At 71.4% G+C, this 57,671-nt stretch carries 41 protein-coding genes and 4 pseudogenes (2 of these 45 cut by a window edge); 15 read left to right on the plus strand and 30 right to left on the minus strand.

From position 1 onward, the window contains the following. The 10 genes from WMF17_RS16760 to WMF17_RS16805 all read right to left on the minus strand — a co-directional run. Window positions 1-204: the 5' portion of a hypothetical protein gene (locus WMF17_RS16760; RefSeq protein WP_437650453.1), read on the minus strand. It extends 702 nt beyond the left edge of the window; 204 of the gene's 906 nt are visible here — the first part of the coding sequence; it begins with the start codon at window positions 202-204; the stop codon falls past the left edge of the window. 1 nt (window position 205) lies between these two features. Further along, a complete protein-coding gene (locus WMF17_RS16765) occupies window positions 206-4,222 on the minus strand; it encodes a DUF6531 domain-containing protein (protein ID WP_437650454.1) in 4,017 nt (1,338 codons plus the stop codon). Window positions 4,223-4,242: 20 nt separating this feature from the next. After that, the gene (locus WMF17_RS16770; protein WP_437650455.1) at window positions 4,243-4,701 is read right to left on the minus strand and encodes a hypothetical protein; all 459 of its coding nucleotides are present in this window, start codon (window positions 4,699-4,701) and stop codon (window positions 4,243-4,245) included. After that, window positions 4,698-6,881, minus strand: a complete 2,184-nt coding sequence (locus WMF17_RS16775) for a type VI secretion system Vgr family protein (protein ID WP_437650456.1) — start codon at window positions 6,879-6,881, stop codon at window positions 4,698-4,700. Before WMF17_RS16775 ends, WMF17_RS16770 begins: the two co-directional genes overlap by 4 nt. Then, on the minus strand, window positions 6,878-9,079 hold the full coding sequence (locus WMF17_RS16780) for a type VI secretion system Vgr family protein (protein ID WP_437650457.1): 2,202 nt from the start codon (window positions 9,077-9,079) through the stop codon (window positions 6,878-6,880). The genes WMF17_RS16775 and WMF17_RS16780 overlap by 4 nt, the downstream gene beginning before the upstream one ends. Beyond that, window positions 9,076-9,642: a hypothetical protein gene (locus WMF17_RS16785; protein WP_437650458.1), complete on the minus strand. Its 567-nt coding sequence runs from the start codon at window positions 9,640-9,642 to the stop codon at window positions 9,076-9,078. Before WMF17_RS16785 ends, WMF17_RS16780 begins: the two co-directional genes overlap by 4 nt. Further along, entirely contained in the window at window positions 9,629-10,624 is a 996-nt protein-coding gene (locus WMF17_RS16790) for a DUF2169 family type VI secretion system accessory protein (protein ID WP_437650459.1), read from the minus strand. Before WMF17_RS16790 ends, WMF17_RS16785 begins: the two co-directional genes overlap by 14 nt. 130 nt (window positions 10,625-10,754) lie before the next feature. After that, window positions 10,755-16,790, minus strand: coding sequence for an AAA family ATPase (locus tag WMF17_RS16795; RefSeq protein WP_437650460.1), 6,036 nt, complete (start codon window positions 16,788-16,790; stop codon window positions 10,755-10,757). 104 nt (window positions 16,791-16,894) lie between these two features. After that, entirely contained in the window at window positions 16,895-17,869 is a 975-nt protein-coding gene (locus WMF17_RS16800) for a response regulator (protein ID WP_437603089.1), read from the minus strand. A gap of 273 nt (window positions 17,870-18,142) precedes the next feature. Then, a complete protein-coding gene (locus WMF17_RS16805; protein WP_437603090.1) occupies window positions 18,143-18,985 on the minus strand; it encodes an SDR family NAD(P)-dependent oxidoreductase in 843 nt (280 codons plus the stop codon). A 265-nt stretch (window positions 18,986-19,250) separates the two neighbouring features. Here WMF17_RS16805 and WMF17_RS16810 point away from each other — a divergent pair, with 265 nt between their 5' ends. Together WMF17_RS16810 and WMF17_RS16815 are read left to right on the plus strand one after the other, a co-directional pair. Next, window positions 19,251-19,376, plus strand: coding sequence for a hypothetical protein (locus WMF17_RS16810; RefSeq protein WP_437603091.1), 126 nt, complete (start codon window positions 19,251-19,253; stop codon window positions 19,374-19,376). Window positions 19,377-19,435: 59 nt separating this feature from the next. Next, window positions 19,436-20,473 (plus strand): SDR family oxidoreductase, encoded by a 1,038-nt coding sequence (locus WMF17_RS16815; RefSeq protein WP_437650461.1) that lies wholly within the window; start codon window positions 19,436-19,438, stop codon window positions 20,471-20,473. A gap of 92 nt (window positions 20,474-20,565) precedes the next feature. Here WMF17_RS16815 and WMF17_RS16820 read toward each other — a convergent pair whose 3' ends face one another. Continuing rightward, complete coding sequence (locus WMF17_RS16820) at window positions 20,566-20,964, minus strand: phage holin family protein (RefSeq protein WP_437603093.1); 399 nt, start codon at window positions 20,962-20,964, stop codon at window positions 20,566-20,568. Between the two features lie 187 nt (window positions 20,965-21,151). Here WMF17_RS16820 and WMF17_RS16825 point away from each other — a divergent pair. The 5 genes and pseudogenes from WMF17_RS16825 to WMF17_RS16845 all read left to right on the plus strand — a co-directional run. Continuing rightward, window positions 21,152-21,337: pseudogene (locus WMF17_RS16825) on the plus strand (thiamine pyrophosphate-binding protein); the annotation flags it as partial. 36 nt (window positions 21,338-21,373) lie between these two features. Continuing rightward, window positions 21,374-24,304, plus strand: a complete 2,931-nt coding sequence (locus WMF17_RS16830) for a molybdopterin oxidoreductase family protein (protein WP_437603094.1) — start codon at window positions 21,374-21,376, stop codon at window positions 24,302-24,304. Between the two features lie 47 nt (window positions 24,305-24,351). Continuing rightward, window positions 24,352-24,903 (plus strand): HPP family protein, encoded by a 552-nt coding sequence (locus tag WMF17_RS16835; RefSeq protein ID WP_437603095.1) that lies wholly within the window; start codon window positions 24,352-24,354, stop codon window positions 24,901-24,903. Between the two features lie 162 nt (window positions 24,904-25,065). Further along, the gene (locus WMF17_RS16840; protein WP_437603096.1) at window positions 25,066-25,473 is read left to right on the plus strand and encodes a hypothetical protein; all 408 of its coding nucleotides are present in this window, start codon (window positions 25,066-25,068) and stop codon (window positions 25,471-25,473) included. Between the two features lie 285 nt (window positions 25,474-25,758). Next, a pseudogene (locus WMF17_RS16845) lies at window positions 25,759-26,479 on the plus strand (transposase); the annotation flags it as partial. 562 nt (window positions 26,480-27,041) lie between these two features. Here the strand turns inward: WMF17_RS16845 and hypE are convergent. The 11 genes from hypE to WMF17_RS16900 are packed head-to-tail and all read right to left on the minus strand — an operon-like array spanning window position 27,042 to window position 37,332. Beyond that, window positions 27,042-28,070 (minus strand): hydrogenase expression/formation protein HypE, encoded by a 1,029-nt coding sequence (hypE, locus tag WMF17_RS16850; RefSeq protein WP_437651353.1) that lies wholly within the window; start codon window positions 28,068-28,070, stop codon window positions 27,042-27,044. Beyond that, on the minus strand, window positions 28,067-29,194 hold the full coding sequence (gene hypD, locus WMF17_RS16855; protein WP_437650462.1) for a hydrogenase formation protein HypD: 1,128 nt from the start codon (window positions 29,192-29,194) through the stop codon (window positions 28,067-28,069). The genes hypE and hypD overlap by 4 nt, the downstream gene beginning before the upstream one ends. Beyond that, a complete protein-coding gene (locus WMF17_RS16860) occupies window positions 29,191-29,436 on the minus strand; it encodes a HypC/HybG/HupF family hydrogenase formation chaperone (protein ID WP_437603099.1) in 246 nt (81 codons plus the stop codon). Before WMF17_RS16860 ends, hypD begins: the two co-directional genes overlap by 4 nt. A gap of 2 nt (window positions 29,437-29,438) precedes the next feature. Beyond that, window positions 29,439-31,754, minus strand: coding sequence for a carbamoyltransferase HypF (gene hypF, locus WMF17_RS16865; RefSeq protein WP_437650463.1), 2,316 nt, complete (start codon window positions 31,752-31,754; stop codon window positions 29,439-29,441). A 2-nt stretch (window positions 31,755-31,756) separates the two neighbouring features. Further along, window positions 31,757-32,098 carry a hydrogenase maturation nickel metallochaperone HypA gene (locus WMF17_RS16870; protein WP_437603101.1) on the minus strand — a complete coding sequence of 114 codons (342 nt, stop codon included), beginning with the start codon at window positions 32,096-32,098 and terminating at the stop codon, window positions 31,757-31,759. Between the two features lie 4 nt (window positions 32,099-32,102). After that, on the minus strand, window positions 32,103-32,609 hold the full coding sequence (locus WMF17_RS16875; RefSeq protein WP_437603102.1) for a hydrogenase maturation protease: 507 nt from the start codon (window positions 32,607-32,609) through the stop codon (window positions 32,103-32,105). Further along, window positions 32,606-34,015, minus strand: a complete 1,410-nt coding sequence (locus WMF17_RS16880) for a Ni/Fe hydrogenase subunit alpha (RefSeq protein ID WP_437650464.1) — start codon at window positions 34,013-34,015, stop codon at window positions 32,606-32,608. Before WMF17_RS16880 ends, WMF17_RS16875 begins: the two co-directional genes overlap by 4 nt. Further along, window positions 34,005-34,781 (minus strand): oxidoreductase, encoded by a 777-nt coding sequence (locus WMF17_RS16885; RefSeq protein WP_437603104.1) that lies wholly within the window; start codon window positions 34,779-34,781, stop codon window positions 34,005-34,007. Before WMF17_RS16885 ends, WMF17_RS16880 begins: the two co-directional genes overlap by 11 nt. Window positions 34,782-34,786: 5 nt before the next feature. Then, window positions 34,787-35,665: an FAD/NAD(P)-binding protein gene (locus WMF17_RS16890; RefSeq protein WP_437603105.1), complete on the minus strand. Its 879-nt coding sequence runs from the start codon at window positions 35,663-35,665 to the stop codon at window positions 34,787-34,789. Continuing rightward, window positions 35,662-36,129, minus strand: a complete 468-nt coding sequence (locus tag WMF17_RS16895; protein ID WP_437603106.1) for a cyclic nucleotide-binding domain-containing protein — start codon at window positions 36,127-36,129, stop codon at window positions 35,662-35,664. Before WMF17_RS16895 ends, WMF17_RS16890 begins: the two co-directional genes overlap by 4 nt. Window positions 36,130-36,135: 6 nt before the next feature. Further along, window positions 36,136-37,332 (minus strand): 4Fe-4S dicluster domain-containing protein, encoded by a 1,197-nt coding sequence (locus WMF17_RS16900; protein ID WP_437603107.1) that lies wholly within the window; start codon window positions 37,330-37,332, stop codon window positions 36,136-36,138. A 166-nt stretch (window positions 37,333-37,498) separates the two neighbouring features. Between WMF17_RS16900 and ppsA the strand changes: the two genes are divergently transcribed. Both ppsA and WMF17_RS16910 read left to right on the plus strand, forming a co-directional pair. Further along, a complete protein-coding gene (gene ppsA / locus WMF17_RS16905) occupies window positions 37,499-39,832 on the plus strand; it encodes a phosphoenolpyruvate synthase (protein WP_437650465.1) in 2,334 nt (777 codons plus the stop codon). Between the two features lie 295 nt (window positions 39,833-40,127). Next, window positions 40,128-42,038 (plus strand): GNAT family N-acetyltransferase, encoded by a 1,911-nt coding sequence (locus tag WMF17_RS16910; protein ID WP_437603109.1) that lies wholly within the window; start codon window positions 40,128-40,130, stop codon window positions 42,036-42,038. On the opposite strand, the gene WMF17_RS16915 is transcribed toward WMF17_RS16910, so the two are convergent. Beyond that, entirely contained in the window at window positions 41,962-44,253 is a 2,292-nt protein-coding gene (locus WMF17_RS16915) for a cation-translocating P-type ATPase (protein ID WP_437603110.1), read from the minus strand. The genes WMF17_RS16910 and WMF17_RS16915 overlap by 77 nt on opposite strands. Before the next feature lie 269 nt (window positions 44,254-44,522). Here WMF17_RS16915 and WMF17_RS16920 point away from each other — a divergent pair, with 269 nt between their 5' ends. The 4 genes from WMF17_RS16920 to WMF17_RS16935 all read left to right on the plus strand — a co-directional run bounded on the left by WMF17_RS16920 (window position 44,523) and on the right by WMF17_RS16935 (window position 50,442). Next, a complete protein-coding gene (locus WMF17_RS16920) occupies window positions 44,523-47,474 on the plus strand; it encodes a PAS domain S-box protein (protein ID WP_437650466.1) in 2,952 nt (983 codons plus the stop codon). A 589-nt stretch (window positions 47,475-48,063) separates the two neighbouring features. Then, entirely contained in the window at window positions 48,064-48,573 is a 510-nt protein-coding gene (locus tag WMF17_RS16925) for a hypothetical protein (RefSeq protein WP_437603112.1), read from the plus strand. A 290-nt stretch (window positions 48,574-48,863) separates the two neighbouring features. After that, on the plus strand, window positions 48,864-49,721 hold the full coding sequence (locus tag WMF17_RS16930) for a 2-oxo acid dehydrogenase subunit E2 (RefSeq protein ID WP_437650467.1): 858 nt from the start codon (window positions 48,864-48,866) through the stop codon (window positions 49,719-49,721). A 130-nt stretch (window positions 49,722-49,851) separates the two neighbouring features. After that, the gene (locus WMF17_RS16935; protein ID WP_437650468.1) at window positions 49,852-50,442 is read left to right on the plus strand and encodes a DUF981 family protein; all 591 of its coding nucleotides are present in this window, start codon (window positions 49,852-49,854) and stop codon (window positions 50,440-50,442) included. 25 nt (window positions 50,443-50,467) lie between these two features. Here the strand turns inward: WMF17_RS16935 and WMF17_RS16940 are convergent. Continuing rightward, a pseudogene (locus tag WMF17_RS16940) lies at window positions 50,468-51,055 on the minus strand (MFS transporter); the annotation flags it as partial. A 123-nt stretch (window positions 51,056-51,178) separates the two neighbouring features. Here WMF17_RS16940 and WMF17_RS16945 point away from each other — a divergent pair. Continuing rightward, a pseudogene (locus tag WMF17_RS16945) lies at window positions 51,179-52,028 on the plus strand (transposase); the annotation flags it as partial. Between the two features lie 352 nt (window positions 52,029-52,380). On the opposite strand, the gene WMF17_RS16950 reads toward WMF17_RS16945, so the two are convergent. Both WMF17_RS16950 and WMF17_RS16955 read right to left on the minus strand, forming a co-directional pair. After that, window positions 52,381-52,689, minus strand: coding sequence for a vitamin K epoxide reductase family protein (locus WMF17_RS16950; RefSeq protein ID WP_437603115.1), 309 nt, complete (start codon window positions 52,687-52,689; stop codon window positions 52,381-52,383). Between the two features lie 126 nt (window positions 52,690-52,815). After that, entirely contained in the window at window positions 52,816-53,733 is a 918-nt protein-coding gene (locus tag WMF17_RS16955; protein WP_437650469.1) for a cation diffusion facilitator family transporter, read from the minus strand. 53 nt (window positions 53,734-53,786) lie between these two features. Between WMF17_RS16955 and WMF17_RS16960 the strand changes: the two genes are divergently transcribed. Next, the gene (locus WMF17_RS16960) at window positions 53,787-53,963 is read left to right on the plus strand and encodes a DUF2399 domain-containing protein (protein ID WP_437650470.1); all 177 of its coding nucleotides are present in this window, start codon (window positions 53,787-53,789) and stop codon (window positions 53,961-53,963) included. A gap of 25 nt (window positions 53,964-53,988) precedes the next feature. On the opposite strand, the gene WMF17_RS16965 is transcribed toward WMF17_RS16960, so the two are convergent. The 4 genes from WMF17_RS16965 to WMF17_RS16980 all read right to left on the minus strand — a co-directional run. Next, window positions 53,989-55,602: a GMC family oxidoreductase gene (locus tag WMF17_RS16965; protein WP_437650471.1), complete on the minus strand. Its 1,614-nt coding sequence runs from the start codon at window positions 55,600-55,602 to the stop codon at window positions 53,989-53,991. A gap of 40 nt (window positions 55,603-55,642) precedes the next feature. Next, window positions 55,643-56,173: a sugar dehydrogenase complex small subunit gene (locus tag WMF17_RS16970; RefSeq protein WP_437650472.1), complete on the minus strand. Its 531-nt coding sequence runs from the start codon at window positions 56,171-56,173 to the stop codon at window positions 55,643-55,645. Between the two features lie 288 nt (window positions 56,174-56,461). Continuing rightward, the gene (locus WMF17_RS16975) at window positions 56,462-57,184 is read right to left on the minus strand and encodes a hypothetical protein (RefSeq protein WP_437650473.1); all 723 of its coding nucleotides are present in this window, start codon (window positions 57,182-57,184) and stop codon (window positions 56,462-56,464) included. Window positions 57,185-57,191: 7 nt separating this feature from the next. Further along, on the minus strand, window positions 57,192-57,671 hold the 3' portion of the coding sequence (locus WMF17_RS16980; RefSeq protein ID WP_437650474.1) for a hypothetical protein. The gene runs 603 nt beyond the window's last position; the window shows 480 of its 1,083 coding nt (coding positions 604-1,083); the start codon falls outside the window, past its right edge; its stop codon occupies window positions 57,192-57,194.

Consider the following 57,671-nt stretch of genomic DNA (forward strand, 5'->3'; position numbering starts at 1 on the left):
ACCGAGCACCCGGCTCCCCTTCAGCACCACCTCGCACTCGCGAGGCCCATACGTGAGGAACTGAACCTCGTAGGGAGGGTCGGACAGCTCGCCGCCCGTGTAGAAGAAGTCCGGGAAGCCAAGCTCCTGGTAGAGCTCGATCTCCGGCGCGCGGCGCGCGGCGAGCTCGTTCATGAATTCGACGGTGGGTTGCGGCAGAAGCATGTCAGTGGCCCTTGTGGGCGATGAGCCTCGCCAGAGCGGCCCTGACCTGCTCCATCCTCGCGGCCAGGGCCCTGTCGCTCGGGGTCCCTGTCGAAGCGCGCTGGATGCCCTCGGTGAGGTTCCGGAGCAGCTGCCATCGCCAGCTCGCGTCGGTCCTCAGCCGCTGGTTCGCGGCGTTGATCTGATCCTGCACCGGTCCGGGCCTCCTCTCCGTGCCGGTCACCCGCTCGAAGGTGACGTTGCCCCTGCCGTCGGTCCGGACGCCCAGCTCGACGCCCGGATTGCCGGTGTAGAAGTGCGTGCCTTTCCCGTCGTTCCAGTCGCTTGTGCCGGCGGAGTGCGGCTGCCAGGGGTCATACGCCAGACCCAGAGGATCCCACGTTTGGGTTGGCGCCCCGCCGAACGCCATCAGATTCAACCCGCCATGGACGTTGATGGGATCCGGCGAGAGCCACCTCCCGCAGGCCGGCTCGAAGTACCGGAACCTCGTCGAGCAGAGGCCCGTCTCGTCGTCCGCGACCTGGCCGAGGAGCCGGAACGGGCTCTCCACGGGCAAGGTGTGCGGGTCCCGTTCGACCGACACGACATCGCCCCACGCGCCGTGCTGCGCCCGCCAGGCGATGCGCCCGCGCTCGTCCACGAGCTCGGTCGGCGTGCCGACCTGGTTGACGACGACGCCGAAGACCGTGCCCTGCTCGACCTGGAGCAGCGGCGTGAAGCTGCCCGGATCGTGGACGTGCACCCGGGCTCGCTCGCCCTGAGCCGAGACGTGCCGCTCCTCGCAGACGACGTCGCCGTCCCACAGATAATCGACCGACGCTTCCACCGGGGCGCCTCCGCTCGCGCCGCCCGCCAGGGCCGCGTCGAGGGCCGCGCCGTCCCATGCAGAGAGCACGGTCTTCCGGACCCGCCGGCCAAAGGCGTCGTACGTGAAGCGCACCCGCCTGCCGTCGGGGAGGACGACCTCCCTGAGCCGATCCTTTGTGTCCCAGCCGTAGAGCGTCACCTTCTCGCCGCCGCCTCCGGCCCCGCCTTTCTCGATGCGCTGGATACGCCGGCCGCGGCCGTCGTGAAGATAGCGGGCGTTGCCCGCCGCTCTCAGCACGTTCCCCGGGCCGAGCGACCAGCGTTGCGCGAGATCCGGTGATCCAGCGCCGCGCACCGCGCCGACGAGCGAGCCCGTCGGGTCGTACGCGAACACCTCCCGGCGCTTGCCGCTCGCCGCCTCCAGCAGCTGATCCGCGCGATCGTAGCGGTACGTCGTGGTGGTGCCGCCCGGGCCGTCGGGCCCATCGCTCACCGACGTCAGGCGACCTGCCGTGTCGTGGCCATACCGCCGCCTCACGGCCAGCCTCGCGGCGCCCGCCGCCCCCGCGGAGATCACCTGCTGCTGCACGAGCCGCCCAAGGACGTCGTGGTCCTGTTCCAGTCGCCAGGCGCCGAAGTCGCGGAGCCGCTCCCGGCCGGCCCCGTCGCGCTGGATGGATACCGCTCGTCCCTCGTGCGTGATCCCCACGAGCAGATCGTCGTCGTCATGGCGGTACTCCGTCCGCTCGCCTCCCGGCGCGACGCGCGCCGTGCGCCGGCCGCAGGCGTCGTACTCGTAGCGGACGGTGCGCCCGTCCTGGCGCTCGGCGATGACCTGTCCCAGCCTGTCCCGCTCGAACTCCGTCACCACCTTCGCCGTCGCGTCGGTGCAGACCGCGCGCACGATCCGCCCGAGCGCGTCCCGCTCGAACGTGATCTGGACGTCGGGCCCGCGATCCTCCACGACATTCCCGAGCTTATCGTACGCGAACTCCCGCCATTCGCCGTCGGGATGGTCGATCCGCGTGACCCGCCCCCCGCGATCGCGGCGGTACGTGATCAGCCGGCCATCGAAGGTCCGCTCCGATACAACGCGATCGGCGCGGTCGTACTCCAGGCGATAGCGCTCGAGCAGCGCATTGATGATCTCGACCGGGCGCTCGTCGGCGTCGTGCAGGAGGGCGACCACCTGCCCATCCGGCGGGACGATCTTCGCCAGGTGCCCTGTTCCGCTGTACTCGAAGCGGGTGGTCCTGCCCGCCGCGTCGGTCGTGCTTGTGACGTTTCCCACCGGATCATACGTCATCGCCAGGCGCGTCCCGTCGGCCCGCACCCTGGCCAGCATCTGGCCGAGCCGATCGTGCTCGGTGTGCGTGACATGGCCCGACGCCTCGACCCGCGCCACGGGCCTGCCGAGCGCGTCGTGGCGGAACCAGGTCGTCTCGCCGCGCCCCGAGGTCTCGGACGCGACGTTCCCGTGCTCGTCGTACGTGAACGTCGCGAGCGCGCCGTTCGGGCCGAAGGCGCCGGCGACGCGCCCGTCCGTGTCGCGCGCCAGGCTGAAGGACGCGCCGGTCGGGAGGGTGACGCTCACCAGCGCGCCGCGGGCGTCGTACTGGTAGCGCGTCTCGAGGCCCGCCGCGTCGACCCGCCGCACCGGCGCGTCGCCCTCGATCTCCCACGCGGTGACGTTGCCCGCGGGGTCGGTCTCCTTCACAAGGTTCCCGCGCGCATCGTACGCATACTCCATCGCTTCGCCGGCGGCGTTGCCCCGGCGGATCAGGAGTCCATCCTCGTCGCGCCCGCGCTCCGACGCCCAGCCGCCGTCGAACGTCTCCTCGCGCAGCACGATGCCGTCCTTCACGTGATATCGCCGCGCGCGGCTCGTGCCGTGGGTCCGCACCTCGCCCGTGTCGTCGTCGGTCGTCAGGCGGACGTCGTGCAGGCCCCCGTCGCCCCAGGTCCGCACGCACCGGCCGGTCTCCTCGTCGTACTCGTACTGGAACGAGATGCCGTTGCGCGCGGTCGTCTTCACCATCCGGTGCAGGCCGTCGTATTCCCATCGCTTGATGTGCGAGAGCGCATTTGTATGCGAGGCGAGCGTGCCCTCGACATGATAATCGTAATCGAACCAGGTCTGCAGCGCGGGCGCCTCCTCGCTCCCCGGGGCGCGCGCCCAGACCTCGACCCGGACCACCCGGCCTCTCTCGTCGCTCATCACGCGGACCTCGCGACCGCAGCTGTCCGAGATGCGCACGAGCACGCTCCCGCGGTACTCGAGCTCGATCCTGTGGCCGTACGGGTCGGTGATCGAGGCGAGCGCGAACCGGCCGTCCGGCAGCGCGCTGAACTCGCGGACGAGCCGGTCGTCCAGGCTCCGGATCAGGTAACGCTTGCCGGCCGCGCGGAGCTCGAGCCGCCGGCCGCGGTGGAAGCTGACCTCGTCCGGCGCGGGGACCGCGAAGTCGACGGGCAGCCCCTCGTCGTCGTGGAGCCGGATCACCTGCTCGCCCGGCTGCACCCACTGCTCGAAGGAGTGTATCCAGCCGCCCTTGCCGAGCGCCGTCGTCCTCCGCTTGTGATAGCCGGACGAGTAGGTCCGCCGCCATGCGAGCTCGATCGGGCCCGGCAAGGTCAGGTCGGTGCCGTCGTCGACGACGAAGCCGGTGCCGACGTCGATCGGATCGCCGACGTTCGTCTGGTTCGCGCGCTCCGGGTGGAACGCTCGATAGTACTCCTCGTTGACCGCGTGCGCCTTCGCGGCCGATTTCGACGCTCGCGCGAAATCGACCTTGTTCAGCAGGGGCACGACCATCTGCGCGATCTGCTGCTGGGCGGTCAGGACGTTCATGTTCACGAGATCGCCCGTGCCGCACACGTTCTTGCCGGCCGCCTTCACGACCATCGAGCCGGTCCGCATGACGGCGATCTTCGTGTCGGCGTGCGTCACGAGGTCGCCGCCGGCGGTCTTCGACGGCGCGTTCGCGGGCGGGTCGACGTCCATCTGGCTGCCCTCGACAAGCGCCTGCGTGTCCCAGATCCAGTAGCTGGAGTTGTGCTCGGTCCCGCTCTTGTTGGCGCTGCGCGCCGTGTACAGGAAGGGCGTCGGGACGGGGGGCGCCGGCGGGCTGACCGGGCTGATCGCGCCGGGGGCGACCGCGCCGTGTCCGCTCTTCTTTGTGGCGATCTCCTTCTTGCCGACGCTGCTCATTGTCGCTCCGGTGGGCTCCTCTAGGGGATCTCGACGTGCGCGCTCGCCAGCCGCACCTCGCGCGGGGCGTCCACGGTCACGGCGTCGGCCGACAGCTTCACGCGGCCGTCGGCCGACAGCTCCAGCCGCGATTTGCCCGCCCGGAGCACAAGCCGCCGCGGCGCCTCCACGACGACCTCCTCCGTCCTGCGCTCCCTCGTCTGGAGCGCGCCGAAGATCACCGCGTCGCCGCCCGCCATGCCCACGAGGACGATGCTCTGCTCGGCGAGGCACCTGTCGGCGAGCTCGAGATCCACGTCGGGCAGGACGCCCACCTCGATGGGCTCGCTGCCGAAGAGCGAGGCCTCGTACCGCCCTTCGGCGAGCTTCCTCAGCAGCTTCGCGAAATGGGCGCCGCCTCCCAGCGGCGGCGCTGCCTCCGTGCGGCGGCCGAGATTCACCACCTTGCCGGCCCGCTTCATCGTCCTCGCAGAGCTCATTTGACCTCTTCCTTCGTCGTCACGACGCTCGTCGAGTCGCCCTTGAGCTTTCCCTTCACCGTGATCGACGCCGGCGTGATCGTGACCGTGACGCCGCCCGCCTTGAGCACGATCCTCGTCTTCGCCTTGAAAGACACATCGGCGCCCTTGGCCCGGATGGCCCCGCCCGCCTTGAGCTTGATGACAGGTGCCCCCACCGTGAAATCGGCGCCGGCGTGCGCCCGGTACAGCCCCGCGTACTTCTCCGAGAGCACCGACGCGTTGATCGACACATTCTTCGCGCTCACGCTGAGCGGGCCGCCGGCGGTCAGCGTGCTGGCGCCGAGCACGCCCATCGACGCCGTGAGGCCGCCTATCTCGGTCCACGTGCCGCCCACGGCGATGGTCGAGGCGCCGGTCACATGCCGGTTCGTGCTCTGGATCGCGACGACGTTCTCCGCGGCCCCGACGATGCGGCTCAGCGTCGCCGCCTTCATCTCGTAGTCGCCCCCCACCGTCAGCTTCCGCGTGGCGCCCACGCTGACGCTCTCGCTCGCGGCGAAGATCCCGAGCACGCCCGTGGTCGTCACGTCGCGATTGCCGCCCACCGAGTACGTCTGCCCGGACGTGACCGTCGTCACCTGCTGCAACGTCACCGTGCTCGTGTGGTTGCCCCCGACGATGTTCTCCTCGTCCGCCGTCACGCGGACGACCTTGTCGTTCTCGGTCCTCTCGGTCGCGTCCTTCGACGCGGCGAAGTGCATTCCCTCGTTGCCCGCGGCGTCGTCGAACCGGATCTGGTTCTGCTTGCCGCTCCCCCCGGTGCTCTGCGTCCCCCAGTTGGACCGCACCTTCTGGCCCGGCAGGCTCTCGGCCGGGGGCGCCTGCCCGTTGTCGAGGCGCCCTAGCTCCAGCGGGGTATCCCCCGTCGGCGCAGGATCGTTCATGAACCCGACAAGCACCTCCCAGCCGGCCCGCGGCAGGAAGAACCCGCCGCTCAGCGGCGGCTGCACCGGCCGGATCCACGCGCTCGCCGTGTCGTCCTCCGGCGAGAGGCGATCCCAGCGGAAGCGCGCCTTGACCCGCCCCTGCGCGTCGGTGTGCATCTCGGCGCCCGGCGGCCCCATGATCGTCATCGTCTGCAGCCCGCCCAGCCCCTTCGCCGGCTGCCGCCTCGGCCGCGCGGGCCGCGCCGCGGGGACCGCCATGATCTCGGCCTCGTAGCGCAGATCGCCCGGGCCGTTCGCGGCGAAATCGCTGCCCCGGTGCCGCACCTCCAGGATCCGGAAGCGCCCGTTCTCGTCGTCCCGCGGCGCGTCCTCGAGCTCCACGATGAACCCCACCGCGACGTGCCGGCAGGTCGTGCGCGCCCGGAGGACCACGCCCTCGGTCTGCTCCTCCTCCAGGAGGAGCCGCGCCCGCGCCGCGCCCGCCTCGGGCGACCGATGGCGCCCCGGATACGCGAACCGCTGAAAGCGCTGCTCGCCCACCGACGCCGCCTGATCGACGGTGGGTCGGTCGGGATCGTAATCGGAGACCGCCACCCCGTCGTGCGTCACCCGATGGATCAACCGCACCTCGGTGACCACCTCGCCGGTCGCCATCCCGCCGTCCTGCACAACCCGGAGGCGCGCGCCGCCCGGGAGATCGTGGCAGGCCGACGTGTCCTGACCGAGCACCACGACGTCCTCGGACTCCTGGTGCTCGACCCAGAGCGATATCCCCTCTTCGGCGAGGATCCGCCGCACGAACGCGAGCACCGACTCGAACGCCTGGACGCACTGGATCCGCGGCTCCGGCCGGGTCGGCACGCGGATATCGAGGGTGAGGCCCGCCTCGAGCAGCAGCTCCTCGGCGATGGTCACCGCGTCCTTCTCCAGGAAGATGCGGTGATCCGACCCGTCCTCGAGCGGCATGAGGCGCGGGACGATCGTCAAGAGCGCGCCGACCCCCGAGCCCTCGATGGCATCGACGACCCCGTGGAACCGCCGCGCCACGTCGCGCAGCGCGTCCTTCGGCGTGATCTCGAGCGTCGCCTTCTTGCCGAGCAGCTCGTCGGGGACGAGCGCCTCGTCCCGCCCGGGAGCGACGCGCGCGAGGACACGCACGCTGCCGCCGACGTGGGTCCGCTCGAAGGCGTCGAACGACTGGACCGCGAGCGGCGGGGCGCCCTCGACGGTCAGCTCGAACGCGGCCCTCACGGCCCCACCTTGACCATGTCGTTCTTCTTGACCGACGGCGCGTCGAGCTTGACCGTGGACGACGACTTCAGCGCTCCCGCGAGCTTCATCGTGCTCCCCCCGTTCGCCGTGAGCGTCGCCGCCTTGACCGAGATCGTGCCCGCCTCGAACACGACCTTGCCCCCGCCCTCGATCGACAGGACTCCGCCCGCCTGGAGGGTCGCGCGGGCGCCCGCGTTGAAGGCCACCTTGGCGTTCGCGCTCTCGTTCGCGGCCCCGGCGGTGATGCTCTTTCGACCCGTGGTCCCGTCGGCGTAGGCGAGGGCGGCCGTGAAGCTGCGGACGCCGCTCACGAGCTCGGTCCGCGCGCCCGCCACCGACTGGTTGCTCCCGAGCCCCGCGGTCGTGGAGAGCGCCGCGCCGATGACCTGCGTGAAGGCCCCCTGGACCTTCGCGTTGTACTCGTTGCAGCGCAGGCTGTAGAGGGCGCCTATCTGCTCGACGTACGCGCCGTCCACGGCCGTCTTGTAGGTGCCTGTCACGCCGATGGTCTCGTTTCCGCCGATGCTCTCCGAGCGCGCCCCCTTGACGACGAGGTTCCCGTCCGCGCCCACGATGATCGATTGATTGCCCCCGATCGTCGTCGTCTGCCCGCCGTCGACGAGGAGCTGCTGCCCTTTCTGGACGGTATCCAGCCGGTTCGCCCCGACCTCGATCGAATGCGAGCCGCCGACCGATACCGTCTGATCCTTCGTCGCATGAACGAAGGTCTGCTCGCTCCCGCCGTCGTCGCCCATCCGGATCTCGTTCGTCGTCCCGCCGCCCGGCGAGGTCGCCGATTGCAGCGTGCTCGTCGCGCACCGGTCGGGCAGCGCGTAGGGCGGGGCGGCCCCGCCGTTGTAGATGCGCCCGAGGACGAACGGCCGATCGGGGTCGCCGTTCTCGTACACAACGGGGACCTCCCATCCGACGCGGGGCAACATCTGCGGCGCCGTCAGGTTCATCTGCAGCGTCCGCACCCAGCGCGAGCTCTTGTCGTCGCCGACGCCCGAGCGATCCCAGAAGAAGCGCACCTTGATCCGGCCGAGGTCGTCGACGTGGATCTCGTCCCCCGCGGGGCCGGTGACGATCGCGCTCTCGATCCCCGCCACGACGGGGCGCGAGCGCGGGATCTCGGGCCGATACGGGGCCTCCGGGGCGAAGGGGACGAGGGTGGCGCGGCTCTTGTACGGCGCGCCGCGGGGCTGCTCCCGCGAGGCCTGAACGAGCTCGTGCTCCACGGCGGTGATCAGGAACCGGCCCGAGAAGCACGCGTCCGCGGCGCCGGTGATCTGCACGACCCGCCCGGCGCGGAGGCGCGCGGTGCCGCTCTCGCCCACGAGCGTCGAGCGATGGCGGCGGAGCTGCTCGAGGCGGACCTGGGCCCGCGCGGCCGCCGCCTTCGGGTTCACGAGGCCCGACGGGTACTCGAAGACCTCCAGCGCGCCTTCGCCCGCGTCGCCGTCCACGGGGACATCGGGGTTCTGCACGTTGATGTCGCGCAGGCTCGCCCGGGTCGAGACGATCGACCAGCTCCGCCGCAGCGCGTGGAAGGCCAGCGCCATCGTGGTCCTGCCGCTCGCGTCCTCGAACGGCACGACGGGGCTCGGCCCCTCGATCCCCTCATGGGAGCTCGGGTGATCCCCGAAGACGAGGAGCGGCGTGTCGTCGTCGCGATCGAACCAGCCGTTGATCCCCTCGTCGGCGAGCAGGCGCGCGATGAACGCCCACTCGCTCTCTCCGTATTGCACCGTGGTGTCGCGCTTCGCGTACTGCCCGGCGAGGCGCCACCTCACCTGGGAGGCGGGGAAGCCCGCGCGGAGCAGGAGCTCGGCCACGATCTCCTGGGTGGTCTTGTCCTGGAAGATGGCGTGGCCCACGCGCAGGGCGAGCCGCGCGGCGGGCGGCCCGAGCGTGATGCGATAGCGGTCCTTGCCGCGGGAATGGCCCTCGTGGGACGCCTCGAGCGCGACGAGGTGGAATGTCGTCGTGAAGCCGCTCGCGTCGGCCAGCCCGAGGACCGCGTCCCTGTCGACGAGCGCCGCCGTGTCGAGGTGCGGGTCGGGGAGCAGCGCCTCGACAACGAACGCGCCGAGCTCGTTCATGGCCTCCCGCCCGCTGACCCGGACGATCTCGGCGCCGTCGAGCCCTTCCAGCTGGAGCTCTGCCTGGTTGATCACGGGCGCTCCTCTGCCGGCGCCGGCGGAAACACGAAGGGGGACACGGCGAGCGCGGGCAGGGGCGCGAGCGGGCCGGACATCGCCGCCTCGGCCAGGGCGAGGACCTCGGGATCGGCCAGGCGCGCTCGCCAGAGGCGCGCGAGGCGCAGCTCGTCGCCCGGGGTGAGCCCGGCGCGGCGGGCGAGCTCGCCCGGGTCGACGGCCTCGAGCGCGTGGCGCTGGAACGTCATCCAGGCGCCGATGTCGCGGTCGAGCGGATCGACGGGCCGCGCCCAGAGCGAGAGCGCCCGGCCGAGCGCGTCCTCGTACAGCGCGTCGAAGCGGTCGTCGTCGCCCGCGAGCGCGTCGGACACGCGCTCGCTCCAGAGCTCCTCGGCGCGGGCGAACGCCCGTTGCGGGACGCCGAGCCACGCCAGCACGGCGGGCACGGGGAGCCCGTCGAGCCGCGCCGCCTCCACGACGAGGTAATGCCCGAGCGAGACTCCCTCGATGGGCGCGCGGAGCGCCTCGGGGAGCCGGCCGTCGGCGGGCAGGGCGCGCAGGAGGGCGTCACGCGTCGACATCGAGCCGCGCCTCCCGGAGCAGCGTGTCCCCCCGGCCGAGGGGGACGACGCGCCGGTACGTGAGCTCGACGCGCGCCGCGTCGGGCTCGAGGACGGCCGTGTCGAGCACGAGCCTCAGGGACACAGGCGGCCCCCTCGTCCGGCGGAGGTGCGCGACGAGCGGGAGATCGGGGATGGTGACGTCGAACAATCCCTCGGGACACAGCCCGTGCGTGGCGATGACGTCGCCGGCCGCGAGCGGCCGATCCAGCTGCAAACCGGGGTGGGCGACGTGATGGAACCGCCTGTCGAAATCGAGCGGCGGCAGCGGCATCCGCTCGCGCTGCCAGGCCGCGTCCATCGTGCCGGACAGCGCCCGTCGCGGCAGCCACCACATCGGGATGGCGCCGAATCCGGCGGGCGCCGTCGGGTCGGTGTCCGTGATCGGGGATGCGGGATCCTCGATGCACGGGGCCGGAGCCCCGTCGAGCTCCGAGGCCGACTTATGGACGCCGCGCCCCACGGGGTTGTGCCAGTCCACGACGGTGCCGTCCTTCGATTTGCCGCCATAGGCGCGCTCGTAGGTGATCGCGGCGCGCTCGAACCGCGCCGCCGGGGAGATCTTGATGCCGAGGCCGCTCTCGTAGAAGACCCGCTCGCCGTGCACGGTGAGCGACATCGACCGCCCCGGCGCGCGCACGGCGACGTCGAGGCTCGTGACGGCCTTCGTGGAGACCGCGCTGCCGACGATCACGACGTCGGCCCCCGGCTTCTCGCACGAGACGTCGCCGGGATAGCGAATGCTCGACTCGCGCCCTTCCCGGACAGCGGCCTCGTCGGTGGGGACGTCGCTCAATCGAACGGGAGCCTGCTCGTCCAGGAGAGCGAGCCCGGGGCCGCGCTTGCCATAGGTGGCCTTGACCAGGAGAACGACGACGTCGACGCCCCGCTCATCGTGCAGGGGAACGGCCAGAGCGGCGCAGGGCGTGGCGTTTGCGAACATTCGGCGGCGCCTGGCAAGCTATCCGAACGCGCAGGGGGGTACCAAGAAACGCGCCCTGAACCGAGCGTTGACTCAGAATCATTGAGTTTTTCGAACGATGAAGGTCCGCCGAGGAGGGCGGCGCCTCGTTTCAGATCGGCGGCTCTCGACGGCTGTCGACGAGCAGCGCGCGAAGCGCCTTGAACTGAAAGCTCTTCGCCAGCGCGGAGAGCCGCCCCAGCCACGGTCTCAGCTGCTCGTCCTTTTCTTGCAACCGCTTCGCTTCCTCGATCAACTCGAGGACCCTCCCTCGGCTCGACAGATCCAGGAGCCGCGCCAGATCGTCGGGCTGCGGACGGGGCAGCGCGGCGAGCTCGGCCTCGGTGAGGACGGCCGGCGAGGGGAGCGGTCCTTGCCGCTCCTCGCGGATCCAGGAGAGCCCCAGCGAGCGCTCCAGCCGATCGAGCAGCGCCCCCGCCTCGACCGGCTTGGGAAGAAGATCGTCGCACCCGGCCTCACGGCTTCGCTCGAGCTCGCCCCCGGCGACGCTCGCCGACGAGGCGAGGACGACGGTCCGCGCGAGCGCGGGGAGCTGTCGCAGGCGCCGGGTGGCCTCGTAGCCGTCCATTCCCGGCATCGCCAGATCCATCACGACAAGCGCCGGCGTGTGCTCGGCCGCGAGCCTCAGCGCCGCCTCGCCGCCCTCCGCCTCCAGGACCAGAAAGCCGCGCGGAGCCAGCAGATCGCGCAGCACGGCGCGGTTGTCGGCGTGGTCGTCCACCACGAGCACGCGACGTCGCTCGCCTTCATAGCCGGTGATCTGCTCCCACCCGAGCGCCGCGCCCGCGGCGCTCGCGGGAGGTCGCGCCTCCGTGAGGCGCAGCGTCACGGTGAAGACGCTGCCCTCGCCGAGCCGGCTTTGCACCTCGATGCGGCCGCCCATCCGCTCGACGATCTGTCGGGTGATGGTCAGGCCGAGCCCCGTCCCGTCGGCGCGGGCCACCTCGCTGCCGACCTGCTCGAACGGCTCGAAGATGCGCAGCAGGTGCTCGGGCGCGATGCCCGGACCGCTGTCCTCGATCCGAAAGCGCACGGTGCGCTCGGGCCCGCTCTCCTCCAGCACATCGACCTGGAGGCTGACGCGGCCGCGCTCGGTGAACTTGATGGCGTTGCTCAGCAGGTTGAGCAGCACCTGGAGGAGGCGCTTGTCGTCGGTGTGGACGTGGGAGAGCGGCGGCCCGGACACCCGTGAGGAGAACGCGAGCCCCTTGGACTCGGCCCGCACGCGGCAGAGATCGGTCACGGTGCCGATGAGCGCGGGGAGCTGGACCTCCCTCGGGGTCAGATCCATCCTGCCGGCCTCGATCTTGGCCAGGTCGAGGACATCGTTGATCAGCGTCAAGAGGTGCTCGCCCGAGCGGCGGATGGTCTGGACTCCGTTCCTCTCCGCCGGCGAGAGCGACGTCGAATGCTCGAGGATCTGGGCATAGCCGAGGATGCCATTGAGCGGGGTACGCAGCTCATGGCTCATGTGGGCCAGGAAGGTGCTCTTGGCCTGGTTGGCGGCGTCCGCCGCTTCCTTGGCGGCCCGCAGCTCTCGGGTGCGCGCTTCGACCTCTTGCTCGAGGTGCGCGTTGGCCGCCTGGAGCGCCTCGGTCTTGCTCCGCACCTCGGCATAGAGGGTGGCGTTCTCGACGGCGGTGGCGGCCTGGGAGGCCAGCAGCGCGCAGAGCTCGATCCGCGCCTGGGGGAACGCGTCGACCGCGTGCGCATGCTCTAGGTACATCACGCCCGAGAGACGCCCCTGGTGGACGAGCGGGACGGCGAGCAACGAGGGCGGCCTCCGGGATCGCAGATAAGGATCGGTGTCGAAGCGAGGGTCGGTGACGGCCTGGCCGAGCACCACCGGCACCTTGCTGCGCTCGACGTACTGCACAACGGAGCTGGGGAGCCGGGCGGAGGCGCCGATGGGCTCGTTCAAGTCGAGCGCGAGGCGCTCGGGATCGAGGGCGAGCTCGGCCTCGACGCGCAGGGCGCCGCCCTGGACCAGGGCGAGCACGGCGCGCTCGGCGCCGGCGTTCTCGGCGAGCAGGCGGAGGATGCGGCCGATGAGGGCGCCGAGGACGAGCTCGCTCGACAGGGCCTGGGTGACGCGGACGGTGGTGGCGACGTCGAGCGCCGCGTTGCCGGTCGTGTCGGTCGTGTTGATGGAGGCCGTCGTGGGGGCGCGCTCGGCGGCGAGAGCCGCCGCGGGGCCCGGGAGCAAGGTCGGATGCTGCTCGTGGAGGTGGGCGACCAGGGCGAGCGCGCCCCAGCGGGTATAGGCGTCGCAGGCCTGGCGCAGGTAGTGGGCCGCGAGGCGCTCGCGGTTCGCCGAGAGATGGAAGTCGGCGCAGAGCTGGGCGGCGAGGGCCTCGACGTGCAGGAAGCCGTGCGCGTGGGCCTGCTCGATGGCGTCGTCGTAGGCCGAGAGCGCGTCGTCGGTGCGGCCGTCGAGGCGGGCGCGCTCGGCCTCGAGCAGCCGCAGCTTGTGGCCGAAGTTCTCCGCGCACCCCTCGGTGAAGGTACGAAAGCGCTCGATGGCGTGGTCCAGCGTGGCGAGGAGCCCTGCGCGCTCCTCGTGCGGGCGCGTATCCGCTTGCGGGCGTGTAGACACGCAGCACTTCGCGGCGGCGAGCCCCCGCCAGAGCGGGATGTCCGTCACGGAGGGAGTCCCGTAGACGGCAGGACGGAACCGCTCGGCTTCCTCGGCGTGCTCGAGGGCCCGCGTGTGCTCGCCGAACGAAAGGAACAGATGCACCTCCAGGATGCGCGCCAGCTCGGCCACGAGCCCATTGCCCCTCGCGAGGAAAGAGCGCGAGCTCTCGGTGAGCCAGTCCTGCTCGGGGGTGGGCCTGGGACGCGTCGCGGCGCGGAGAAAGGCGGCGTAGTCTGCGACAAGCGCGAAGAATTGCCGTCCGTGGGCGTCGCCGGCCCGCGCCATCAGGTCTCGCTGCGCCTCCTCCCGCTTCGCCACCTGGTCGAGCGGGCGTCCTCCCCACAGATCCACGTAATAAAGCTCGCCGAGCAGGCCGTAGCTGGTGCCCACGAAGGAGCCGGAGACGGTCGCCGCGCGCAGCGCGGCTTGATAGCAGGACCGGCTCTGCTCCACGGGAGATTCATGGGGCACATACAGCCCTCGAATGAAGGAGCACTCCGGGAAGAAGGGCGAGGCGAGGCGTATCGCCGCCTGCTCTCCCTCCCGCGTCCAGCGCACGCTTCCGCGGTAATCTCCGAGGAAGGCCGATGGCGCGTGGGCGAGTATCCCGATGAAGAACGGCGCCGCGGACGTCAGCGCCCCCCGCTTCATCGCCTGGTGCGTGTTGCGCACCGCCGCGAGGGCGAAGGTGGCGGGGCGCGTGCCGATCACGGCGCACAGCCCCATGGCGGCCTCGAGGGCATCGCAGAGCGAATGCTCGGGGGAGGGATCGGCGGGCATCCGGGTGAAGCCCTCGGGGTGCTCGTCGAGCCATGCATTGCACTCCCCGAGCAGCTGCTTGATCTGAGCGATGCACGCCTCGTTGCTCTCGGGGTAGTGGATGCCCTGCTCGGCGAGCGCCAGGAGCCCGAGGCTCTCTCCTTCTCGGAGCTGCCCGGCGGCGCGAAACGCGCGCACGCGCAGCTCCTGCGCCGCGAGCCTCGGCGGCGCGGGCAGCGGCCGCGAAAGGAGCGCCAGTGCTCCCCGGTGCACCTCGTCGAACGCGCGCAGCATGTAGTCCGCCTCGATGCGTTCGAGCGCCATCTCCACCGACAGCTGCGGCTCGTCCTCCCACGCGCGCTCTCCCAGGAGCCGCTGCGCTTGCTCCGCGAGCGTCGCTTGCAGCTTGTAGGAGCCGTTCGCCTTCGCTGCCCTCGCTCCTCGCAGGTTCAGCTTCGCCAGATCCTTGCGCTCCCCCTCGTTCTCGAGCGCCGCGGCCCCCAGGTTCAGGTGCCTCACCATCTCCAGCTGCTTCTGGTTCGAGCCCCCCTGGCGCTCGAACACCGCCCGGAGCCTCCGGCCGATCGCGAGGTGGGTCCTCGCTCGCTGCTCCGGCGGGATCCGTTCGTAGAACGCCTGCTGCACGCGGTCGTGCAGAAACCTGTAGCGCGCCTCGAGATCGCGGCTCAGGTGCGCCAGCGACTGCGCCAGCGCCTGCGCCTCTCGGTAATGCCCATCGCTGGGGAGCACCAGCCCCGCGAGCACCGCGGGCCACAGGACGGCCCCGACCTCGGCCGGCTCCTTGCCCGAGAGCACCGTCAGCTCCTCGAACGAGAAGCTGTGGCCCGCGCACGCCGCCTGTCCCAGGACGTCCTGCGTGCTCGCTGGCAGCTCCACCACCTTGCGGAGCACGAGATCCACGACGTTGTCGGTGACCGCCGCGCGCTCCACCGCGTCCTGATCCCATTGCCACGCGCCGTCTTCCAGATCGCGCCGCACGCGCTTCTGACGGTGGAGCTCCAGCAAGAGCTGGCCCAGGAAGAAGGGGTTGCCGTGCGTCTTGCGATGCAGCGCACCCGAAAGCGGTCTGACCCGCTCGGGCTCGGCGGACAGCGCGAGCGTGAGCCACTGCGCTACCGACGCCTCGGAGAGCGGCCCCACGGTCAGCCGCGGCGTCGTCACGCCGCTCGCCGATACCGCCTCCACGAGCGTCCACAGCGGGTGGCCCGGCTCCACTTCGTTGTCCCGATAGGCTGCGATCACGAGCAGGTGCTTGCGCCCCACGTCCGTCAAGAGCACCTTGAGCAGCTCCAGCGACGCGGGGTCCACCCACTGCAGGTCGTCGAGGAACAGCACCAGCGGCGGCGAGGCGTCGGTCACGGACCGCACGAAATCGATCCAGCTCAGCTTGAGCCGGTTGTACGCCATCTCCGTCGGCACCTCCGGCACGGGCGCGAGCGTGCCCATCAGCCATTCCAGCTCCGGTACCAGGTCGGCGATCACCCGCGCGTTCGGGCCCAGCGCTCGATCGATGCGCGCGCGCCACGACTCGAACACGGGCTTGGGACTGGCGGTCAGGTTGTTCAAGAGGCCCGAGAAGGCCTGGGCGAGCGCGGCATAAGGGACGGAGCGCCCGAGCTGATCGTGCTTCCCCGAGAGGAGCAGCCCCCGGCCCGCCCTGGCGATCTCGCGGTAGACCGAGCGCACAAGGGCCGTCTTTCCCACCCCCGACGGGCCCGCGAGCAGCAGCACCTCGACCGCCCCGCCCGCGGCGCGCTCGAAGGCCGCGGCGATCTCCCGGCTCTCCTCGTCGCGGCTCACCAGGGTCTGCGGAAGCGAGAGCCTGGGCGAGAAGTCCTTGCGTCCCAGGGCAAATGGCGCGATGTGGCCGCGCTCGGTCCACGCCGAGAGCGCCCGCTCGAGGTCCGAGGCGAGGCCACTGGCCGTCTGGTAGCGCTGCTCGGGGTGCTTCTCGAGGCAGCGCTCGACGAGCCGCGCCACGGCGCCGGGGACGCCCTCGACGAGGCGCGGCTCGTCGAGCGCGGGCGGCGTCTTGGCGAGGTGCGCATGCACCAGCGCGAGCGGGTCCTTCTCGAGAAACGGCCGCCGTCCCGACAACGCCTCGAACAGCAGCACGCCCAGCGAGTACAGATCCGTGCGGGCGTCCAGCCCACGGGCGGTGCGCCCGGTCTGCTCGGGAGAGATGTAGGCGAGGGTCCCTTCCAGCGCGTCGGGCAGGCTCGCCTCGGTCGCCTCCTGGGCCAGCTCCGAGGCGATGCCGAAGTCGACGAGCACGACCTCGGTCCAGGTCTCATCGACAAGGATGTTCTGCGGCTTGACGTCCTTGTGCATGACGCCGGCTGCATGCACGCCCTGGAGCACGCGGCACACGCCCAGGGCGAGGCGCAGGGCAGCCTCGATGTGCAGCCGGCCGCGCTCGGCCAGCACCCGGTCGAGCGAGCGCAGGCCGGCGTCGTGCAGGACCAGCGCCACACTGCCGCCCTGCTGTTCGAGCGCCAGAGGGCGCGCCACGCCGGGTACATCGGCGAGCTTGGTCAGGAGCTGGTGCTCGTGCAGGAGCCGGCCGACGGTGCGCGAGCTCGGCGTCATCGCGACGGGCTGCTTGACGACCACGCGCTCGCCCGAAGGTCTCTTGACGGCGCGCTGGACGCGGGTCTCGAGGCCCTCATAGAGCGTCTCGCCCCATAGATAATCCACGAGCTGCATCATGGTCTCTGTTCTCCTCGGGCGAATCTGTGGCCCTGCACGGCTCTTGGCATCGCTGATCGAGGGCAGGACGCCTCCTCTGCGTCGCGTCGGAGGTTCGAGGGGCGTCAGGGAGCGCCGAACGCCCTCCCGCGCGCCCGGAGCGCGTGCGCCACGCCAGCCTGCACGGTGGCCTTGGTCACCAGCTCACCGAGGCCGAGGGCGAGCCGCACGAGCGCCTGCGCCACCTCGGGGCGGATGCCCGTGATGATCGCCCGCGTGCCGAGCAAGCCGAGGCCCCTCGCCGCCTGCACGAGCATGCTCGCCACGGTCTCGTCGGCCACGTTCACGCCGGTGATGTCGAAGATGAGGAAGTCGGCGCCGCGCTCGCTCGCCCCGCGCAGCGCGGTGTCGACCGCCTGCCTGGCGCGCTCGACGTCCATCGTGCCGACGAGGGGCATCACAAGGATCCCGTCGGTGATCGGGATGAGCGGCGCCGAGAGCTCGCGCAGCCTGTCCCGCTGGGCGGCGATGATCTGCTCGTGCAGCGCCGCCCTCGCGGCCTCGGCCTGCTCGCGCTGCGAGAGCTCCTGCGCGAGCTGCGCGTTCGCCTCGTACAGCTCCGCCGTGCGGCGCTCGAGGGCCCGCTCGGCGGCGTCGCGCTCCCGGATCTCCTCCGAGAGCCGCAGGTTCTGCTCCTTCAGGGCCCGCGTCGCGCTCCGGAGCGAGAGCTGGGTCCGCACGCGCGCCAGGAGCTCGCCTCTCTCGAAGGGCTTTATCACGTAGTCCACGGCGCCCACGCTGAAGCCCTGGATCCTGTAATGCTCATCGGCGAGCGCCGTCATGAACACGACGGGGATATCCCTCGTCGCCGGGTTGGCCTTCAGACGCTTGCAGGTCTCGAAGCCGTCGAGGCCGGGCATGAGCGCGTCGAGCAGGATCAGATCCGGCTCCTCGCGGCCGACCACCGCGAGCACCTCCTCGCCGTCACCCGCCATGGCGAGATTCAGCCCCTCACCCGCAAGCGCGCCGCAGAGCACCTCGATGTTGAGCGGATTGTCGTCAGCGATGAGCACGAGCGCAGGGGATCGGGGCGGCTGCATGACCTCTCTGGAACGGCCAGTAGGGCGTGAGCCGTCCCGACCTGTCAAGGCCTTGCGGCGCGCGAGTCCAGATCGAGAGGGATCGCGGCGATTCCCCTTACATATCAAGGGTTTGTTGTGAGATGCGTGCCACCTTTGTGGGGGAGAGAAGCAACCTTCACGACCTGCGGGAGCGCGTCGAATGGCGTCCCGGTTGCCCCTGATTCAGCGAAGAGGCAGGCCTGAGTCGGCCTCCGCCTGCTCACGACCTCTGCTCCGGAGGAGCCTTGTGCGTCAGGGCTTCGCCGCGCCCGCCATGAACGCCGCGAACGCGTCCGCGTGGTCGGGGTGCCAGCGCGACAGCGCAGGTCGGTTCTGGATGAGGTCGTCGGCCGCCCACTGGATTCGGCGCTCGTCCATCTCGCGCGTGACCGCGTTGTCCGGACAGAGGATGTAAAAATCGCCGCGGCCCATGCCGGCGAGCATCCTGTCCACCACCTGATCGGCGGTCCACGCTTCAGCGGGCTTCTCCGGGCCTCGCGCGGTCATGCCGGTGAACGTGTATCCCGGGATGAGCAGGTGGGCGGTGACCTTGCTGCCGGCGACGTTGCGCAGCTCGTGAGCGAGCTGCTCGGTCAGCACCTTCACGCCGGCCTTGGAGACGTTGTAGGCCGCGTCGCCCGGCGGGGTGGTGATGCCCTGCTTCGAGCCCGTGTTGACGATGGCGCAAGGGGTGTCCTGCGCCAGCATCGCCTCCGTGAACGCGTGCACGCCGTGGAGCACGCCCCAGAGATTGACCTCGATCAGCCGGCGCCAGCGCTCGTAGTCCTTCCACGGTCCGGCGCCGTTGCCGACTCCGGCGTTGTTCATCAGGACCGCCACCTCGCCGAACGCGTCGTAGGCGACCTGCTTCAGGCGCTGCACGTCCTCGAGCCTGGCGACGTCGGTCGGGGCCGCGCGCACGTCGGCCTCGCCGCCGGCCGCGAGGGCGGCGACGCGCGCGGCGGCCTCGTGCAGCGCCGGCCCATCGAGGTCGGCGAGACAGACCTTCAGGCCCATGCGCGCGAAGCGCTCGGCGGCGGCGAGCCCGATGCCGCCGGCGGCGCCGGTCACCACGGCCACGCGGCCAGGTGTCAATGCGGGATGGTGGTTCACTGGGGATCTCCGTCAGGCGTTGGTCGGGGTCGCGCCGGCCATGGCGCGACGGTCGCGGCGAGTATAAAGGGCGCCGGCGCGTCGAGCCACGATCGTCCGGGGACGCAGATCTATCGAAGGGGCCGCCTTCACTCCACAGCCTGCGGGGCCTTCTCGGCGAAGCGCCCTCGATACTCGGCGGGCGTCACGCCGAGCCGCCGAGAGGACGCCCGCCACAGCGTTCCCCGCGCCGTACCCGAAAGAGGGAATGACGCGGTTCGAGGTGCTCGAGCGTCGAGGCAACCTGCACGTGGTGCGGCAGCCGAGCCCCTGGTCGCTCACGGCGGACCCAGCCGAGCGGATCAAGGACGTGCTGTCGAGCTTGAGGAAGTGACACGCCCAGGTGGCATTCACGTTGCTTGATGCCGCGGGCGAGGCGGGGGCGCGACGGGCATGGGCGATTCCAGGCGGGCGGAGGTCGTGGTGATCACGGGGGCGTCAGCGGGCGTGGGGCGCGCGACGGTGCGGCGGTTTGCGCGCGAAGGCGCGCGCATCGGGCTGGTCGCGCGCGGGCGCGACGGGCTCGAGGAGGCGCGGCGCGAGGCGGAGGACGCCGGGGCGAGCGCGCTCGTCCTGCCGACCGACGTCGCCGATTCCGCGCAGGTCGAGGCCGCGGCCGCGGCGGTCGAGCAGCGCTTCGGCCCGATCGACGCCTGGATCAACGTCGCGATGACGTCGGTCTTCTCGCCCGTGAAGGAGATGCGGCCCGAAGAGTACGAGCGCGTCCTCAAGGTCAACTTCCTCGGGTATGTGCACGGAACGCTCGCGGCGCTCGCGCGGATGCTCCCACGCGACCGCGGGATCATCGTGCAGGCGAGCTCCGCGCTCGCCTACCGGAGCATCCCGCTGCAGTCGGCCTACTGCGCGTCCAAGCACGCCATCGTGGGCTTCACCGAGTCGCTGCGCAGCGAGCTGATCCACGACGGAAGCCGCGTGCGCGTGAGCATGGTGCACCTGCCGGCGATGAACACGCCGCAGTTCCTCTGGTCGAAGTCGCGCCTCCCGTACAATCCACAGCCGGTCCCGCCGATCTTCCAGCCCGAGGTGGCGGCCGACGCGCTCTACTGGGCCGCGCACCACGACCGCCGCGACATCAAGGTCGGCTTCCCGACCGTCAAGGCGATCTGGGGGAACCGCGTGATCCCGGGGCTGCTCGATCACTGGCTCGCGAAGGTCGGGTACACGCGGCAGATGACCGATGAGCCCGTGGACCCGGATCGCCTCGACAACCTGTGGGCGCCCGTGCCGGGGGACTTCGGCGCGCACGGCCCGTTCGACCGGCGCGCCAAGGCCTCGAGCCTGGAGCTCTGGTTCGACATCCATCGCTGGTCGCTCGGCGCCGTGGCGCTGTGCGCGGCGGCCCTCGCCGGGGCCGCCGCGCACAGCGCAGCGGCCCGGCGCAGCACCCCCTGGCGGCGCCTCCTCGCGTGAGGGGACCGCCGCCTCGGGCCGCGCCGCCGCCGCGCTCCGGCGTTGACCCCCGCGCTGAGCGACGACTCCAGCGCTGAGCCGAGGCGACCGCTTCACCCCACCACGCGCTGGGCGACGTCCTCGATGTCCGACGCGATCCGCGCGGCGATCGGCAGCGGGCCGCGAGGCAGCGCGGACCGCCCGACGAGCCAGGCGGCGGCCGCGAGCGCGAGCAGCCCGAGCCCCACGGCCGTCGAGCGCGCCGGATGATTGCGGCGCTGCCCCACAGCCAGGGACACCATCAGCGCGTCGATACCGGCGAGCCCCGCGACGCCCGCGACCCCGAACGCGACCGCCGAGCGCGAGAGGGCCGCCGCCGACCGGCGAAGATCGCGCTTGGCCAGCGCGAGCTCCGCAGCGAGGAGCTTCTTCGCCTCGTGGAGCGCATCGGCGGCGAGGTCCTGCGAGCTGCGATCGATTTGTGACGGATCCGTGGATGCCTGGTGTTGCATTCGAGCTTCCCCTGCCGGCGCGAGCGCGCGCCCGGCGCGCCCCGGAATGCATCGCCTGAGCCCGCGCGCGCAGCGGCCGCTCGCACGCGCAACCGCGGCACGCAGCGCGCGGCGCGGCGAGGCGGCACGGATGTCGCACGCCGGCGCCGGGTCGGGCTCACGTTCGAGCTCGCGGGGGGGGAGACTCATGGCCCAGACCGTCGGCGAGTTCCTGCTGAGGCGCCTCGTCGCGTGGGGCGTCCGGCGCGTCTACGCCTGTCCGGGCGATGGCATCAACGGCATCGTGGGCGCGTTTCACCGCGTTCCGGACCTCCGGTTCATCCAGGTGCGGCACGAGGAGATGGGCGCGTTCATGGCGTGCACCGTCGCCAAGGACGCCCACCCAGGGTGACACGGAAGGAGTCGGAGCATGCACCAGACACGGAATAGCGTGACGAGCCCGTGGGGCGAGCGGACGCCGTACTTCGGCGAGCACCAGTGGCCGACGCGGGTCGACGAGCAGACGGACGAGGAGCCGGAGCGATGGGTCCAGTCCTGCTGCGTGCTGTGCACGAACGGATGCGGGCTCGATATCGGCGTCAAGGGGAACAGGATCGTCGGCGTCCGCGGCCGGGCAGAGGACATCGTGAACCGCGGTCGGCTGGGCCCGAAGGGATTGAACGGCTGGGTCGCCAACAACAGCCCCGATCGGCTGACCCGGCCGCTGATCCGCACCGGCAAGAAACCGGGCAACACGTTCCGCGAGGCCACGTGGGACGAGGCGATGGGGCTCCTGACCCGCCGGTGCAAGGACGTGATCGGCCGGTACACGCCCGGCGCGGTCGCCATCTACAACAGCGGACAGCTGTTCCTCGAGGACTACTACACGCTCAGCGTCATCACCCACGCCGGGCTCCGCACGAACCACATCGATGGGAACACGCGGCTGTGCACCGCCACGGCTGGCAGCTCGCTCCGCGAGACGTTCGGCCGCGACGGGCAGCCGTCGAGCTACCGGGACTTCGACGTCGCCGATTGCATCCTGCACGTCGGCCACAACATCGCGGCGACGCAGGCGGTGTCGTGGATGCACATCCTCGACCGCCGCCGGGGTCCGAACCCGCCCAGGCTCGTCGTCATCGACCCGCGGACGACCGACACCGCCCGGGAGGCCGACGTCCACTTGGCCCTGCGCCTCGGCACGAACGTGGCGCTGCTGAACGGGCTCATGCACCTGATCATCCAGAACGGGCACGTGGACCAGGCGTTCGTCGACGCGCACACGGTCGGGTTCGCGGCGCTGCGGGAGAAGGTCGCGGCGTACCCGCCCCGGCGCGTGGCCGAGATCACCGGCGTCCCCGTGGATCAGCTGAACGCCGCGGCGCACCTGCTCGGGACGAGCGAGCGGCTCTTGGCCACCGCGCTCCAGGGTATCTACCAGGCGCACGAGGCCACGGCCGCGGCGTGCCAGGTCAACAACCTCGTCCTGATCCGCGGCATGATCGGCAAACCCGGCTGCGGCGTGATCCAGTCGAACGGCCAGCCGACCGCCCAGAACACCCGCGAGACCGGCGCAGACGGCGAGTTCACCGGGTTCCGCAACATGGAGAACCCGGCGCACGTGGCCGACCTCGCGCGCGTGTGGAACGTCGAGCCGGACGAGATCCCCACCTTCGCGCCCCACACCCATTGCACCCAGCTGTTCCGGCTGGCCGAGCAGGGGTCGATCCGGATGCTCTGGATCATCGCCACGAACCCGGCGGTCTCGATGCCCAACCTGCCCCGCATCCGCAAGACGCTGGCGAAGGAGGATCTCTTCGTCGTCGTTCAGGACGCCTTTCCGACCGAGACCACGCGGTTCGCGGACCTGGTGCTGCCGAGCGCGATGTGGGGGGAGAAGACCGGCACGTTCACGAACACCGATCGGACGGTGCACATCTCGTACAAGGCCGTCGACCCGCCGGGCGCGGCGCGGCCGGACATGGATATCTTCATCGATTTCGCCCGGCGCATGGGCTTCACGGACAGGGACGGTCAACCGCTCATCAAGTGGGACACGCCCGAGGGCGCGTTCGACGCGTGGCGCGCGTGCAGCAAGGGTCAGAACTGCGACTACACCGGCCTGACGTATGCCAAGCTCACTGGCGGCTCCGGCATCCAGTGGCCGGTGAACGACGAGCACCCGGACGGGACCGAGCGGCAGTACACGGATCTGCGCTTCCCGACCGGCGCCGACGAGTGCGGGAGCTATGGGCACGACATCGAGACCGGCGCGGCGATTACGCGCGAGCAGTATGCGGCCAACGACCCGGCGGGCCGCGCGATCCTCAAGGCTGCTGACTGGTTTGCTCCGCCGGAGTCGCCCGACGACGAGTACCCGTTCTGGTTGACGACCGGACGGCTCATCTACCATTTCCACACGAGGACGAAGACCGGCCGGTCCCCGGCGCTGCAGGCGGCGGCCCCGGACGTGTTCGTGCAGATGAGCGCCGAGGACGCCGCGCGCATGGACGTGAGCGAGGGCGACATGGTCGACGTCATCACCCGCCGTGGCCGGGTGCGCGGGGCGGCGAGGCTCGGGGATATCCTCCCGGGGCACCTGTTCATCCCGTTTCACTACGGGTACTGGGACGAGGAGGGGACCGACGGGGCCGAGCCGGACGGGCGGCCGCGGGCCGCGAACGAGCTGACGATGACGACCTGGGACCCGGTGAGCAAGCAGCCGGCCGTGAAGCTCGCTGCGGCCAAACTGCAGAAGGTGAGCGCCGCCCGCACCGCGGTCGCGAAGGTCACCGGCGTGGCGGAGCGGGTCGTCGAGCGGGCCGGCGCCGCGGCCTCGGCGATCGCGTCGGCGATCACGCGTCCTTCCGGCGATGCGCCCGAGCGACAGCGCCTGGCCGACTACCTCGGCCTGCTCCGGCTGGCCCACGAGCGGTTCATCGCGGCGTGCGACGCCGCGTCCGAGCACGCGCTGAACGAGGGCGAGCTGTCGATGGGGCTCTCGCGGCTCCAGGAGCTCTCGCGGCAGTCGCTTTCATGGCTGGAGCCGGCGGCGCGGCCGTACAATCCGGCCCCGCCGGCCGGCGACGCGAACGAGCTCGGCTCCTTGCCGGAGAAGATCCGCCTGAACCGGGCCAGGGAAGGCCACCTCGGGCAGCTCCGGGGGTTGCACGAGCTGTACGTGCTCGCGGCCGACCTGCACATCACGCTCGTCGCCGTGAAGAAGACGGCCATGATGCTGCTCGATCGCGCGCTCATGGCGAGCTGCGACCGGATCGAGGAGAACACCCGTCGCCAGCAGGCGTGGCTCCTGACGCAGGTGAGCGCGCATGCGCCGCAGATCCTGGGCGTCCCGCTCTGACGACAGGAGGGATGATCGCGGACCGAGGCGCGGGCGAGCGCTGACCGATGATGAACCGCACCGCGTCCAGACCAAGGCTCCACGCCGCGCGCGCTCGCCTCGCCAGGGTACCGGAGGCCGTCTGGGCTCCGCTCGCCGGGGCGGCGCTCATGGCGCTCGCTGCGGCCGTCGGGCTCGCGATGGGCAAGCCGTGGCTATTCCCGAGCCTCGGGCCGACCGTGTTCGTTCATGTGACCACGCCGCGGAGCCCGGGCGCGCGGCTCTACAACACGCTCGTCGGCCACCTGCTCGGTATCGTGGCTGCCGCCGCGGCCGTGGCCGTGCTCGGCGCCGCGGCCGAGCCGTCCGTGATGGGTTCCGGACACCTGCTGTCGCGCCGCGCGTGGGCGTCGGTCCTCGCCGTGGCCCTGACGTTGCTCTCGCAGGAGCTGCTCAAGGCGCAGCACGCGCCGGCCGCGGCGACCACGATGCTCATCACGCTCGGCGGGTTCAGGGCGGACTGGTCCGACGCCGCGACGATCACCGCCGGCGTGCTGCTCGTCGCGCTCCCCGGCGAGCTCGTGCGTCGGGCGCGTATCCCGCCGTCGCGCGGGCCTTGATGCGGCCGGGCTGGTTCATGCGGCGCGACCAGGTGGCCGCGTTGCGCATCCGGCGCCAGCAGCCGAGCGCACCGGAGCGCCAGCGCCGCTGAGCCGTCCGCGACGCGCCTCGTGCCCGTGTGGCGTCCTGACGACGCCCTCCGTCCGGAGAGGGCCCCTCCGATGGGGTGGCCTGCACGATGGAAGTACAGCGTCGGCGCTGCCACGCGAGCCGGCGAGCACGCCGATGCGCTGACGGGGAACAGCGATTGCAGCGCGGGACATATGGATCCATCCAGCGCAATCCGGTTCGATACGGAGAGGGTCGCCCGTCCCCTCAGCGAGCGAGGTCACGTCAGCGCCGGCGCAGGTTCCGCGGCGCCCGCGGGGCCTGCCGAGCAGATCGAGCACAGCAAGGAGCGGCTCGCGCGCGACCTGGTCGCGGCCAAGGCGAAATGGGGCGGCATCAAGGGCGAGACAGAGCACACGGCCCGGCGCCTCGCCATCGCGGCGGCCACCGTGGTCGCCGTGGCGGCGGTGGCGGCGGTGGCGATACGCTCCCGCCGTAAACACCGGCGAATCTGGCGGTGACGCCGCGTCGCTCCCGAGGAGCTCGTCCTTCAGCTCCAAGAGCCGCAGGGTGAGCTCGACCCAGGTACCGCTTGCCTACCGCGCTCGCGCGGTGAAGCGGGAGGTGATGGTGTCCAGGATACCCTGAACGTGGATTTCGCGCCCAGAAATCCGATCCGGGGCGTGAGAATCCGGCGCAGTAAAAGGAACACCTTGAAAGAAAGGCTCGGCGTGGCGACCCGTCCGGGTTGCTATGACCAAACGAAGGCACACGCCGAGCACCTCCAAGGTGCGCCGGCGCGAGCCCCGAGTATCGACACCGTCGACCGCGACCTGTGCCGCTTCGACGACGATGCGCTCGAGGCGCTGCACAGCATGGTCGTCGCTCACGGGCTTGCCCTGGTTGCTCGCCGAAAGCACCGATTCGTGCATATCGACGTCGACACCACCGTGGAGCCGCTCTTTGGGGTGCAGGAGGGGGCGCGGCCGGGCCCGAACCCGCGCTACCACGGCCGGCCGAGCTATCATCCGATCCTGGCGCGGATCGCCGAGGCCGACGCCATCGTCGGAGCCAAGCTGCGACCGGGCGACACGAGCTTCGGCGAAGCCGATGTGCCCTTCGTCGAGGAGTGCATTGAACGCGCGCGCGCCGCAGCTCCGAGCGCGGCCATCTACGTACGGATCGATGGCGCGGGGGATTGCAGCGCCTTGATGCATCGCCGTACGCACACGCGACCGGGAGAATGGCAAACAGATCTACCTTTGGGAGGGGCTCGACTACACGGTACAGGTCTTTTTGACCAACGAGCCGGTCGAAGCGCCGGAAGACGTCGCGGCGCGGTATGACCTGCGCGCGGGCATCGAGCCGCTCATTGGCGAGCTCAAGCACGGGTGGGGGTGCGGTCGCGTGCCGAGCCACTGCTTCAACGCCAATCATGCCGCGCTGCTGCTGAAGCTGCTGACGGCCAACCTGATGCGCCGCTATGTGCTGGAGCACGTTCCGCACTTGGCGAGCAGGCGAACACCAGCCGAAATGATCGTGGGGGGTAAGGGGGGCGTGCGCCTTCGTGACGCTCTGGGCGTCAGCCAATTGTAGTTTAAACCGCACTCTCTTGGCTGAGCGCCGCTCGCACGGCGCCTTCGGCTCGCTCGTGCCCCCCTGGACGCGAAATCCACGCTGAAATCGAGCCGACCCTCGGGCAGCACCCGGTGACCCTCCACGTGGAGGGGCGTGTGCCTGAGCTCTTCGTCGATCCGGCCCGGCTGTCGCAGATCCTTACGAACCTGCTCGACAACGCCGCCAAGTACTCCGGTGCCGGCTCGCCGATCCCGCCCTCACGCGTTAGAAAGAGGTGGCCTGCGCCACCTCACTCGCGTCACCCACACGACCAACGGGGAGCGAGCCGCCCACCGATTGAACTATGGCCCCCCTGTCCGCTGCCGTCATGTTCGATCACAGGTCTGTCTTGATCAGCCCGATGCTGGAGCGCATGCGGGCTGATTGACCGAGGCGCGCGGAGCGTGCCGTGTCGCTCGATCCGTGCATGGCTCGCCCGACACGAATGCTTCGTGCGCTCCGATCCGCAGCCTCAGCAGATCCGCGGGAGCTGCTCGCCGGAGAGCAGATCGAGTGTGCGCCGGGTCCCGAGCCGGGTCCTCAGGACAACGCTCCCTTTCCCCTCCCCGACGATCCGACCGATGCGCGCGGCCCCACGGCCGAGCGGGTGGCCGCGCAGGGTCGCCAGGGCGCGCTCCGCCTGGGCTTCCGGCAGGAACGCGATGAGCCGGCCCTCGCACGCCACGTAGAGCGGGTCGAGCCCGAGCAGCTCGCATGCCCCGAGGACCGCAAGCTCCACGGGGATCTGCGCTTCCTCCACCTCGACGTGGACGCCCGCGTCGAGCGCGATCTCGTTCAACACGGCCGCGAGCCCGCCGCGGGTCGGATCCCGCAGGCAGTGGACGTCGATCCCCGAATCGAGCAGCGCCGCCGCGAGGTCAGCGACCGGCGCGCAGTCGCTCTCCACGGGCTCCTCGAACGAAAGCGACTCACGCACGGACAGCACCGCGATCCCGTGCCGCCCCACGTCGCCGGACACGAGGACGGCGTCGCCCGGCCGGACCCGGCGCGGCGCGATGACCACGCCCTCGGGCACCACGCCGATGCCGGCGGTGTTGATGAACAGCCCATCTCCCTTGCCCCGGTCGACCACCTTGGTGTCGCCCGTCACGAGCTCGACCCCGCACGCGTCCGCAGCGGCGCGCATCGACAGCGCGATCTGCTGGAGCTCGCCGATGGGCAGCCCCTCCTCCACGATGAAGCCGGCGCTCAGGTAAGCGGGCCGGGCGCCCGTCATGGCCAGGTCGTTCACCGTGCCAAAGACGGACAGCTTGCCGATGTCACCCCCCGGGAAGAAGCGCGGATACACGACGTAGGTGTCCGTGGTGAACGCGAGGGACGCGCCGCCGAGGCGCACCACGGCGCCGTCATGACGGGCCGAGAGCGGAGCGCTGTCGAAGGCGGGCAGGAAGACGTGTTCGATGAGCTCACGCATGAGCCGCCCGCCGCCGCCGTGAGCAAGCTGGACCGTCCTTTCGCGCAGCGGCGCGGGGCAGCTCATCTCGAACCGCACGGCGGGTCCGCCCTCCGGTAACGGTAGTAGGCCGCGCACGCGCCTTCCGAGGAGACCATCGTGGCGCCCAGCGGAGTCTCCGGCGTGCAGCGCACACCGAACGCGGGGCAGTCCGGCGGCTTGATCACCCCCTGGAGCACGAGGCCGCTCTTGCAGTCGGTCGACGCTCGGGGCTCTGGGTCGCCTGCCGGCGCCCTGCGCCCAGAACCCCCGAACCGCAGCTGTGCATCGTGGTCCGCGTACGGCGCCCGGAGCCCGAGCCCGCTCCCGGCGATGGGACCGATGCCTCGCCAGGTCCGGGGCACGATCTCGAAGACCTCCCGGATCATGCGCTGCGCGGCCTCGTTGCCGGCCTCGCGCACCGAGCGGGCGTACTGGTTCTCCACGTCGAAGCGGCCCTCCTCGAGCTGCCGGACGCACATGAAAATGCCCTGGAGGATGTCCATCGGCTCGAAGCCCGTGACCACGATGGGGACGCGGTGCTCGGCGGCGAGCGGGCGGTAGGCGTCGACGCCCATCACCGTGCACACGTGGCCCGCGGCGAGGAACCCGTCGACGCGCCGATCCGGCGCCCGGAGGATCACCTCCATCGCGGGTGGCACGAGCACGTGCGACACGAGGAGCGAGAAGTTCCGGATGCCGCGGCGTCGCGCCTGGAACACCGCCATCGCGTTCGCGGGCGCCGTGGTCTCGAAGCCGACCGCGAAGAAGACGACCTCGCGATCCGGGAGGCGCTCGGCGAGCGCGAGCGCGTCGAGCGGCGAGTAGACGACGCGCACGTCGCCGCCCCTCGACTTCACCGCGAACAGGTCGTCGCTCGAGCCGGGGACGCGCAGCATGTCGCCGAACGAGCAGAACGTGACCTCGCGGCGCGAGGCGATCTCGAGCGCGCAATCGATGAGCTCGACCGGCGTGACGCACACCGGGCAGCCAGGGCCGTGGAGGAGCGAGATCTCTGGAGGCAGGAGCTCGTCCAGGCCGAATCGGACGATGGCGTGCGTCTGGCCGCCGCAGACCTCCATGATCGACCAGGGGCGAGAGACCACCCGCCGGATCGCCTCCACGTACGGCCCGACCCGCTGCGCGTCGCGGTACTCGTCGATGAACCTCATCGCGGCTCCTCCCCCTCGCGCGCCGCGCCGAGCTCGTCCAGATAGGAGAGCGTCCATCGCGCCGACGCCTCGTCGATGCGGCTGATGGCGAAGCCCGCGTGCACGATCACATAATCGCCGGGCTCCGCCTCCGGCACGTAGGCGAGGCAGATCTCCTTGACGATCCCGCCGAAGGCGACGCGGCCGAGCCGGAGATCGCCGCCCGCGACGCCGAGGACCTTGCCGGGGACGCCGAGGCACATCGTCACGCCTCCACCGCGTCCGCGCCGCGCCGCGCGGCCACGAGGACCTGGCCGAGCGACAGGCCGCCGTCGCCCGGCGGGTAGAGCCTCGGCGCATAGACCTCCACGCCCCACGCCACGAGGCGCTCGCGGATCGACGCGGCGAGGAGCGCGTTCTGGAAGCACCCGCCCGCGAGCACGATGCGCCCGAGGCCGCTCGCGGCAGCGAGCGCCTCGGCGACGTCCACGAGCGCCGCGTGAAAGCGGGCCGCGATGACGCCGGGCGGCACGCCGTCACGCCGATCGCCCAGCACCGCGTCGATCAGCGGTCCGAAGTCGATCACCGCCGGCACCCCCGGCGCGCTGGCGCGCAGCGGCAGCGGATAGCCCGCCTGCTCGCCGGCCGCCTCGGCCAGGCACTCCAGCTCCATGGCGGCCTGCCCCTCGAAGCTCGCCGCCCCGCGCAGGCCCGCGAGCGCCGCCACCCCGTCGAACAGGCGCCCCACGCTCGTCGTGCGCGGCGAGCCCGTCCCGCGCGCGAGCATGGAGAACAGCGGGCCGAGCTCGGCCTCGCGGAACCAGGCGCGCGCGAGATCCCGGGCGCCCTCGCCGCGGAGCTCCCAGAGCAGGCCGAGCGCGGAGCGGCGCGGCTCCCGCATGGCGCGCTCGCCGCCCGGCAGCGGGAAGGAGCGGAGGTGCGCCGCGCGGTGGAACGACGCCCCGTCCACGACCAGCGCCTCGCCGCCCCAGAGGGCGCCGTCGAGCCCGTAGCCGGCTCCGTCCCACGCGAGGCCGAGGACAGGTCCGTCGAGGCCGTGCTCGGCCACGCAGGCGGCGACGTGCGCGTGGTGATGCTGCACCCGGACGAGCGGCGCGCGGAAGGCCGCCGCGAGCTGCTCGGCGATGCGGCTGGACGCGTAGTCGGGGTGGAGATCGCAGGCGACGCGCTCCGGCCGCACCCGGAACAGGCGCGCGAGGTCGAGGGCCGTGCGCTCGATGAGCGCAGCGCCCGCCGCGGTGTGCGCGTCGCCGAGGTGCTGGCTGACGACCACCTGGCCGTCGAAGAAGAGCGCCGTCGTGCTCTTCAGGTGGCCGCCGAGGGCGAGGATCGGCGGGGCGTCGACCCGCAGCGGGAGAGGCAGCGGGGTGAAGCCGCGCGCGCGGCGAAGGAGCTCGACGCCAGCCGGCCCGACGCGGGCCACGGAGTCGTCGAGGGGGCGCACGATCGGCCGGTCGTGCACGAGGAACAGGTCGGCGATGCCGCTCAGGCGCTCCAGCGCGTCCGATGTGTCGGTGCAGATAGGCTCGTCCGAGAGGTTGCCGCTCGTGCAGACCACGGGGCGACCGACGAGCTCTAGCACCAGCCGATGGAGCGGCGTGTAGGGCAGCAGCGCGCCCAGGCGGGGCGTGCCCGGAGCGACCGCGTCGGCGATGGCGACCCGCGCGGCGGCGGGCGAGAGGCGCCGCAGCAGCACGATCGGCGCCTCGGGACCGCGCAGCGCGTCCGCCTCCGCGGGAGACACGCGGCAAGCGCCGCGCACGGCGTCGAGCGAGCCGAACATCACCGCGAACGGCTTGGCGTCGCGGCGCTTCCGTCGGCGCAGGAGCGCGACCGCGTCCGGCGATGTCGCGTCGACCAGCAGATGGAAACCACCGAGCCCCTTCACGGCGACTACCCTCCCCGCCAGCACCGCGGCAGCGGCCTCGCGGAGCGCGCCGTCAGGCGACCCGGAGCCCCGAATGCCGGGATCCATCGGGTCTCCGGCTGCGGCGACAAGCTGGATACGCGGGCCGCATGCCGGGCAGGCGATGGGCTCCGCGTGGAAGCGCCGGTCCGAGGGGTCCGCGTACTCCGCGGCGCACGCAGGGCACATCGGGAAGCGATCCATCGTGGTCCTGCTCCGGTCGTACGGGAGCCCCGAGAGGATCGTGTAGCGGGGGCCGCACTGCGCGCAGCTCGTGAAGGGGTAGCGGCGGTGGCGGCCGGTCTCGCTGTCCACCTCGCCGGCGCACTCCTCGCAGACGGCCAGATCCGCGGGCACCGACGGGCGCGCACCGCTCCCCGCCTCGCTGCCGAGGATCTGGAACGGGCCGGCATCCTCCTCGGCCCGCCGCTCGATCTCGATGCGCTCGACGCGCGCGGGCGCGCTCGGCTCGCGGGTCAGGCCGGCGACGAAGGCGTCGAGGCTGCGCTCCGGTCCCTGCACCTCGATCTCGACCCCGCCCGGGCGGTTCCGCACCCAGCCACCCAGGCCGAGCGCGGACGCTCGCCGGTACACGAACGGCCGGAAGCCCACTCCCTGGACGATGCCGTACACGCGGAGCGCGAGGCGCGGCACGGCTACTCCACCTCCATGGCATCCAGGCCGAGCCCCAAACGCCCGAGGAGCGTCGCCTGATCGCCGCCGCAGCGCGGGCAAAGCAGCACGTGATGGTCGGGCGCGTACGTGCCGCCGCAGGAGAGGCAGCGCGCCTCGACGCGGTGGAGCCGCAGATCGAGGCGCGCCCCCTCGGCCGGCGTGCCGCGCGCGTGCGCCGCGAAGTGGAGCGAGAGGCTCTCCGGCGAGAGCGCCTCGGCCTCGGCCACCCAGCCGCATACCGAGACGACCCGCGTCGCCCCGTCGGCCGCGGCGCGGTCCAGCGCGGCGGAGAGCAGCTGCCTTGCGATGGACGACTCGTGCATGGACTCACCCTCCGAGGAACGAGAGGACGCGGGCGACAGCCCGGGGGACCGCCGCGGCCACCTCGGGCGACAGGCCGTCCGCCTGCTCGAGCGCTCGGGGCTCCGGGTCGCCTGCCGGCGCCCTGCGCCCCGAACCCCGCTGACAAGGCCTGCTGATGCTCACGCCGACGATGCGGATGTCGGGCGACAGCCGGTCCGGCGCCGTGAGGCGCGCGAGCTCGATGGCCTGCCCCACGCCGAGGCCGTGCGTCGAGACCGGGACGGGGGCGCCGGCGGCGAGGTCCGAGGGCGAGAGCTCGATCACCTCCCCGGACGGCGACGCGAGCACGGCGTCGACGATCACGACCGTCGCCGGCGCCTGGAGGAGCGAGACGAGCGCGCTCGCGTCCCTCGCCTCCACGAGCTCCGCGCCGCTCGGCGGCCCCCGGCGGCGCAGCGCCTCGAGTACGGCGAGCCCGGCGGCGTCGTCCCCGGCAACGCGTTGCCCGAGCCCGATGACCCGCGCGGTCATCGCGGCGCCTCCTCGACGCGCAGGGTGAGGAAGTGCGTCGCGCAGGAGATGCAGGGGTCGTGGTTGCGCACGGCCTGCTCGGCGCGCGCGGTCGCCTCGCGGAGCGGCAGCGACGCGAGCGACGGCGACTGCGCGCAGAGGTCCTCCTCGATCGAGAGCTGGTTCTGCGACGTGGGCGGGACGATCTTCGCGTCCAGGATCGTCCCCTCGGCGTCGAGCGTGTAGCGGTGGTACAGGAAGCCGCGCGGCGCCTCGGAGCCGCCGTAGCCCGTGCCAGCGCGGACCGCGGGAGGCGCGACGAACGGCGCCGGCGGGGGCGCGTACGCCTCGATGATCCGGATCGACTCCTCGAACGCCTGAAGGATCTCCACGAGGCGCACGAGCAGGCTCCGGAACGGGTTGCGGCACGGGACGGCGAGGCCGGCGGCGCGCGCCGCGTCCTGGACCTCGGGGAGCAGGCGATCGAAGCTCAGGTTGAAGCGCGCGAGCGGGCCGCACAGGTAGCTGCCGCTGTGTTCGGACGTCCGGGGCTCCGGGTCGCCTGCCGGCGCCCTGCGCCCCGAACCCCGGTCCAACGCTCGGGGCTCCGGGTCGCCTGCCGGCGCCCTGCGCCCCGAACCCCGGATCCTCGACCTCAGCGCGGTCGACCAGGAGACGTGCTCCTCGACGAAATGGGCGTCGTAGTCGCGCACCTCGATATCGAGCCCGCCCGAGGAGACGAGGCGCCCCTCGGCGATCGCGTACACGTCGTCGCTGCGGAGCGCGACGAACTCGTAGGGTCGCTCGAACACTGGGCACGGCAGCGTCGCCATCCAGGAGAGGCACGCGCGCGTGCGCTCACTCCCGGCGCGCAGCTCGGGGAGCAGGCCCTCGAGGTCCGCGCGGGACGGCGCGCTGTAGAAGCCGCCGACGCGGGTGTTGACCGGGTGGATCTCGCGGCCCCCGAGGAGCGCGACGATGGCGTTCCCCGCCTTCTTGATGGCGAGGCCCTTCGCGACCCAGTCGCGGTGGTCGCGCGCCATGGCGACCGCGTCCGGGTAGCCGAGGAAGTCGGGCGCGTGCAGCAGGAAGACGTGCAGGGCGTGGCTCTCGATCCACTCGCCGCAGTAGAGGAGGCGCCTGAGCGCGCGGAGCTCCGGGCCGAGCTCGATGCCGAGCGCGTCCTCCATCGCGCGGCACGCGCTCGTGATGTACGCGACCGGGCAGATGCCGCAGATGCGGGACGTGATGTCGGGGGTCTCCGCGAAGCCCCGGCCGCGGAGGAACGCCTCGAAGAACCGCGGGGGCTCGAAGATCGAGAGGCGCGCCTCCTTCGCCCGCCCGTCCTCGATCACGAGCGTCAGCGAGCCCTCGCCCTCGACGCGGGCGAGGTAGTCGACCGAGATCGTGCGCGTCTCAGCGCTCATGCCGCTCGCTCTCCTCGCGGAACGCCGGGGCGTTCGCGTTGAAGGTGCGGTGGAGCCGCACGAGGTCGCGCTCCGGCACGCCCGCCGCCCGGAACGCGCGCGAGAGCGACTCCATGTTCGGCGCCTCCATGGGCCCGAAGCAGCCGTAGCAGCCGCGCTGGTAGGTCGGGCAGAGCGCGCCGCAGCCCGCGTGCGTCACCGGGCCGAGGCAAGGCGTCCCGGTCACCATCACGCACACGTTGCCGCGGCTCTTGCACTCGACGCAGACGCTGTGGCTCGCGACATTGGGCCGGCGCCCGTGGAGAAAGGCGCTGATCACCTCCAGGAGCTGGCGCTTGTTCACCGGGCAGCCGCGCAGCTCGAAGTCGACGGGGACGTGGTCGGCGATCGCCGTGGAGGTGGCGAGCGTCTCGATGTACGCCGGAGAGGCGTACACGACAGATAAAAATTCCTTTACATCCGCGAAGTTACGCAGCGCCTGGATGCCCCCGGCCGTGGCGCAGGCGCCGATGGTGACGAGCGCCTTCGACAGGCGCCGGACCTCGCGGATCCGCTCGGCGTCGCCGGGCGTGGTGATCGACCCCTCGACGAGCGACAGGTCGAACGGCCCCGCGCGCTCGAGGCTCGTGGCCTCCTTGAAGTAGGCGATCTCGACCGCATCCGCGAGCGCCAGGAGCTCGTCCTCGAGGTCGAGGACGCTGAGCTGACAGCCGTCGCACGAGGCGAACTTCCACACGGCGAGCTTCGGCTTCGCGCGGCGCGCCATGGCGCTCACAGCTCCCGGACCGCGAGCAGCGGTTCCACGCGGTCGTAGCGGAGCACGGGGCCGTCCTTGCAGACGAAGCTCGGCCCGAGCTGGCAGCGGCCGCAGATCCCCACCGCGCACTTCATGTTCCGCTCCAGCGAGGCGTGGACGCGCTCGCCGGGGACGCCGCGACGCTCGAGCTCGCGCGCCGTGAAGCGCATCATCACCTCCGGCCCGCAGACGAACGCGACCGCGCGGCCCGGATCGAAGTCGGCGAGACGCAGGAGGGCCGGCACGACCCCGACGTGCCCGCGCCACCCGGGGCCTGCGCGGTCCACGGTCACGAGCACCTGCAGGTCGGCTCGACGGCTCCAGCGCTCGAGCTCCCTGCGGTAGAGCAGGTCCTCGGGCCCGCGGGCGCCGTAGAGCAGCGCGACGCGGCCATACGCGGCCCGGTGCCGGAGGATGTGGCAGAGCGCCGGCCGCAGCGGCGCCATCCCGAGCCCGCCGGCGAGGAGCAGCACGTCTGCGCCGCGCGTCTCGTCGACGGGCCACGGATTCCCGAACGGGCCGCGCAGCCCGAGCTCCATGCCCGAGCGGAGGCGCCCGAGCGCGCGCGTGACCGGGCCCGCCTCGCGGATCGTGTGCAGGAGCCGATCGGGCCGCGCGGGATCCCCGCTGATCGAGATCGCGACCTCGCCGACCCCGAAGGCGTAGAGCATGTTGAACTGGCCGGGCGCGAAGACGAGGCCGCCCGGGCGGCCCGGCAGGTCGATCGTCGCCGTGAAAGTCGCCGCCGTCTCGCGGTGGACGCGCCGCACGCGCGCCGGCTCCGGCGCCCAGGGGTTCGGCATCGCGGCGTCCGGCGCGAAGGGCAGCGGGATGTTCCGCGGCACGAAGGTCATGGCTCGGCCCTGTAGACGTCGAGCCGCTGCAGCCGCACGCGCTCCAGCCGCGCGTAGAGCTGCCGCAGGAGGCGCAGGGACACGGCGTACCCGAGCGCGGGATCGGCGTCCGAGCACGCGCGCAGGTGCGCCGCGTCGAGCCCGAGCGAGCGGACCGGCGTGACCGCCCGCGCGTCGAGCACCCATCGCCGCGGCGGGAAGAGCCAGTGCAAGCCCAGGATGTCCCCGCCCGCCAGGCTCTCGACCTGCACAGGGTCGCGGCCGGGGCGGTGGATCTCGAGCGTCACACGTCCCTGCGCGAGCAGGTGGAGCGTGTCTGCCTCGCCTCCCTCCCGGAGGAGGAACGCCCCCTCCGGGAAGCTCCGCGCAGACGCGCCCTCGGCCAGGCGCGCGAGGTGCGCGGCCGGGAGCCCTTCCAGGAACGGATGGGCTCCGAGAATGGGCAGGAGCTCCTCGGCCTTCATCGGCGCCTACACCTTCCCGGCGGCGACCGCGCCGCCTCCGGCCCGGATCGCGGCCGCCTCTTCGGTGATGTCGATCCCGACGGGGCACCACGTGATGCACCGGCCGCAGCCGACGCAGCCGGACGTGCCGAACTGATCGATCCACGTGGCCAGCTTGTGCGTGAGCCACTGCCGGTAGCGGGCCCGGAGCGAGGCGCGGACGCTGCCGCCGTGCAGGTACGAGTGGTCGAGGGAGAAGCACGAGTCCCAGCGCCTGAATCGCTCGGCCGTCTCGCCGGAGGGACCTGCGAACGTGGAGTCCCGGCCCTCATCGAGCGGGAGGTCTGTCGCGTCCTCGATCGTGCTGCAGAAGCACGTCGGGCACGCGAGCGTGCAGTTCGTGCATCCGAGGCAGCGCTCGGCCACGTCATCCCAGCGGGGGTGCTCGAGGTTTCGATAGAAGAGCTCCTTGATGCCGTCTGTATCGAGCGTCCTGCCCATCTGGGTCGCTGTGCGGCGCGAGACCTCGAAGGCTGCGCGGGCGTCGTCCTCGCCCGCTCTGGAAGCGCCAGCGCGAGCGAGCAAGGAAGCGCCGGCGTCGCTGCCCACCTCGACGAAGAAACGGTGGCCATCGTCGAGGAGCTCGGTCAGCGCGAGGTCGAAGCCACGCTCCGCGCGCGGCCCCGTACGCATCGACACACAGAAGCACGTCCCGCCGGCCTGTCCGCACTGCACCGCGATCACGAAGAGGCCCCTGCGGCGCGCCACATAGTCGGGATCCGGATGCGGGCCGTCGACGAAGACGCGGTCCTGCACGTCCATCGCGGCAAGGTCACACGCCCGCGCGCCGAGGATGGCGAGGCGCGGAGGGGCCTCGGCCTCGTCGGTCCGCGAGATGGATCCGCCTCGCCGCCTGAGCTGCACCAGGCGAAGCCGGGGGACGAACAGGAGGTGCTTGAGCGACCGCGGCCCGACCGCGTAGCCGAACAGAGCCTCGTCCGCGCGCCTGGCGAGCCGGTAGCGGCCGGCATCCTGCTGCTCGGTCCAGCCGGCGGGGAGCTCCTCCGCGCCCTGGATTTCGTCGTACACGATGGCCCCGCCGCGGAGCGTGGGACCGATGAGGCGGTATCCCTCCTCCCGCAGGCCCTGGAGGAGCGCGGCGATCCCCGGCCGGTCGAGCACCGCGCGATCGCCAGGATGAAAGCCGGTCTCTGCGCCGCCCATGCGGGGCCGGTGAGCACGGTCCGTGCCGCTCGATTCGAGCAGCAGACGACCAGCGCGCGTACGGCGGCGGGTCCGCTTGTTGCTCCGACGCACGCACGGGCGATCGAGCGTGCCGCCGGCGCGGCAGCGGCGAGCGGATTCATCCCGCTCTCGACGAGGAGATACGGTGGCCGAGCACGTCCTCTGGTTCGATTCGCTGTCCCGCAACGATGTCGCGTCCGCCGGCGGAAAAGGCAGCAACCTCGGGGAGCTCACGCGCGCCGGCCTGCCCGTGCCTCCGGGCTTCGTCATCACCGCGGACGCGTACCTCGCGGCGATGGACGCCGCGGGCGTGCGAAAGCAGCTCGTCGAGCTCTTCACCGAGGCCGATCCGAGCGACCCGGCCGGGCTGCACGCGACCTGCGCCGCGCTGCGGCGCCTCGTCCGGGCCGCGCCGCTCCCGGCAGAGATCCAGGCGGAGATCGTCGACGCCTACCGGAGGCTGGGGCTCGACGCCACCGTGGCCGTCCGGTCGTCCGCCACCTCGGAGGACTCGGCCTCGACCTCGTTCGCCGGCATGCACGAGACGTACACCGACGTGACCGGCGAGCAGGCGTTGCTGGATCGCGTGCGCAACTGCTGGGCCTCCGCCTTCGGCGAGCGCGTGGTCAGCTACCGGAAATCCCAGCGCCTGACGGAGGAGCCCGCCCTGGCGGTCGTCGTGCAGCGCATGGTGAGCTCCGAGCGCTCCGGCGTCATCTTCACCGCGGATCCCGCGACGAAGGATACGTCACGCCTCGTCATCGAGGCGGCGTTCGGGCTCGGCGAGGTCATGGTCGGCGGGCAGGTCGAGCCGGACACGTACACGGTCGCGAAGCGCGGGCCGCGGCTCCTGGAGGCGCGCGTCGGCCACAAGGCGTTCAAGCTGGTGCGCGCGCCGGACGGCGGAGAGCAGCGCGTGGATCTGCCGGAGGACGAGGGCGCGCGGCGCGTGCTCAAGGACGACGAGGTGCTCGAGCTCGCGCGCCTCGCGCTGCAGGTCGAAGAGCATTACGACGCCCCGCAGGACATCGAGTGGGCCGTCGAGGGCGGGGCGACGTACCTGGTGCAAACCCGCCCGATCACCACCCTGGGTGCGCCGCACCCTGCCCCCGGAGAGCTCCTCGTCTCGGGGCTCGGCGCGTCCCCGGGCACGGCCTCGGGGACGGTGCGTGTGCTCCGCTCGCCGGAGGAGGGGCAACGGCTGAAGGCCGGCGAGGTCCTCGTGGCGCCCATGACGTCGCCCGACTGGGTGCCCGCGATCCGGCGCGCGGCGGCCCTCGTCACGGACAGCGGCGGGATGACCTGCCACGCCGCGATCGTCAGCCGCGAGCTCCGCATCCCCTGTGTCGTGGGCACGCGCTCCGCCACGCGGACCCTGCGGGACGGCGAGATCGTCACCGTCGACGGCGCGCACGGCAAGATCCTCGAAGGGGTCCGGGCCGCCGCGGACGCGCCCGGCGCCGCTCCGGACGGGGCGCCCGCGGATGCGGCAGCCGGGCCCGCCGCAAAGTCCGAGGCGCCGGCCGAGCGCGTGCCGGCCGCCGTCGGCTCGCGCTCGGCTTCGCCGGCGGTGCTCGGCACGCGGCTCTACGTGAACCTGGCGATCGCCGAGCGCGCCGAGGAGGTGGCCGCGTTGCCCGTGGACGGCGTGGGGCTGCTGCGGGCCGAGTTCATGCTGCTCGACGCGCTCGGCGGCGTGCACCCGAAGGCCCTGATCGCGTCCGGCGGCCGCGACGAGTTCCTCCAGAAGATGTCGGCCTCGCTGCTCCGCATCACCCGCGCCTTCCAGCCCCGTCCGGTCATCTACCGGACGTACGATTTCCGCACCAACGAGTTCCGCGGCCTCAAGGGGGGTGAGCAGTTCGAGCCCGCCGAGGAGAACCCGATGATCGGATACCGCGGCTGCTACCGGTACGTCCGCGAGCCGGAGCTGTTCGCGCTCGAGCTCGAGGTGCTCGCCCGCGTCCGCGAGGAGACGCCGACCCTGCATGTCATGATCCCGTTCGTCCGCACGCGCTGGGAGCTCGCGGCCTGCCTGGAGCTCATCGACCGGAGCCCGCTCGGCCGCCAGCGCGGGCTGCACCGCTGGGTCATGGCCGAGGTGCCCTCCGTCGCGTTCTGGATCCCGGAGTACGCGCGCATGGGCATCGACGGCGTCTCGATCGGCTCGAACGATCTGACCCAGCTCATGCTCGGGGTGGACCGCGACTCCGCGGTATGCGCCGAGCTGTTCGACGAGTCCGACGCGGCGGTGCTCGACGCCATCGGGCGGATCATCCAGGCGTGCAGGGCGGCAGGGATCACCTCGTCGCTCTGCGGCCAGGCGCCGTCGAACCGCCCGGAGTTCGCCGAGCACCTCGTGCGGCTCGGCATCACCTCGATCTCGGTGAACCCGGACGCCGAGCCGGCGGCGCGCCAGGTCATCGCGGCGGCCGAGCGGCGGCTCTTGCTCGATGCGGCGCGGCGGGTGAACTCTTGACCACCAGCGACATGCCTGGCCGAGGTCCTTGAGCATCGCCCCGCCGAGCCCCCCTGGCTCGACGGCGGTCTGAGCCGCCGCGCGCGGTCCCGCCCGGCGGACGGTTTGCGCTCGCCCGCAGCCGCTGCAGGCGCGCGCTCGGGCGCGGCGGGGCCCGATGCCGTCGGCATGGCGCAGGCTGCGCACTGGATCAGGTCTATCGCCCCGCCCCGATGAAGAGGGGACCGTGTGCGCCGAGCTCCGGCCGGTGGACCGCTTCTTGCTGAAACCCGTGGAGCACGGGAGAAGGCGCACCATGCAGCGAACGGTCACGGACTGGCAAACACGCTTCGCCGACAAGATCACGACCGCCGAGCAAGCAATCCGCGCGATCCCGCGGGGGCGCCGCATCCTCGTCGGCTCGGGCGCCGCAGAGCCGAGCGATCTCGTGAACGCAATGGTCGAGTCCGGCGACCACCTCGCCGACAACGAGATCGTCCACCTGATGACCGAGGGCCCCGCGCCGTACGTCCGCCCCGGTCTCGAGCGGCGCTTCCGTCACACGGCGTTCTTCATCGGCCAGAACGTCCGCGAGGCGATCCACGAGGGGCGCGCCGACTTCATGCCGGTCTTCCTCTCCGAGATCCCGGATCTGATCCTGTCGCGCCGGGTACGCATCGACGTGGCCCTCATCCAGGTGAGCCCCCCGGACGCCCACGGCTTCGTCAGCCTCGGCGTCTCCGTCGATATCGTCCGCGCCGCCGTCGACGCGGCCGATCTCATCCTCGCCGAGGTCAACCCGCGAATGCCCCGCACCCACGGAGACTCGTTCTTGCACGTGGACCGGATCGCCCACCTCGTCCCGGTCGACCGCGAGCTGCCCGAGCGCGAGGCCGAGCCGCTCGACGAGATCGACCGCGCGATCGGCCGCCACGTGGCGTCGCTCGTGCCTGACGGCGCCACGCTCCAGACGGGCATCGGCAAGATCCCGAACGCCGTGCTCGCCGCGCTCGGCGGCAGGAACGACCTCGGCGTCCACACCGAGATGCTCTCCGACGGCATGATGGATCTCGTCCGGCGCGGCGTGATCACGAGCCGCAGGAAGACCCTCCTGCCAGGGAAGCTCGTGACGTCGTTCCTCCTCGGGAGCCGCGCCCTCTACGATTGGGCCCACGACAACCCCGTCATCGAGATGCGCGGGTCCGCCTTCACCAACGATCCGCTGACGATCGCCAGGAACGACAGGATGGTCGCCATCAACGCGGCCCTCGCCGTCGACCTGACCGGCCAGGTCGCCGCCGACACGCTGATGGGCCGCTTCTTCTCCGGCATCGGGGGCCAGGTCGACTTCATCCGGGGCGCCGCGCGGAGCCGCGGCGGCAAGCCGATCATCGCGCTCCGATCCACCGCGAAGGACGGCAAGATCAGCCGGATCCAGCCGGCGTTCGAGCAGGGCGCCGGCATCGTGACGAGCCGCGGGGACGTGCACTACGTGGTGACGGAGCACGGCGTCGCCGATCTCTGGGGCCGGAACATCCGGCAGCGCGCGCTCGCGCTCATCGAGATCGCCCACCCCGACCACCGCGCCGACCTCCTCGCCGCGGCCAAGCAGCGCCGCTACGTATTCGTCGATCAGGTCATCTCGCGCGCGGATTACCCCTGGCAGGAGACGCGCGCCGCGCGCCTGCCGTCGGGCGAGGAGCTGCTCTGCCGGCCGGTCCGGCTCTCCGACGAGTCCGCGCTCCAGGACCTCTTCTATCGACTCTCGGACGAGAGCACCTACCGCCGCTTCATGAGCCACAAGCGGGAGCACCCTCACGAGGAGATGCAGCAGCTAGTGAACCTCGATTACGATCAGAACATGGCCATCGTGGCCTGCGCCGGCCCGGAGCACGAGACCATCATCGGGATGGCCCGGTACGACGTCGATCAGAAGAACAACCTGGCCGACGTCGCCTTCGTCGTCCGCGACGAGTGGCAGGGTAAGGGGGTCGGGACCCTGCTCATGCGGCGGATGGCGGAGATCGCGAGAGCCCGGGGGATCTCGGGCTTCGAGGCGGACGTCCTGCTCACCAACAAGGCGATGATGCGGGTGCTCGAGAAGAGCGGCCTGCGCCTCTGCCTCGATCTCCAGGCCGGCGTTTACCACGTCACCGCTCACTTCGAGGCGGCCGCCGCCGGCGCGCCGGCGGGCGGCCCGAGCAGCTCCGGACCGCGCCAGGCATGACTAGCGGACCGTGCGCCAGCACGGCGCGCCGCAGCGCATCGGCGAGCGCCATCACCGCGGCGCCCCCGGGCAGCCACAGGAGCCACGCCGATCCTATCGGGACCATTGCGAAGAGCCGGTTCAGCCCCGGCACGTAGATGAGGGCGATGGTCAGCGCGACCTCGATCGAGAGCCCCGCGGCTACCCACGGGTTCGACCAGAACGCGAGGCGCTTCCCGAGGGGCCCGTCGCGCTGCGCGAACAGACACCCTATCTGACCCGAGACGATCCCGACGAACGTCATCGTCGCCGCCTCTCGCTCCAGCCCGCGAAACGGCTCGAGCGAGTCGAATGGCCTCCAGCCGTGCGCCCAATAAAAGCCGAAATACGCCAGAACGCCGAGCAGTGCCTCAACGGTCCCGTAAAGGAAGAAAGTCCGCAGCCCGAGCGCCCGGGTGAGGATCGGCTTTCGGGGCGGTTCCGGAGGCACCAGCAAGTTCGCGGGCGACGGCGGCTCCACGCCGAGCGCCAGCGCAGGGAGCACGTCGGTCCCCAGGTCGATCGCGAGCACCTGCACGATCGCGAGCGGGAGAGGGATCGGGAAGAAGATGTAGAGAAGGAACGGGACGAGCTCTGCGACGTTGCTCGTGAACACATAGCTCACGAAGCGGCGGATATTCTGCTTGATGGCCCGGCCTTCCTCGATCGCCGCCACGATCGTGGCGAAGTTGTCGTCGGACAGGATGATGTCCGACGCCTGCTTGGCCACCTCCGTGCCGCGCAGGCCCATGGCCACGCCGACGTCGGCGGCGCGGAGCGCGGGGGCGTCGTTCACGCCGTCGCCAGTCACCACGACCACCTCGCCGGACCGCCGCAGCACCTGCACGACCCGCAGCTTCTGCTCCGGCGTCGTGCGCGCGAGGCTCGCGCCGGCCTGGAGCAGCTCGAGCAGCGCCCGGTCGTCCATCGCGTCGATCTCGGGCCCTTCGACCATGCGATCCGCCGCATCCAGCCCGATGGCGGCGGCCACCGAGCGGGCGATCGCGGGGTGATCGCCTGTCAGGATCACGACCCGCACGCCCGCGCGCCTGCACGCGGCGATCGCCGTGGGGACCTCCGGCCGCGTCGGGTCGTGCAGGCAGGCGAGGCCCAGGCACGTGAGCGGGCCGCTGGCCGCCTTCACGGCGAGCAGGAGGACGCGCTCACCGCGCTCGGCCGCGCTCACCACCGCCTCGTCGAGACCTGCGGGCGCCGGTGCGCCGGTCAGCGCGACGACCGCCTCGGGCGCCCCCTTCACGAAGTCCCGCGTGGCGCCGCCTTCCGCGCACGTCACCGCCATGTAGCGCCGGCGCGCGTCGAACGCGGTGTCGGCGATCCGCGGCCACCGGGCGCGCGCCTCGGTCAGCTCCACCCCGCCGGTCGCGGCCCAGCGCGCGAGGGCCACGTCGACCGGATCGCCCTCGTAATCGCCGCCCGCCGGCGCCGGGCGCGCGTTGTTGCACAGCGCGGCCGCGACCCGCGCCGCCTGTTCCGCGTCCAGGGGCGCGCCGTGCGCGGGGATGAAGCAGCGCACCGAGAGCGCGTTCTGCGTGAGGGTTCCCGTCTTGTCCGTGCAGATGGTCGTCACCGACCCGACCACCTCGACCGCGGAGAGGCGCCGCACCGGGGCCCCGCGCGCCGCCATCCGCTGCGCGCCGATCGCGAGCGACACGCTGAGCGTCGGGAGCAGCCCCTCGGGGACGAGCGCCACGATCACGCCGATCGCGAACGTGAGCGCGCCGAGCGGGCCGACGCGGTGGAACGCCTGCGCGAGCACCAGCGTGGCCGCGCCGGCGATCACCGCGATGGCCGCGGTGACGTGCGAGAGCTGCGCGACCTGGCGCTCGAGCAGCGAGCCTTCGCGCCCGCCCTGCTCGAGGAGCCTGGCGATCTTGCCCGCGGCGCTCTCCGCGCCCGTCGCGAACACGAGCGCCTCGCCCGCGCCGGTCACCACGGACGCGCCGCTCGGGAGCAGGCTCGGGAGCGTGAGCTCCTGCGCGCCTCGGCCCGGCGAGGTGATCGGCGCGGCGTCGCGCTCGACCGGGGCCGTCTCGCCCGTGAGCATCGAAAGGTCGATCGAGAGGCTGTCTGCGCCGAGCAAGATGCAGTCGGCCGGGACGATCTCACCGGCGCCGCGCGACGGCTTTGCCTGTCCGGCCGCGGCGAGAGGAGGAACAGGAGGAGACGAGCGACTCACTTCCGCGGGCCTCGGCACTCGCGAACGGAGTAGCAAGTAGCAAGCCCCGGGTCCGCGGGGCGATGGTGGGATAGCCAGCTGTGCGCGCGCTGAGCATGCGCTGCTGAGAGCGGCCGGGGCGAGCTGCTCAGAGCGCCGCGCCGAGCTCCTGTCGCCGGCGAGCATGAACAGATCGGCGTGCGGGGAAGTCATCCCCATCGGCGTGTCCACGCTGGCGCTTCAGGCAGCGTGGCCCTCGTGCAACAATCGACCGATCAGGGAAGGGTACGATGTCGCCAGAAGAGATCGAGATCGAAGCGTCGAGCGGCCACGACGAGGCGGTCGTCTACAGGGCCTCGCCTTGCCAGGGCGGGTGCTGCGCGCCCCGCCCTGCGCCGGGCGAGCTCGTGGAGCGCGCTGCGCTCCGCGTGGCGCGCGCAGCCGATCTCAACGAGCTCTCCGGGCTCCTGCTCGACCAGGCGATGGAGCTTGGCGCGCGCGCTGCCTACCTGCTCCTGACCTCCGAGGACACCGGCGAGCTCGGGATCCATTCCCACCGCCACCTGCCCGCCGACATCCGTCTCTGCCTCGCGCGGGTGGCGCGGGGCGCGCCGCTGCTCGATGCATGGGCGGCGAGCTCGGGTCGGATTCAGGTGATGACCGATGTGCGCTCCCTCGATCCAGGGCCATCCATGACGCGTGACCTCTGCGCGCGGACCGACGCACAGAGCGTGGTATCGATGCCCCTTTGCGTCCGCGAGCGCTGCCTCGGCGTCCTCTCCTTTTGCCTGCCCCACCCTTACCCCCGCGCCGGCGTCGATCTCGGCGCGCTTGCCGCGCTCTTCGCGATCGGCCTGGACAGCGCCCTCGCGCGCCAGGGAAAGGCGCGCGCCGACGCCCGGATCGAGGCGGTCCAGCGGACCACCGCCGACATCGGCGACAGCTTCGATCTGCCGGCGGCGCTCCAGCGCATCGTGGACCGGACGCGCGACATCGCTGGCGCGGAGTACGCGGCCCTCGGTGTCTACGCCGGCGACGACGCGCCCTTCGATCTCTGGATCTGCAGCAGCGCCACGGCCGAGTGGGAGAGATCGTCGGCGCAAGCTCCCCGCCCGCGCGGGCGACTCCAGGCGGTCCACCGAGACAGGACGCCGCTGCGCCTCCCGGAGCTCTGCGAAGACGAGCGCTTCGATGGCTTCTCTCCCGAGCACCCACCGCTCAAGAGCTTCCTTGGGATACCCCTCCTCCAGGATCAGCAGCTCGTCGGTGTCCTGTACCTCGCCAACAAGATCAGCGCCGCCACGTTCACCGAGGAGGATGAAGGTGCGGCGGCCCTGCTCGGACAGCACGCCGCGTTCGCGCTATCACGGGCGCGGACCTCGGGCCGCATGGCCCAGGAGCTCCAACGCACAAAGCACCAGGAGCGGGCGCTCCGCGAGAGCGAGCAGCGCTTTCGGGCGATCTTCGATGAAACCCTCCAGTTCGTCGGCCTGCTCTCGCCGGAGGGCATCGTCCTCGAGAACAACCGCACCGTTCTCGAGTTCTGCGGGACCACGGAGGCAGAGACGATCGGCCGTCCTTTCTGGGAGCTGCCGGGGTGGAGTCTCGAGCACAAGGCGCGCGTCCGCGCCGCGGTCGCCGAGGCCGCGGCGGGCCGGCTCGTGCGGGACGAGCTCGATGTGATCGGAGCGAGCGGGCGGCGGTGCATCGATTTCTCCATCAAGCCCATCACCGATGACCGTGGCAGGGTGGTGATGCTCATTCCCGAGGGACGCGACATCACCCAGCGCAAGCAGACGGAGCAGGCGCTCCGCGAGAGCGAGGAGCGCTTCCGGCTCAGCTTCGAGAACGCGCCCATCGGCAAGGGCATCATCGCGCTCGACGGACGGTTCATCCGCGTCAACCGCGCCTACTGCGAGATCGTGGGCTACGCGGCCGACGAGCTCTCGAAGCTCCGCTTCCAGGACATCACCCACCCCGACGACGTGGACACCGACGTGGGCTTGGTCGAGCAGCTGCGCCGCGGTGAGATCCCGCGCTATCAGCTCGCCAAACGGTATATCCACAAGGACGGAAGGGTCATCCCCGTCATCCTGCACGGTTCCGTCGTGCGCCGCGCGGACGGCGAGCCCATTCACTACATCGCCCAGGTGGAGGACGTGACGGCGCGCAAGCGGGCCGAGGAGGAGCGGGAGCGCCTGCTCGCGCAGCTGGACGCCGAGCGGAGGACGCTGCGAACCGTCTTCGACAGCGCGCCGATCCCGCTCCTGCTCATCGATCGAAACGACCCAGAGCGCGTGCTCGCCAACCCGCACGCGCGCGAGCTCACCGGGGGCGTGCCGGAGCGGGGCAAGCACGTCGGTCGCGTGCGGCGCCCGGACGGCACCGCCCTCACGCTGGACGAGCTGCCGTCGAGCCGGGCGATGCGTGGCGAGACGATCCCCGGCGAGGAGCTCCTCGTCGCCACGGCGGACGGCTCGTACCGGACCATCCTCGTCGCCGCCGCGCCGCTCCGCGACGGCGCGGGGAAGATCACGGGCGCCATCGTCGCTGGCGAGGACATCAGCCCGTTGAAGGAGCTCGCGCGGATGCGCGAGGAGTGGACCAGCGTCATCGCCCATGACCTGCGTCAGCCGATCACCACGATCGTCCTCAAGGCCGCCGTGCTCTCGAAGCAACAGCAATGCAGCGACAAGGCGCAGCACATCCTGGCCAGCGCGATGCAGCTCAACCGGATGATCGACGATCTGCTCGACGTCTCCCGCCTCGAGTCGCATCGGCTGGATCTCAGGCGCATCGAGGTCGATCTGCCAGCGCTCATCCGGGCGACGGTGGAGCGGACGGCGGACGCGACGAGGGGACATCGGGTCGACGTCGAGGTGCTGGACGGGGTCCCGCCGCTTCTGGCCGATCCCGGGCGCCTGGAGCAGGTGCTCACCAACCTGCTGTCCAACGCGGCCAAGTACGGCGCGCCCGAGACGCCGATCAGGATCGAGGTGGAACGGCGGAGCGGGGAGGTGCTCGTGGCGGTCGAGAACGAGGGGAAGGGCATCGCGCCGGACGAGCTGCCGAGGCTCTTCGCCCGCTATTACCGGACGCGCGAGGCGAAGGCCGGAGGCGCCGCCGGGCTGGGCCTCGGGCTCTACATCGTGCGAGGGCTCGTCGAGGCCCATGGGGGGCGGATCTGGGCGGAGAGCGCGCCCGGGAAGACGACCTTCCGGTTCACGCTGCCGCTGACCTAGCGCCGAAGCGCGTGCCTGTTGATCCATCGCATCGCGCGACGCCGCCGCGGCGATGGCACCACGGAGTGTCCGGACACTGCTGGTGAAACACCTGCGCGCTTCGTTCGCGTCGACGCAAGAACTGCAGGTTCGCTGCCCATGACCGCCGCTGCGGCTCCTCGGCGACGCCGCCGCGCCAGATCTCGATGAAGTCCGGCGGGAGGTCCCCGCGCGGGTTCCCCGGGCCGGGAGTTGGGCACGGAAACCAGGCTTGCGTGCTCCGCACGGCCGGGGTCAGGTAGCCTGGGCGTGGCGTGATGTGGCCGGGGCCGTCGTTGGCACGTGCCCTGCAATATCAACATGGCGATACGGAAATACGGATACGGACCACCACGTTTCACGTGGAGCGCGGCGTCAAGCCCCCTGGCACCTGGCGCGCCTTGCACGCTCGGGACGGCTCGCCAGCAGCACGAGATCCTCAAGCGATGCCGATCGTGTGACCGCGATCACCACATCGTGCAACTGTAACCATCGACACAACACAGTGTCCACAACCTCGTCTCACAGGGGGCATGCCGTGAGCCCAGCGCGACCAACGCTTCTCGAGATCGTGGTCAAGACGGTCGTGACCCATTCTGTCACATACACGATCGTGGGCCTTTTGGCGTCGTCGCTGCTCGATTACACGCGGTTCTTTGCAGAGTCCAGCCTGAACCTCTTGATGCGGCCGACGAGCGATCCCTGGGTGATGGCGGGACCGCTGTTTCAGCCCATCAGGGGGATCGTGTTCGGGGGAGTCTTCTACATGCTGCGCGAGCCGTTCTTCGGGACGAAGAGCGGCCGGCTGGTGATGTGGAGCACGCTGGTGGCGATAGGCATCCTCGGCACGTTCGGACCAGCTCCGGGCTCGATCGAGGGGATGCTCTATACGACATTACCGGCATGGGTCCATCTCAGGGGGCTTCCAGAGGTTCTCCTGCAGTCCCTGTTCCTGTCGTTGCTGCTGTATTACTGGGTGAACAATCCGCAGAAGCGGTGGGTGCGCTGGACGATGGGGATTGCTTTCTCGATTCTCTTGGCTCTCCCCATCATCGGCCTGCTGGCCCGTCAGCCGCAGTAGTCCAGTCCACCTGCTGAGACGATGCGGGCGGAGCCGTCCCGCCCGCTCGGTCCCGAATGCCTCGTTTGTCCGGCGGCTGCTCCGGCACGCCAGCTCGGCTTGCCCGAGGGCGACCCGCCCGCGCTCGAGGCGGGCACGGAGCGACCGGCGAGGCCGGGCAGGAGGCGCGGTGAGCAGCGCTGGATGCTGACTCCCTGGCGCCGTTGCTCCGCTCGCATGACGAGCCGGGACGCGCCGCACGCCTCGGTGGCCCGAGCCATGCAGCCCGTGGGGCCATGGCGGGGTGGACCATGCCCAACCTCGATCTCGTGCCCAAACAGGAAATCTCCAGCTTCCGCAAGCTGGCGATCGGCACCTGGCACACCGCGTACGATCCATCGGTGTACGGCACGCTCACCCTGCGCATGGATCGCGCGCTCGACTACATCAAGGCGTTCCGTCACAGCACCGGCCGCCGGCTCACGGTGACTCACCTGGTGACCAAGGCCTGCGCCGAGGCGCTGCGCCGCTGCCCCGACGCCAATGCGATCTTGCGCTGGAACAAGATCTACCTCCGGCGCGGCGTCACCGTCTCGGTGCTGGTCGTGCAGGCGGTCGGCGGCGACGGCGAGGTGGACCTCACCGTGACCACGATCGAACGGGCCCATGAGAAGAGCCTGGTGCAGATCGTCGACGAGCTGGACCGGACGATCGAGCGCGCGCGCCACCGGCGCGACAGGGCGGTGGAAGAGACGAAGCGCGCGATCCGGCACATCCCGTTTCTCTTCATGAACGCCTTTCTGCGCCTGCTCTCGTTCATGATGTACACGCTCAACCTGGACCTGTCGAAGCTGGGGCTGCCCCGCGACCCGTTCGGCGCGGTCACGGTGACCAACATCGGCTCGCTCGGCCTGGAGAACGCCTACGTGCCGCTCGTGCCCTACACGCGGACGCCGGTCCTCGTGGTCCCGGGCGCGGTGAGGGACGAGCCGGTGGTGGAGGACGGCAAGGTGGTGCCCGGCAAGGTGATGCGCGTGAGCGCCACGTTCGATCACCGCTTCATCGACGGCCTCCACGCGAGCGTGCTGGTGCGCACCGTGCGCGAGATGCTGGAGGACCCGTTCCGATGCTTCGACCGGCTGGACGCGGACGTGCCCACGCCTGGCTGACGTACGTCGCATCTCCGCGGGCGTCGCCGCGCTGCCGGCACGCATACGCCGGCGCTACGTTCTCAGGCGCGGCTCGGCAGCGTCGGGCGCTGGCTCGGCGACGACCAGCTCGCACGACGGTGAGGAATCCATGTACATCAATTATCTCACGCTTGCGCTCGTCACGGCGGCGGCGGCGCTGGCGCTCGGGGCCTTTTATCTCCTCGGCACGCCCGCCGCCGGCGACTCGCAGCCTCACCGCCGCAGCTTCGCCTGGGCGTTCGGGGCGTCCGGGCTCCTCCTGCTCATCACGGGCCTCCACATCGTGCTGACATGGCCCATCCCGGGCGGATACAACATCGTCTTCGGAGAGCCGCTCGCCTATTTCGGGACATTGCTCGTGGTTGGTGCACCGGCGCTGTGGCTGGGCGAGCGTCTGGGCCCCCTGCTCCTGCTCGGGGCCTTCGGGGGCCTCACCAACCTGATGCTCGCGCTGGCCATCGCGCGCCACGGGATGACGCAAAACCCGGCGCTCGCCGCGGCGATGTACGGCGCGAGCGGCCTCGGACTGCTGCTCGCTCCGGCGATGGACAGGTCCGCGCTGGCGAGGCGCGCAGCAGGCGCGCTGCTCGCGGCTTCGGCGGCGCTGTTCGCGCTGTTCGGCTATGTAGCCTACGTGAGGCACCCCGGCCTCGAGTGGTTCGGAAGGTGGGTGCCGACCGAGACGCGCTCGCTGCGATAGCCGTCCACGGACGGCGCACATCACATCACATCTCCTCGAGCTCCTTGCCCTTCGTCTCGGGGATGAAGGCGACGACGAACACCAGCGAGGCCGCCGCGGCGGCGGTGTAGAGCCCATAGGCGACGCCCAGGCCGGCCTTCTTGAGCGCGGGGAAGGTCGCGGTCACGAGGAAGTTCGCCAGCCATTGCGCGGCCGCCGCGACCGAGAGGGCGAGGGCGCGGATGCGGTTCTCGAACATCTCGCCGAGCAGCACCCAGGTCACCGGACCCCAGGACGCCCCGAAGCAGAAGACATAGAGGTTGGCCGCGACGAGCGCGACAGCGCCGGCGGCACCCCTCAGGACGGCGGCGGCACCCCTCAGGACGGGGTTGCCCGCGGCGTCCTCGCCGGCGGCGCCGAACACGGCCGCCATGGTGCCGAGCGTCAGCGCCATGCCGATGGAGCCCGCGACGAGCAGCGGCCTGCGCCCGACGCGGTCGACGGTCGCGATGGCGACGAGGGTGGTCACGATGTTGGTGACGCCGGTGATGACCGTGATGGCGAGGGAGCTCCGCTCCGAGAACCCGACAGCCTGCCAGAGGACGCTCGAGTAATAAACGTGGATTTCGCGCCCAGAAATCCGATCCGGGGCGTGAGAAATCCGGCGCAGTAAAAGGAACACCTTGAAAGAAAGGCTCGGCGTGGCGACCCGTCCGGGTTGCTATGACCAAACGAAGGCACACGCCGAGCACCTCCAAGGTGCGCCGGCGGGGTCGTCCCGAGTATCGACACCGTCGACCGCGACCTGTGCCGCTTCGACGACGATGCGCTCGAGGCGCTGCACAGCATGGTCGTCGCTCACGGGCTTGCCCTGGTTGCTCGCCGAAAGCACCGATTCGTGCATATCGACGTCGACACCACCGTGGAGCCGCTCTTCGGAATGCAGGAGGGGGCGCGGCCGGGCCCGAACCCGCGCTACCACGGCCGGCCGAGCTATCATCCGATCCTGGCGCGGATCGCCGAGGCCGACGCCATCGTCGGAGCCAAGCTGCGACCGGGCGACACGAGCTTCGGCGAAGCCGATGTGCCCTTCGTCGAGGAGTGCATTGAACGCGCGCGCGCCGCAGCTCCGAGCGCGGCCATCTACGTACGGATCGATGGCGCGGGGGATTGCAGCGCCTTGATGCATCGCCGTACGCACACGCGACCGGGAGAATGGCAAACAGATCTACCTTTGGGAGGGGCTCGACTACACGGTACAGGTCTTTTTGACCAACGAGCCGGTCGAAGCGCCGGAAGACGTCGCGGCGCGGTATGACCTGCGCGCGGGCATCGAGCCGCTCATTGGCGAGCTCAAGCACGGGTGGGGGTGCGGTCGCGTGCCGAGCCACTGCTTCAACGCCAATCATGCCGCGCTGCTGCTGAAGCTGCTGACGGCCAACCTGATGCGCCGCTATGTGCTGGAGCACGTTCCGCACTTGGCGAGCTGGCGAACGCCGTGGCTGCGCTGCGCGCTGATCCTCGCTCCGGGAAGATTGGCCCGGTCGGGTCGGGGCACGACCCTGCACGTGCCGGCGTGCTCGCAGCTCGCCCGCTCGCTCAATTGAGCATGGAACCAGCCGAAATGATCGTGGGCGGTAAGGGGGGCGTGCGCCTTCGTGACGCTCTGGGCGTCAGCCAATTGTAGTTTAAACCGCACTCTCTTGGCTGAGCGCCGCTCGCACGGCGCCTTCGGCTCGCTCGTGCCCCCCTGGACGCGAAATCGGCGCTGAGCCCCCCTCTCGGCGGAAGAGCCGGATGGTGGAAATCTCCTTGTCCGGATCTGGCGAGGGCCCCCCGGACCGACGGGTCCGGGGGCTACTCTACCAGGAAGATCATTGATCTTTTCTTCCCGCCTTCGTGTTCAAATCCGGCCACCACCCGGACGTAGATCATGGGCGCGACGACCGCGCCGTCCTGTCACGAGCGCGCTCGCGCCTTCCCCAGCGCCGCCCACCCTTCCGGGAGCGAGAGCGCGAACACGGCCATGTTGGCCGCCATGGCGACGAGGCAGTACGCGCACCAGGCCCTCTCCCGCCTTCGCATCTGGACGAGGAGCCATCCGGACACGGCCGCCTCGACGGCCGCTTTGGCCGCCACGGCGGCGGGGATCCAGGGGGTGTTCCTGGCGCGCTCGGCGCCTCCCCAGCCAGCCAGCGCGAGGTTGGACGCGAAGGCGCTCCCGGACCTCGCGAGACGGCACGACGACTTGCAACCTGTGTACCTCACGTCGAAGGACGACGTCTGCGCGGTTTGCCCGCCAGGCGCGCCCTGCTGCGAGGGCGAGGCAAGGCTACCTGAGCCCGGGCGCCGCCGAGGATGGCGGAGGCCGCGAGCGGTCGCTCCACGGACGCGTCATGGCCCCGCGCGCCGGCCGAGCGACCCGGCCTCGACGTAGATGTGCTTCACATCGGGTCGCTGGCTCCGTATCCGCGCTTCGATGCGCTCGATCGCCTCCGCCACCCCGGAGGCCGTGAGCGCGGAGTCGAACTCGATGCGAAGCACGACCAGGACATCGTGCGGCCCGAAGTGCATCGTCATCGGCGGCCCCACCGCCGACACGCCAGGATCCGCCTCGGCGAGCGCGCGGACCGCGGCGAGGAGCTCCCTGTCCGCGCTCTCCCCCACGAGGAGCCCGTGGCTCTGGCTGGCGAGGAAGACCGCGACCGCCGCGAGCACGAGGCCGATACCGATCGACGCCGCCCCGTCAAGATAGGGGTTTCCCAGGCGGTGCCCGAGCCAGACGCCGAGGAAGGCGATGGCGAGCCCGGCGAGCGCGGCGGAGTCCTCCAGGACGATCGTGAACGTCGTCGGGTCCTTGCTGGACCGCATTGCCGCGAGGTAGCCCTGTCCTGCTTTTCTCTTGAACTCGTGGACCGAGATGGCGAGCGACGTTCCCTCGAAGACGGCCGCTGCGCCGAGGACAACGTAGTTCCACGTTGGATCCTCGATCGGGCGCGGGTGCAAGAGGTGCAAGATCCCTTCGTAGATCGAGACGCCGCCGCCTGCGGCGAAGATCATGATGGCGACGATCAGCGTCCAGAAATAGAGCTCCTTGCCGTGGCCGAACGGATGATCGGCGTCAGGCGGTCGGGCGCTCCGGTGCTTGCCGAGCAGGAGGAGGAGCCCGTCTGCGGTATCGACGACGGAGTGCACGCCCTCGGAGAGCATTGCCGAGCTGCCGGTCACGGCGGCGGCGATGAACTTGACCGCCGCGATCGCCACGTTGGCGCCGATGGCGCCATAGATCGCGATCCTCGATTCTTTCGCCATGCTCCGCCGATCCTCCCAGCGATGCGCAGGCCGCGCCAGGTTACCCTCCTGTCGTGCAGGAGAGCCGCGCCGGCACGGCTGTTGCGTCGACGTGGCCGAACAGCTCCGTGATGTCCGCGCTCTGGGACGACGAGCTCGGCGCGGCGATGCGCCAGGAGCGGCGCGCGGTGCACGAGGAGGGGGTGGTGGAGGCGCTGCTCGAGGATCTGCGGCGGGGCGGCGGGCGCTGAGAGGGAGGCGTCTCGACGCCCGGCGTCAGCGCCCGAGCGCGGTCGCGATGGAGTGCGCGGCGCGCAGCGCGAGGGCGGCGATGGTGAGCGTGGGGTTCACGGCGCCGCCGGTGGGGAAGACGCCGCTGCCAAGCAGGTAGAGGTTGTCGTGGTCGTGCGCGCGCAGGTCCGGGTCGACAACCGAGGCGCTCGGGTCGGCGCCCATCCGGTAGGTGCCCATGACGTGCCCGGCGCCCTCGTGCTCGAGCCGGTGCTCGCGGAACGTGACCCCGAGCGCGTCGAAGATCCGGTCGTGGACCGCGCGCGCGGCCGCCATGCCGTCGCGGGTATAGGGGTCGACCCGGTAATGAAGGCGCGGCCGCGGCAACCCGAGCGCGTCGCGCTGATCGAAGGCGGGCGTGACGCGGTTGTCGGGATCGGGGAGCTGCTCCATCAGGCTGGACACGCAGAGCTGCCGGGTGCAATGCCACGCGAGCTCGGCAGCGAGCTGCTTGCCCCGTAGACCCTTGCGCACGAGATCGGCCGCGGCGACCCCCGGCCCGCCGATCGGCCACTGCCACCCGCTGTTGCCGAGCTCCACCCGGAACGCGGCGCGCACCCCCCGAGAGGCGCTGTTCCGCGTGGCGTCGATCCCCGCCGTCGAGAGCGGTCCGCGGGGCTGCCCGAGCGCTTCCCCGGCGAGCGCCCAGCTCAGCTGGATGGGGTGATCCATGAGGTTGCGCCCCACCTGGCCGCTCCGGTTCGCGACCCCGTCCGGCAGCGCGTCGGTCCGGGACATCAGGAGCAGCTTCGGCGTCTCGATCCCGTGCGCCGCCACGATGTAGACCTTGCCCGAGGCCTCGTGCTCGGTGCCGTCCGGGCGCTTGAACAGGACACGTGACACGCGTCCGTCAGGGCCGACGCCGACGGCGGTGGCGATAGCCTCTTCCACGATCCGCACGCCGGCCAGCTCGGCCTTCTTCACGTGCACCGAGGCGTCATAGCGGGCCACGATCGGGCAGATCGGGATGCAGGAGTTGTTGCCGCAGCACGCGGGCCGGCCGTCGTACGCGGCGCTATTGCGCGCCTGCGCCGTGGCGGTCACCCGATAGCCGAGGGCCGAGATCCTGTCGGCGATGCGCAGATCCGAGTAGCTGTGGGGGATGGGCGCCAGCGGGTAAGGCGTGCTGCGCGGCGAGCCGAGGCTGTCGTCGCCGGCCACGCCCATCTCGATCTCGCTCTCGACGTACCAGGGTTCGAGCGCGTCGTACGCGATGGGCCAGTCGACGCCGACTCCATGAAGGGTCTTCATCCGGAGATCGTCGGGCAGGAAGCGGAGGGCGGTCCCGAGCCAGTGCCAGGTCGTCCCGCCGACGACCCGCAGGTACGTGCTCTTGAAGAGATCCGGGCCCTCCTGCACGTAGTACCCGCCGGGAGCGCTCTCGCGCGGCGCAGGCGCGGCCACGGAGCGCGGAAAGGGGGCCTCCAGCGTCTTGACCACGGCGCTCCGGAACGCGCTGGCGGCCTTGTCGCGGTCGACCCGCGGCCCCGACTCCAGCACAAGCACCCTGGCGCCCGCCTTCGCGAGCCGGTAGCCGGCCAGCGTCCCCGCGATGCCCGCGCCCACGATGACCACATCCGCTCGCAGCCTGTCCCCCATACAGAGCTCCTTCCGGGCGGCGGCAGCGCGCGCCGACGCCTCATCCCGCGGGCGGCTCTCCCCAGAACCCCATCGCCCCGCCGCAGGTGCCCGGCGCGCTGGCGTAAGGGAGCGATCTCCACGCGAGCGAGCCCTCGTAGGTCGCCAGCGCGCGCCCGTCGGCCGCGTCGTACTCGCCCGTGTACCAGAGCAGGAGGATCTCGTCCGCGAGCGCCCGCAGGCGCCTGTCGGCGAAGACGCCCCGCGCGGTCAGCTCATCGAGGGTGCACGCCGGAGCGTCGCCGACGAGCCCCGCCCTGGCATAGAGGTCCTCGAGCGCCGCGGCCTGCTCCGGACGTGCGAGGAGGCAGTCGAGGTAGATCCGCGCGTGGTCCCGGGCGAGGTCGCCCACCCCGGTGAGCACCGTGGACAGGGCGAGGAACCGGTCGAGCGGCGTGGCGGCCCGGCCGCGGATCACGTGCCCCGCGAGGCCGGCGGCGGCGAGCAGCGCGGAGATGAAGAGGGCGAAGCGGCGCCGGCCCATGCGGACGATGGCGCGTGAGGAGGCGGTCGAGGTGCCGGGCCTTGCCATCTTTCTCTGGAGGATCCGCCCCGGATTGAGCTGCTGGATGCGGCTGTTGCCACGAGGGCGGCTCGTGGCGCAGGCCATGGTGACATGAGGGACGAGGTGCCCGACGTCAATCGCGATCTCGTCTGGCTCACGAGGCTCGCTCCCATCCATGCTCTCTGTCTCTCTGTGCGTGACCGTCTCTGCCTGATCGCTCCGTCATGGTCGTTCACCCGAGGCCGGCGCGATGAGATACGACCAGGCGTACAGCGGGTCGACGAGCCGCTCAGCGACGGTGTCGACGAAGCCGCCTCAGCTCGCCCCGCAAGCGATCATCAGCTGACAGAAGGCGACGAGCATCATCGCGCCGATCGTGAAGCAGCCGAATCGCCGGCCCTTGCCGCTAGGGCCCGCTCCCGCCACCACGAGGCCCGCCGCGCCCGGGGGCTCCGGGGACTTTTTTTTTACGGTCGGCCCCCTCTTCCACCGCGCGGGCAGGGCCTCGCCGCCGAGCAGCGCCACCGGAGGCGTGCGCTTGACGATCGCCAGCGCGGTCGCCGCCCGGCTCTCCTGATGGCTCCGCTTCCAGGCGCGGATCTCCGCCTCGGGGAGCCCGAACACCTCGCCCGAGCCGTACGTCCCCGCGAGCCCGTCGAGCACGCGAAGGTGCCAGTCGGCGGGGACCGCCCCGGGCAACGACTCGACCGCCTCCGGCGGGACCGGAGGGAACCAGACCGCGAAGTGCTGGACCTGCCGTCCGGTCCAGTCCTTCCGCGCCGGATCGAGGAATCGCGCCGCCACGTAGGGATAGGCGCGCGGCTCCTCCGGTCCGCGCCCGTCGATCTCGAGCAGGCCATAGCGGGGCTCTCCGGCGCCCGCGTCGGCGTCGCCGATCATGGCCTCGAGCGTCGTGAGCCAGGCGGGGAGCGCCGGGATCTCGGGAACGCAGATGAGCTCGTAATCCCAGTGCTCGCCGCGCGTCCTCCAGAGGAGGCGCGATGTCTCGACGAGGGGCAGCGGCGCGCGTACGAGCATGACGACCCTACTGGTTCTGGTGGTAAGCGCGGGCTCCCTCGTCGTCGCGCAGGGCCGCGACCATGGCGGTCAGGACCGCCGTGAAGGTGTCGCCCTTCCGGATCGCGTCCTCGCGCACCTTCTTGAGCCGGTCGAGCCGGGTGGTCGCGAAGTCCTTGATCGAGATGAACCGCAGGATCTTGCTCACGATCTGGTATCGCTTCGGGAGGAAGTCGTCGAGCGAGTCGACGAACTGCACGAGATCGCGCAGGCCCTGGAAGAACGTCTCTCCGGTCGACCTCTCCTTTCTCGCGGCCTGCGCCTCCCGGACCGCGCCCTCGACCGTGCTCACGAGGATCGCGGGGGCGAGGGTGCGCACGCCGAGCGAGGTCCCCGGGTCGACCTGCGCGTCGGCCGGGGCGGCGACCGACGAGAGCAGCATGAAGCGGTGTCCGAACGCGTGCTCCGCGCGGAGCACCGAGCAGAGCTTCGCGAGCTGGTCGTCGGC

This window comes from Sorangium sp. So ce362, assembly GCF_051519845.1.
In the GTDB taxonomy this organism is placed as follows: Bacteria; Myxococcota_A; Polyangia; order Polyangiales; family Polyangiaceae; genus Sorangium.

Excerpts from the sequence above, each read along its gene's own strand:
- WMF17_RS16765 (WP_437650454.1), bottom strand. The coding sequence starts at position 4,222 with ATGAGCAGCGTCGGCAAGAAGGAGATCGCCACAAAGAAGAGCGGACAC.
- WMF17_RS16770 (WP_437650455.1), bottom strand. The coding sequence starts at position 4,701 with ATGAGCTCTGCGAGGACGATGAAGCGGGCCGGCAAGGTGGTGAATCTC.
- WMF17_RS16785 (WP_437650458.1), bottom strand. The coding sequence starts at position 9,642 with ATGTCGACGCGTGACGCCCTCCTGCGCGCCCTGCCCGCCGACGGCCGG.
- WMF17_RS16790 (WP_437650459.1), bottom strand. The coding sequence starts at position 10,624 with ATGTTCGCAAACGCCACGCCCTGCGCCGCTCTGGCCGTTCCCCTGCAC.
- WMF17_RS16795 (WP_437650460.1), bottom strand. The coding sequence starts at position 16,790 with ATGATGCAGCTCGTGGATTATCTATGGGGCGAGACGCTCTATGAGGGC.
- WMF17_RS16800 (WP_437603089.1), bottom strand. The coding sequence starts at position 17,869 with ATGCAGCCGCCCCGATCCCCTGCGCTCGTGCTCATCGCTGACGACAAT.
- WMF17_RS16810 (WP_437603091.1), top strand. The coding sequence starts at position 19,251 with ATGACGCGGTTCGAGGTGCTCGAGCGTCGAGGCAACCTGCACGTGGTG.
- WMF17_RS16815 (WP_437650461.1), top strand. The coding sequence starts at position 19,436 with ATGGGCGATTCCAGGCGGGCGGAGGTCGTGGTGATCACGGGGGCGTCA.
- WMF17_RS16820 (WP_437603093.1), bottom strand. The coding sequence starts at position 20,964 with ATGCAACACCAGGCATCCACGGATCCGTCACAAATCGATCGCAGCTCG.
- WMF17_RS16830 (WP_437603094.1), top strand. The coding sequence starts at position 21,374 with ATGCACCAGACACGGAATAGCGTGACGAGCCCGTGGGGCGAGCGGACG.
- WMF17_RS16835 (WP_437603095.1), top strand. The coding sequence starts at position 24,352 with ATGATGAACCGCACCGCGTCCAGACCAAGGCTCCACGCCGCGCGCGCT.
- WMF17_RS16840 (WP_437603096.1), top strand. The coding sequence starts at position 25,066 with ATGGGGTGGCCTGCACGATGGAAGTACAGCGTCGGCGCTGCCACGCGA.
- hypE (WP_437651353.1), bottom strand. The coding sequence starts at position 28,070 with ATGAGCTGCCCCGCGCCGCTGCGCGAAAGGACGGTCCAGCTTGCTCAC.
- hypD (WP_437650462.1), bottom strand. The coding sequence starts at position 29,194 with ATGAGGTTCATCGACGAGTACCGCGACGCGCAGCGGGTCGGGCCGTAC.
- WMF17_RS16860 (WP_437603099.1), bottom strand. The coding sequence starts at position 29,436 with ATGTGCCTCGGCGTCCCCGGCAAGGTCCTCGGCGTCGCGGGCGGCGAT.
- WMF17_RS16870 (WP_437603101.1), bottom strand. The coding sequence starts at position 32,098 with ATGCACGAGTCGTCCATCGCAAGGCAGCTGCTCTCCGCCGCGCTGGAC.
- WMF17_RS16875 (WP_437603102.1), bottom strand. The coding sequence starts at position 32,609 with ATGACCGCGCGGGTCATCGGGCTCGGGCAACGCGTTGCCGGGGACGAC.
- WMF17_RS16880 (WP_437650464.1), bottom strand. The coding sequence starts at position 34,015 with ATGAGCGCTGAGACGCGCACGATCTCGGTCGACTACCTCGCCCGCGTC.
- WMF17_RS16885 (WP_437603104.1), bottom strand. The coding sequence starts at position 34,781 with ATGGCGCGCCGCGCGAAGCCGAAGCTCGCCGTGTGGAAGTTCGCCTCG.
- WMF17_RS16890 (WP_437603105.1), bottom strand. The coding sequence starts at position 35,665 with ATGACCTTCGTGCCGCGGAACATCCCGCTGCCCTTCGCGCCGGACGCC.
- WMF17_RS16895 (WP_437603106.1), bottom strand. The coding sequence starts at position 36,129 with ATGAAGGCCGAGGAGCTCCTGCCCATTCTCGGAGCCCATCCGTTCCTG.
- WMF17_RS16900 (WP_437603107.1), bottom strand. The coding sequence starts at position 37,332 with ATGGGCGGCGCAGAGACCGGCTTTCATCCTGGCGATCGCGCGGTGCTC.
- WMF17_RS16910 (WP_437603109.1), top strand. The coding sequence starts at position 40,128 with ATGCAGCGAACGGTCACGGACTGGCAAACACGCTTCGCCGACAAGATC.
- WMF17_RS16920 (WP_437650466.1), top strand. The coding sequence starts at position 44,523 with ATGTCGCCAGAAGAGATCGAGATCGAAGCGTCGAGCGGCCACGACGAG.
- WMF17_RS16930 (WP_437650467.1), top strand. The coding sequence starts at position 48,864 with ATGCCCAACCTCGATCTCGTGCCCAAACAGGAAATCTCCAGCTTCCGC.
- WMF17_RS16935 (WP_437650468.1), top strand. The coding sequence starts at position 49,852 with ATGTACATCAATTATCTCACGCTTGCGCTCGTCACGGCGGCGGCGGCG.
- WMF17_RS16955 (WP_437650469.1), bottom strand. The coding sequence starts at position 53,733 with ATGGCGAAAGAATCGAGGATCGCGATCTATGGCGCCATCGGCGCCAAC.
- WMF17_RS16965 (WP_437650471.1), bottom strand. The coding sequence starts at position 55,602 with ATGGGGGACAGGCTGCGAGCGGATGTGGTCATCGTGGGCGCGGGCATC.
- WMF17_RS16970 (WP_437650472.1), bottom strand. The coding sequence starts at position 56,173 with ATGGCAAGGCCCGGCACCTCGACCGCCTCCTCACGCGCCATCGTCCGC.
- WMF17_RS16975 (WP_437650473.1), bottom strand. The coding sequence starts at position 57,184 with ATGCTCGTACGCGCGCCGCTGCCCCTCGTCGAGACATCGCGCCTCCTC.